Here is a 54,857-nt window from a genome sequence, read left to right on the forward strand (position 1 = left end):
CATGGCGGTGGCCACCGCCTGGGTCGCCGAATGCCCTGGGGCGATTAGCAGTTTGGGTTGGGCGTTGTGTTTGCTCTTGCCGTCCAGCAGCGCTTGCAGGCCGGTACGCTGACCATCGGCCAGAACGCCACCAATGATGGCGGACGTTTGCAGCGCAGCGTCGTCGAGCTTGGGCACACCGACAGCGACGATCACCGCTTTGGCCCGGACGTAGATAGCAGCGGCCGCCTTGGCCATGGCGGAACCGGCGCCAAACGCGGCAATGGCTTCGCGCTCGGTCGTGAGCAAGACCAGCTCGCCGGCCTTGGCCGTGCCGCCGCCCAGCAAGCCCGGGGTAAAGGTGTCACACAGGCCAATGATCGACGACGACGGCAGTGAGATGGTGCGTGCGCCGGTGTCGATCAGCGTGGTGGTGACGCCGTGAAAAAATCCACTCATACGGATTGATCTCCAGAAACGAAAAAGCCCCGCATATGCGAGGCTGTCAGGGGGATGTTCGTGTTACGCGTAACGGAAAAGAAAACGCCCCGTCAGTGCGGGGCGTTTATTGCGCCTGTTCGGCGATCCAGTCCGGCGCCGTTGGCCGGAGCTGGCTGTCGGGAAAATCGGGCGACTGAGGCCAATCGCGCAACGCCTGCATATAAACCAGCAGCTCGTTGAATTGCTCGGTCGTGAGCGTGAGGGGCCCGGCAACTTCCAATTGATCGCGGTGACGCTCGCGCAGCCACAGCACCCTCGAAAGCTCGCCGTCGCGCCACTGTCGCTCCATGTCGGCCAGCGTTTCTCTGTCAGGCGGCAAGGCATCGACTAGCACAGGCTGCCCCTCGGCGTTATGACTTCGCACTTTCCCGCTAACTGGGTTGGCAATTACCGACAGGTAAATCTCCTCGGAAATTGGCACCGCGTCGGTCGGCATATTGTCGCCATGAACACTTGGCAAATAGGTACAGCCCGTTTTTTTGCTGTAAAAGCGCATTTGATCCCCTCAGTTTCCAACGGCCAGCCAAGCACCACTGGCCAAAATCCCGGTTGAACTACTGGCGATAAATCCAGTTTTGGTTTGTGAATACCCGCCAATGGCGGTCACTTTTTGATAGGCCGCTTTAGGGCTGTCGTAGTTTCCTGCGCCCGTTACAACAGCCAGGCACGCGGTAGGAAAGGCAAGCGTAAACGGCACTGGCGTATCGCTTGAATACAGCCCAGAGCCCCATTGAACAATCCACCCGCCCAGCCAACTCGGAAACGTGATGTAGCCGTTTGCGGTCAGGCTGACGGCAAAGCCCTTACGCAGTTTTTTCGGGGTGGCAATAACGACGTCATTCGCGCTTTCCAGCATCTGCGCATCCGTCGCGACCTTGGCCGTGCCCTGATTGATTTCCGTGGCTTGCGCCGCCAAAGCAGCCAGCGCAGCAATGTCGATATTCCCCTGATTGATCGGCGCATTCCATGCCTTGACGCACCACATAACCGCCAAGTTGCGGCCACGGGTTTCAGTGCCACCAGACGCACCCGTATTGAGCCCCGCATAACCCGTATCTTGCAGCACTCCGGGCGCAGCATAAAAGCCGCCTGTGTTACCGCCGCCCGTAATACCCGAGGCTACGGTGTAGAGAACGCCTGTTGCATCGACATTAAGCCTAGAGTGGCGGTGAGACTTGTAGTCATCAGCCTGATACGAGCCAATCGCCCGCCCTGCATCGACGCCACGACCATGATCCCAACCACGCAAGAACTCAGCGCGCGATTCCGGCAAGCGGAAATTACCGGCGCCCTCATCACCCATATTGAAAGCAGTGCCAAGAAACGTGGCCAGATCGGGATAAGCCGCAATACTTTTGACACTGCCGTCAATTTCCAGAAACCCGGGCGGGAGCTTGTTCACCGGAAACGCCACCATCGTGCCGACAGGCAGCGCCGATGCCTGGGCAATCATCGACTCGATTTGCGGCTTGGTGTAGGTGTCCGTAATGCCCATCCCCGCCAACGTAGACGGGTTATCCCCTGACACCACCACGCCACGATTATTGACCTTGACCCGCGTGAACTCACCAGCCGTTTTATTCGCTGGCAACACTTCCAGAATGGCCGCGTCGACGTAGGACCGCGAAGCCAACACCACCGCCGGATCAATCTTGAGCGTGATGTTGCCGGAGTTGTTGACGATGAAATTCATCCGCACCACTTGCGTACGGCCGGACCCCTGCGACAACAGCGGTTTGTAACTCGGCGCGCAGTTGGCCACCGCCACCAGATCGCCGTCGGCATCGTACAGACCGATTTCGCGAATCCAGCGCCCGCCCTCATCGGCGGGAATAATCTGCTCGGCGATGATGATCGCCGGATCTGCCGCGTCGACCTTGAGCTGATTCAACGGCCGGCGACGCCATTCGTTGATCAGCTTGGTTTGCGCGGCGCTCGGGATCGGGTCGGTCATATTGGCGTCACCCACGCCCATCTCGGTGATTTTCCAGGGAATGCCGAGCGCGTCGGCGTTCGCCTGTTTGGCCAGTCCTACGTTGGTAAGGATGGCGAAAAACTGGGAATTCGCATCAATCATGGTAAACGTCCAGGGTGTCTATGGAGTGTTCGCGGCCGATCACGGCAAAGCGGCCCGTGACCTCGATGTCACGCATCACCGGCGGATACACGTCGATTTCGTCGCCTTCGTAGAGGCAGGCGGCAATGTTCAAATGGCCTTGCGTTTCGAGGCTGATCGCCAGCCCCGTGAGATGCCGCGTGACAGGCTTGGCGTCGTCGATCAGGCGTTCCAGCTCCTGATACATTTCCTCGGTGATACCGGTGTCCAGCACGCCGACCTTCAGCGCGAAGGTGCCCGGGGGCCCCTCCGGCACCGTGTTGAACCACTCGACGATTTCGATCAGGTAACCCAAGGGCTCGACCACGCGGCGCAATGCGCCGATGGTTCCCTTGTGGGCATGGATGTAAAAAGACGCCTTGATGGCCGCGCGCTTGGTCGCCTCCGACCACCGATAATCCCAACGGTCGACCGACCACGCCCACGCCAAGTGGGGCAGCAGATGAACCGGGCAAGTATCAGGGTTGTACAGCGTGCGCAACGGGACAATGGTTCGCTCATAAAACGCCGCCTCCAGGGCGCGCTCCAGTGGCGTGCTATTGCTCGGCAGCAGACTTTTCATGTCGCCCCCGCCAGCTTGACCTCATAACCGGTGCACCACGCCGCCTGCGCCATCGTCGGCGCCAGATCAACCCAGCCGACCAACTCAACCCGAGACACGGCGGCCACATGCAACTGGGCGTCCACCCCCGACCGTGCGACCTCGACGCCCAGGCGCTTGCGCGGATTGATCCACGCCGCCAAGCGCTTTTGGGCCTCGGCCAGACTGGCGTCACCCTCAGGCCCGGCGCCGGGCATGTGCAAAATGGCGTCAATGCGGTAGTCGATAATTTCCGCGCTTTGCACCGTCACCCGGTCGCCCACCGGCCGCACTTCGTCGTCATTCAGCGCGGTCGCGACGGCGGCCAACACCGTGGGACCGACTTCGCCGCGCCCCTCGGTGCCCAGCACCGTTACCGTAACGTAACAAGGCTGCGGGCTTTCGGCCGTGGCGTCAGCCACCAGACCCGAGGCGTTGCGCGCGTGCAGGATATAGCTGTTGCGCGGGCCGGCCGTGGTCAGGCCTTCAAAGGCCAACTGGATGCGCTCGCGAAACGGGTCGTCCAGCTCCTTGACTTCAGGCACAGGCGGCACCGCTGCCAGATCCGCCGCTTGAATCACCAGGCGCTTCAGGTTGTAGTTCGCCCCCAACTGATCGAGGTCACTGCCGATTGCGTGCGCCAGCAGCAGCGCCTTGCCGGCATCGTTGACCCGGGCGCGGTTCCCTACTTTCATATAGGCCGCCACCTCCAGCAACTTGACGACCGGATCACTCTCCACCGGAGCGGTCCAGTTGTCGCCCATGTGGCCGCGAAAGGTGGTCAGCGCTTCGTCGTAAGTGTCTTCAAAGTCCAGACCTTCCAGCACGTCCGGCGCCGGCAACGCCGACAGATCAACGATGCTCATACACTCACCTCAAACAGAAAGCCGTCGCCCAGGTATTCGCCGGCAAGACTTAGCTCGATCCGACCGCCCAGCACGGACAGAACGCGAATGCGCTCCAGCTTTACACGCGGTTCCCAACGCCCGATTGCGCGAATCGCTTCGGCTTGAACCGAGCTTTTCCAGCCTTCGTTAACCGGCATGTCGACGTACAAGGGAATCTTGCTGCCATAGTCCGGCCGATGCCGCCGACTGCCCAGCCGCGTGCCCAACATGTCCGCGAGGGACTGGCGCAGATGCTCGATGCCGGAGATGGGTTGGCCGGTGTGGCGATCCATTCCGATCATCTAAATCACCCCAGCGGCTCGAATTCTTCGTGGGCCTTCAGGTAGCTGACAGCCTGTTCGTCGGACACGGATACTTCGACGCAGCCCTTGGCCACCGGCAACGTGCGCCCTGAGCCGGGGATGATCAACGTGCGCGAAGTAAAAACCTTGTCGCGAAACTTCAGAATTAAATCCGTTGCTCGTTGCGGCTGCGGCTGCGGCTGCGGCTGCTCAATGTTGAGAACTTCGTTTGTCTTGGCCATGTTTTCTCCAGGCATAAATAAGCCCGCATTCGGCGGGCTGGATGTATTGCTGATCAGTGCGTGTGATGGTTGTCGCTGGATCCGGCAGCGAGGATCGAGGCAGCGCCGGTGATGTCTTGCGTGACGTGTAACGCTCCGTCGATGACCACCGCCCCGACCAGCTTGATGGCCGCTGCTTTGACCGTCGCCGCCTCCGGCGTCAGTGCCACCTCTGAGCCGCCAACCTTAGCCGTCACGGCGTCATCCGTTACGACGAGCTCTGTACTGCCAACCTTGATGGTGACCGTGCCGGTGGGCAGCGTGATGCTGTAGGTCATGGCCTGCCAGTCGTAAACTAGGGAGCCACCGTCATCAAAACGCCAGACTTCAACATGGTCGCGGTTATCCGGTTGCGCGCCTGCATTGCCGTAAAGTCCCGGGATGAAGGTGCCCATGCCGGCCTGTCCGCTGGGGTTGAACAACACCCCTTGCTCGCCTAAAGAAGGTGCTCGCCAGTGTCGCGCCTTACCGGCGGCGAGGCTGTGCCAGCGCACCCAAGCGCTGGTCCATTCGCCATTGGTCACGCGTACCATGCCCGCCGGCAGATCGACACCAACCACCGCACACGGCATCAGCATGGCCGCGATCATCCGATCGTGTTCCGCTTGGGCGTAACTCACAGGTCCTCCGGCCTCACCGGGCCATCGCCCGGTTCAAAGTTAAAAACCAACGTGCCCGGAGGTTCGTCCGGCCATGGCCATTCGGTCTCGCCCAGATAGATTTGCTGGGTCCACTCCACAACCCAGACCGTGTACCCGTCCAGTTCCGGTTTGGTCCAGTCCTGCATGGCTTGCACAAATTCCGAAGGCTCCACCGCGATGCCCCAACTCTGCAGGCGTAGCAAAATAGCAAGCTGTCCTGCCAGGAATACGGCCTGTTGATGATGGTCTGGCTGGATGGGATCGGTGACCACTCGTGCCTCGAACTTGCAAGCCAAGCATGTTTCACCCGTACCCAAGTCCTGCCCCGGCTCCATTTCCGCCATTTCGATGAACACCGCCGGCAACCGAACACGATCGCTAATCACCGGCCAGACTGCCACGGTGTGGACACCCGGCAGATGTGCCTGTACGTGCTGTTCAATGGACCGGTATAACTGCTTGAGACTGAATGGTTCGTCCGTTTTGGCTACCACGTTATTTCCCCTTCAGATACTTGTGCAGTTCAAAATTGAGTTCCTGTTTCAGGACATGCAGCAGGTGTTCATCAGCCTGGCGTACCCAGCTTTCAAAATGCGGCCGGACCTGCTCCAGCGATACCTTGACCTTTGCCAACGGAAAGCGGCTGTCGTGTTCGGCGATCCAGCCCGAGCTCGCGCCAACACGCGTATTGATATCACTGTCGGGGTAGTCTTCGGCCTTGAAGTGCTTGCTCGCCGTGCGAATCCAGATATCGGAGCTGTTGCCGTAGACCTTTTTATAAAAGGCTCCCTGATACCGGCGACCGGCCACCGACACACCGGCGTTGCCTTGGCGGGGGTTGCCAATGCGGCTGGCCTCAATCGCGTTGAGGCCGAACCACAATTTCCCGCTGTTGGATCCGCCGCTGACCGGGTAGGCCCGCAAGCGCTGCCGCACGGCGGTGACCGCGATTCGTTCCTGCCGGCCGACGGCGCGGGCAATGTGTGTGGCGAGCCAGCGCAGGGTTTTATTGATTGCCCGCCGCTGGGCGGCAACCGCCGCTTTCGGCACCAGCTTGGCGAAGTTCTGGAACTCTTTCAGATCCGCTGCCGAAGCCTGCAGTGAGATCATTCCGCCGTCGGCAGATGATTTGAAGTAACTGCCGACGCTCATACGCTTCTCCTCAGGATCAATGCCACCCAACCTTCGCCGTCTGGCTCCAGCTTCACTAGGTCATAGTCACCACCACCGTCCTGAATCGGCAGGTCGATGACCACCACCTGACCTGGCTCAATGTCTGCCGCATCGCTGACGCGAATCTCGAACTGCGGTTCCCGTAGCGCTGTATTGATCCGCCCCATGCGCGGCTGTAACCACGGTGCTGAAAAAAAGCCGGCGATCTCCCGACCGCCGACCAGCCCTACGTCGCCCAGGCCATCCAGTACCAGGGCGTCCATGTCGTCGCTGAGTTCGCGAAAGCGCACGGTCATTCACCGTCGTCGATATCATCGCCATCGCCGGAACGCCCCTGAGATTCACGCAGCAACTGCTGCGCCAGTGGATCCTTGATGGGGGCAATGCGGCCCTCGGCGACCAATGCGTCTGCGATTTCCTTGCTGGGCGGGGTGTACGGTTCCCCCTTCAGCACCACGGTACGTCCGTCCTGGACGCAACCGTCGATCACCAGGTACTCGGCTTTCTTGGCCATGTCACACCACCTTGGCGTAAATGAAAGCATCCGGCTCCAGCAGGCCCGCCAAGGCAGCGCTCTGCAGCTTCAGCCAACGGGCGCTAGGCTCTTGGGTCACCCAACTTTTCGGGAACCGAGCGGCTTCAACAAGACCGCTTTCTACGGCTTCCAGATCCTGAATCGCGCCGTACAACATGGCATTGCGCGTGGAGGTGGAACCGAGAATCAAGCCGCCTGCCGGAATCATCGGCTGCTCGTCGTCGTCATCGTCCAGGTACCACTCGTCATAGCCGTACAGGTCGACGCCCGGATCGTTCAGGTAACCGAGATAGGTCACGCCATCCGGCAGTTCCTCTGGCTTGATCAGGCCCAGATCGACGCGACGGGTGTTGAGTTGCTTCATCACCATGGCGTTGGATTGGAACGCATCCAGCGCTTCACCGCTCATGGCCACGGTGTTGGCCGTGCGCCCGGAGTCTTTGGCGATCTGGCGTTTCCAGCCACGCAGGTTGGCAATCGGATCGCCGTCGGCAGAGCCCCATTGACCGCTGCCCAGGCTGATTTTGTGATCGGATGCCATCAAGAAGTCGATGGTGTCGTCGACGCCTTCGCCAATCACCCGGACTTTGCCGGTGGTCAGTGCCTGGGCGCACATCCACTCTTCACGGCGCAGAATCTCGTCGTCCAGGTCGCGCAGATCACGTCCGAGCAATTGTCCGGCGCGCTCCAACGGGGTGCGCGAGGAGAACGGGTTATCGCCCGCCGAGCGCTTGAGCACCAACTCGGCGGTGGTCTCGCGCTTGGGCTGAATATAAGGCGGCGTGTAGTTGCTGGTGGTGTAGCCCTCACGCAACGACACACTGCCCGGCAAACGCGGATGCACGAACGGCGCCATTTTGCGTTTGCCTTTGATGATGTCGATGTCTACCGTCTTGGTGGGGAACGTCACCGGGCTGCCGCCGTTGAAAAAGGTGTTCAGCAGAAAGCGGCGCGCGGTCGGCATCTGCTCGACCGCTTCGAGCATGGTGCGGGTATCAAAAATATCCATCGAAAACTCCGAATTAACGAACGAACAGACACAGGGCACGCAGCGCAGCTTTCGCCTGCGCCAGGGTGAGGCCCTCGCCGAGAGTGAGTTGGCTGGCCAGCACTTCGCCGGTCAGACGGATCGGCGCCGTCTGGGCGCCCTTGCTGGTGTCGGTGGCCTGGTCGAGAATCGCTTTCGGCGCCTCGGAGCCATCACTGGCCGAAGCCGTGCACAGCACATATTCACCATTGGTTTTCACTTGGCCGAGGACAGCGCCGCGATTGAGTTTCTGTCCCGTGGCGATCACAGCTGTGTCGATCATCACCGGGAAGGCGCCGGCCGACAGTTGATCGGGGACGTAGGTTTGGCGTTCTGGGTTGCTCATGAAATTCTCCAATCAGCGGCGCGTGGCGCCCACAACAATGGCGTTGACCACGGCCTTACGTTCACCCTGGTCGCCATCACCGGACGGCGTGGCGGTCGTGGCACCGGTGGCATCAGACTTGATGGCATTCAGGGAAATACCGCGATCCTGAGCCGCCTTGAACAATTGCAGTGCGGTGGCCTCGACCGAGGTACCGGCCTCAATGGCGGCAGCAATTTCGGTCTCGAAACCTTTGCTCGCCAAGGCATTGAGGCCGGTGATGCGTTGGCGTTCGGCGGTTGCGCCCTGCTCACGGCTTTCGGTGCGGATGTTTTCAAGATCCGGCTGACTGGCCTGGGCGATCTGAATGGTTTGCGGATCCGTGCCGGCGGCCAGCGCTTCACGCAACTCCGCCGTGCTGGTGACAGTGGTCATGTTGAATTTCCTCGGTTGGGTTGCGGCCGGTTTGGCCAGTTCAGTAATCAATGTTTCAAGCGAGCCCAGGCGGTGCGCCAGGCCGGACTCGACGGCAGCGGCACCGACGCGCAGACCGCCAAAGTCCCCCATTTCAGGAACACGTTCAGGATCCACGCCCAGGTTGCGGGCCACCTTGGCGACAAACACATCGCCCATGGCATCGACCGTTTCGCCGACCTTGGCCCGGCCTTCTTCGGTCGCCAGATCCACGCGCTTGTTGGGCGCATTGCGACTGACGATCTGATAACGCTTGCGCCCGCTGGCTGCGTCCCCCTCCACCACTGCCTCGACGACAACACCGATACTGCCGGCGAGCGCGGTTTCGTCGATGACGATTTCGCTGGCCGCAGAGGCGATCCAGTAGGCCGCGCTGGCTCCGGTGCCGCCGATGTAGGCGACGATACGTTTACGATCCCGGGCGGCATGAATCTGGTCGGCCAGTTCGTTGATGCCGGCAGCAACGCCGCCCGGACTGTCGATGTTCAGGATGATCGCGTTGACCTTGGGATCATCCAGCGCCGCTTGCAGGTCAGTGGCCAGCACCTGTGTGCTGGTTGCGCCGCTGATTTCGGTGAAGAGATTGGCATAGCGAAATACAGGGCCGACCACCGGGATGATCGCCACGCCGTTGCGCACACTGACGTTGCGGCTGTTTTCCAGGCGCATGCCAGTGCGGGTTTCCAGCGCCGCCGGATCACCCATTCGGTCTGCAATGGTCAGCAGGTTGTCCAGGGCGCCGGGAAGCATCAGCCAGGGCTGTGATGCAGCCAGCTCAAATGCGCGGGGCATGGTTAATCCTCGTTGGGGTTATTGGACGGTGGGGTTTCCTGCTCGCGTCCCTTGGGTAGAACGTGCAAGCCGTCTTTACGGCGTTGCTCGACCTCGCGCACGCGCTGTCGGTACACCTGCTGCCAGGGTTCACCGGTCATCGCAGCTGTCTCCAGCGTTTCATTACTGACGCCGATCTCGATTCGCTTGCCGGCAGCGTTGGCTTCCTTCAATTCATCAATGGCGCCACGGGCCGGACCGATCCAGATTGCCTGGCAGTACGCCTTGCGCTTGGCCGGTTCCGCGTAGCCGGGCAACTTGATCAACCCCCGTGCCACGGCTTCATCGATCAGCAATTCGCGGCTGGGCTGGCAGAAGTCGCAGATCAGCCACCAACGGCGCAGGCTGTAGAAACGCCACGCTTGGAGCATGGCGGCACGGGCTGCGCTGTAACTGCTGCTGTAATGCAGCAACAGCTCTTCCATTGGTTGCTCCAACGCGGCACCGATCTCTTTCACCACGGCGGTGAAGAACGGATCGAATTGCGCGTTGGGCCGCGCCGGGTTGGCAATCACCGGTTCTTCACCCTGCCCCAAATCGACAATGGCGCCCTCGCCCAAGGCCAGATCGCCGTCGGCAGTGTTATCACCGTCAGCACCGCCGCCTTCGTTGGCCAACGCTGTCAGCGGCAAGCTGGAGACCTGAAAGTCGTTGTTCTTCTTGATGAACACGGTGAACATCGCCGAGATCACCGCCGCCATCAGTTCGGCGCTGCTGTAGCGCTCCAACTTCTGCAGCGGCTCCAGCACCGGGGCCAGGTACGGCGCACCACGCTTCTGCCCCGGCCGTTCCTTGTCGGCCATGACGTGCATGACACGTCGCCGGCCAGTAGCGTCACCAAAAGCTGGCAAGCGCTGCCATTTGAGCACCTGGCCTGCTGTGAACTCGCTCGGGTAGCCGGTACAGACGTGATAGGCCAGCGGGGCGCCCAGATTGTCGAATTCGACGCCATCCACCAAATTGGCAGTGTCAAGTTGTCCGGCCGGATTACAAACCCGGTCCGACTCGATCAGTTGCAAGCGTGTGCTGAACACACAGCCCGGACGTTCATCGTCGGGACTGGCGATCAACACGTCACCACAGACCATCGACGACACCATGACCAGCGCTTGCAACTGGTAGTGGTTAAGCGTTGCCTCAGCATCGCACTCACGTGGGTCATCGGCGTACAACGACCACAACCGGTCAAGCTGGCTGTTGAGTTCCTCGGCATGCTGCTCGCTCAGGCCCAGCGCGACATGATCGATCTGCGACCGGCAAACCAGCCCGGTGCCGACCACATTAGTGCGCAAGCGGGTGATGGCCGCCCGCGCGATCAAGTGATTGCGCATGGCATCCCGCGAACGGGCTACCAGCATGCGCCGTTCATTCTGGTCGAGATCCCGGCGTGGACTACCCAGCCCGGGAATCCAGCTCGCCATGCTGCGCAGGACACGCGAAGCGCCGCGCCAGCGGGTTTCGACACCGCCACCACCGCCCTGGGCGACGATGGGCCGTGCATCGGATACCGATTTTGCAAGTTTGATGGCTTCGCGCATCAGCAGCTCGGACGGATCCTTTCGAAAAAAGCCCATAATCAAATCGCCAGGTAGGAGACGCGGTTGCGGCCGCGTCCCAATTGTTGGGCCTGCTCCAGCGCGACCTCCTTGGCGTACTGCTGCTCCAGCAAACGCAGGCTGTTCAGCTCGGCGCGGTACAGTTCACGATCGCCACGGCGCAGGCGCTGGCCTTTTTTCAGGACGTCAGAGATCGCCGCCCGGACTTCCGCTAGGCGCTGTTGTGCGTCTGTCATTGTGTGTTCCTTAATAGCCCGCGCGACTGCGGGTGCCCCGCCCACGAGCCATTGCTCGGCGCGGTACCGGTGCGACCGGTTGATCGTTGTTGAACAAAGTTGGCTGCAGCAGTTGCTGTTCCAGTTGGTCCCATTCGTGATCGCGCAGCAGGTGCGTTTTCAGACTGCGTGCGGCGTGCAAGGCATACACCTCGCAGTCGAGCGCTTCGTTGCGCCTACCGGCCTTTTTCTGCCAGACCATTTTGCTGGGGATACGCGGGTGCGGCGCCAACACTTCGTTGGTGAGTTGCTCGTAATAGTCGGAGCGGATCTCGCTGTACCAATGCATACGCCCTGGCCCCGAGCCCTTCAACCGAAGCCGGCCGTCGATCAGAGTTTTGGCCTTGTGCGTGCCGACGATGTGCACCCGCAAACCGTATTTCGCGGCCTTGGTGTTGTCCTGCGAGGTGTCCACCGACTGCGAAGGCTTGGTGAAAATATCCTTGTCGCGGCTGTCTTTGGAAGCGCCCTTGATCGCCATGACGTTGTAACGCTGACGATCCCGCACATACGTGTAAACCGCATCGCTGGTATTACCGTCAGAACTGTCAATGCTGACCGCCGACACCGCCAGATGCGCACCACCCTCAGTGGGAATGGGCTGCGAGATCACCCGATCCAGTTCCTGCCAGACGGCGTCATGTGGATCGATGGGATTGCCGTGAAGCTCGCCCCAATACAACCGCCATGATTCTTCGCCACGTCCCCAGCCGGTGAAGACAAGTGCCAGGCGATCGCCCTGCACGTCGACACCGACAGTGACCAGTAGCACGCCCTTGGGCGCCGTCAGTTCGGCGTAGGGCTCTGCGCGTTTTTCCAGTTCGTCAGTCTTCGGGGCATCGTTCTGGTACTCGTAGCTTTCGCCCTTAGAACTGTTGACGAAGGCGATCATCGGGCCGATGTTGCCCTGCGCCGCCGCGTGTTCAGCCTGGAGTTTTTTCTCCATCAGAACCTCAAAACGCGATCCCCAAAACGTTGCATACAGCTCGTTGAGGATGTAGCCGGCGATACCACGAAACTCGGCCGTGGCCTCCCAGCGGCCGTGCTTGAGGTTGGCGTTTTTCTGGTTGTCGTCCCAGATCCCGCCGCAGTGGGGGCAGGCGTAAAACGTCTTTTCCGGACGTTTCTTGCCGTACACTTCATGCAAGTAATCCGGATCCTCATCACAGTGCAGGTTGTCGAAACTCAGTGCATGTTCCTGGCCGCATTCGTGACACGGCACCAGGCCAACACGCTTGTCCGACAGTTCCAGCTCCGCATCAATGGCCGACAGGCCTTTGATGGTTGGCGTACCGCCGATGATGATCTTGGAGCGGCGAAAAGTTTTCAGACGCTCCTTCGCCAGTTTGATGCTGTCGCCCTGCCCGCGCAGGTTGAGGTTGCAGTCATCCGGTTCTTCAATCGCCACCCGTGGCACCGGCGTGGATTTCACGCTGGCCGGGCTGTTGGAGCCCACCATTTTCAGGAAGCCGCCGGGAAAGCGTTTAAAGTCCTGACGCTGTTGCAGCTTGCGGCTTCGCAGATCTACCTTCTTGCGCAGCCGTGGCGTGGCCTCGATCATCGGTTCGAGTTTTTCGCCGACGTATTGCTTGGCGGCGTCGGCCTTGGGGAACAGCACCAGAATGGGTGAGGGATCGATGTCGATCCACTTGCCGAGGGCATTACCCAAGACGCCCGATGTCCATGCCACCTGCGCCGATTTACGACCAACAATTTCGCTGACCGCCGGATCGTCCAACGCCTCCAACGGGCCGCCGGGCCAGATCAAGTGCGGTGTCACGTCAAACCGATATTTGCCAGGGCGTGCCGACTCTTCCGGTGCAAGCCAACGGTACTTGTGCGCCCATTCGATGATGCTCATTCGCGGCGGTGGCGCCCACTTACGGCAGGCACCGCGCAGCGCTTTAATCGCCGTCTTCTTCAAGGCCCTCCGGATCGTCCGGTTCGTCAGAATATCCATCTGACGAGGCATCATCCTTGTCATAGTCGGACAGCCTCCTCAGGATGGTTTCAATGGGTTCGCGGATCAGTTGCTCATCAACTTCAACGCCATAGCGCGCCGACAGGTCTACGGCCAGTGCGTCCGGAAACGAGTTGAGCAACTCCACTTTGGCGGCCGTGATCATGGCTTCGAAACGCTGGATCAGGTCATCAGCAATGACCACTTCGCCCAGATCTTTGGCCATCGCGATCTCTTCGCGGTCGGCCCTGATCCGGTCGAGGCGGTCGCGGGAAGATTCTTTCTTGCCGTTAAGCGAGGCCTGGTGCATCAGCCACTGGATCACCGCTTCGGTGTCATAGCTGTTTTCGTTACCCCGACCAAGGCCGAACTCGATCACCGGCAAGCCGTCGTTCTGCCATCGGGTCAGGGTGCGTTCGTCGCGGCCGATGATCTCGCTCAAGTCGGCCTTGCTGACTGTCCTGCCCATATCTAATCCTTTGAAAAGACGGACATCCCTGCAAAATTCTCAGCTGCAGAGATCCCGCGAGTTCGACGACCCGTGTAGGGGGCGGCCTTCGGGGAGGACCCAGAAAAACGCGCCCCAACTGGGGTGCCACTTAGCGGTTGTCGGTCGATGCCGACTCGGTCACGCCCAGTCGCTTGGCAACCCAGCGCTCGTACAACCCGATGGCGACATCGGCACCGGCCATTGCGGTCAGGCAGCCCATCGCCGACGCAGTCCAGATCGACACCCCGGCGGCGTGTAGCAACATCATGGTGGACAGTCCGCAACCAACGCAGGCACCGGACCGAAGTGCCAGACGCCGTAACAATGCCCAACCCCGCGCCCCGTCTTTGTCCGCTCGCCACATCTCGCCCGACACGCCGCCGACCAGCGCCAGGACAATCACTAACCAGATCGGCATCTCTGCCAGTGCTTGTTGCTCGTTTGTCATCACATCTCCAATTCGATCGGTGTATGAGCATTAAACTTGTAGCCGGTCGTTTGGAGTCTTAGGCTCATGCCTTCCGACTATCTTCTGACGAGGCTCTCATGGATAAAGCAACCTTCGCTTTAGCTTTCATCACCGCCGTGTTCGCATATTTCTCCATCAGTGGACAGCGACTGATTGAACTCAAAATCTCCGCCACTTGGGTTTGCTGGCTAGTTCTCACATGCAGCCACGCTTACAGCGTCTACCTCTTGTTAACCAGCAGCGAGCCCTTCACCCTCGTTCGAATCCTGACTCTGAATCTTGCAGCCCTCGGCGTACTGGTATTGCTCGCTACGGCTTGGTTCCTGAAGAACTACCTGCGTTATTCGCTTGAGTACAAGAAATCTTCCCAATAAAAAACCCGGCGCAATGGCCGGGTTTGGTGGTGTGGTGCCTGCCGCTCTCTGCGGTCGCACCTATCGAAGATGACTACTTTTTACAGGTCGATTCCGGTGGCAGCAACCCTGTTTTAATGCCACCCGGTGAATAAGTGGGTAACGCAGGGTGAACGCCTAGCGAATGTCGGCGAATACACCACCACGGCATTCTGTTGTTGCGGCGGTGTCCCATACGTCCCACTTTTCAGAATCGAAGTGGGACGCCTGAGAGCGCCTAAATTCGGGGTTTCGCCCCACTGTCCTACTTATCTTTCTTCTTTCTCGTGTAAAGGAAGAATTTTAAAGAACACGCGTTCGCGCGTAAGCGCGTAGTGCTAGCCCGCTACGCTTACACGGGCGGGAGGCACTACTAGGCGGGACGGTGGGACAACCCAACAACGACAAGGCCCGCACCTGTCCCACTGCATCAAAAAGCAGCGAGACAAGACGGGCCAGTAGGACAACCACAACCGGAGCGCTGCATGGGGTCACGCAGCCGCCCCCATCAGCACCCAATAAATCTGCAGATGCGCATCATGCAAACGCTGATAGTAAGTGTCGCGACCGCAACCGCAGTGGGCATACCGCAAGCGCATATCCACATCGAGCGTGCAGTAATGCTCACGCACCACTGCCACCAGCTGCGGTGCGAGGTGCTTGGTCACGATCAGCTCAATGTCCAACGAACTCTCCAGCGGCGCACGGAAGGCACGTCGCCCCCTGATCAGTTGCCCGTTGCTCTCCATCATCATGGCAACCATATTTCCCCCAGCCAGCCCTCCTTTTGAATGTTCCGAGTGCAGCTCCTGCGCCCATAACCGAAGCAGCGAATCGATCTCCTTAATCAAAACAAGGCTCCTCGAACGCTTCCCGCTGCAACGCCGATGCACCGCCCCACCCTGTTGGCTTCTTGTAAGCCCAAGGCCGCTGGCCGCTCTTCGCCAACGCCGGCAATCGAACACGCCGCCAGCCCAGCCGATGCATGATCGCGCCGACGCGCATCTGCTCCGGCTTGCCCCAATGCCCGAAGTCCAACTTCAACGCGCTGGTGAGCACGTCACTGCCGGTGGTGGTCTCGCCGATCTGCGACTCCTCGAGCCAGGTTAGAATCGGCCCTTCCCATTCATCCACAACGAAGCGCTCGTCTTGCTCCTCGCCGAACATCGCAGCCTCATCCAACGTCACCCACCAGAGATCGCCAGCGTCGTAGCAAAACACCGCCTCGGCCCACAGCTGATCACGCATCGAGCGCAACAGCTCCAGATCCACCTTGGTACACGCGACCGGCCAGTAACGCCGGTTACCGGTGGCGTCCTTCAGGTACTCGTCTTGGTTGGTGGTGCCCACGAAAACACACTGGCGTGGTACGTCCATTGTTCTGCGGCCGTAGCTCTCGCGGTAAGTGTCGGTGGACGCCGAAAAGAACTGCTTGGCCTTCGTGCTCTCAGCTTTGTTGAAGCTGTCCAGCTCGCCCAGCTCAACGATCCACTTACCCCGGATCGCCTGAAAGCCGTCCTTGTCACCCAGCGCAAACGGCGTGTCCATAAACCACTCGCCGCCGAGGATGCTCATCGCCGTCGACTTACCGGCGCCCTGCGCGCCTTCCAAAATCATCACCGAGTCAGCCTTGCAGCCGGGCTTCATCACCCGAGCAACGGCCGACAACATCCAGCGCTTGCCGACCTTCGACGAGTAATCGGTGGCCTTAACGCCCATGATATCGGTAAGCCAACTTTCAAGCCGAGGCACCTGATCCCACTGCAGCTTGCGCAGGTACTGCCGCACCGGATGAAACGCATGGTCATGCGCAACCACACTCACCGCCTCGATCACATGCGAAGCCTTGACCCGCAAGTTGTACTGCTGCGCGAGCCACTTCATCACCCGCACATCATCAATGTCCGCCCAATCGCCCGTGCCGCCGCCATAAGGTGCCGCACGCAGCTTGACGATCTTCGAACTGAAGGCGCTGTAACTAATGACCCCGGCCCAACGCTCATCATTGGCCAGGATCAACTCGACATTTTGCATGTGTGCGATCAACGCGCCGCTTTCACTACGGGCCAGCATGTCCTTCCAGCCACCAGCAGCCGGCGGCTTGACCACCGCCAACACCTGACGGCGCACCGCCTCCAACCCTTCCGCAACATGCAGGTCGTTGAAGTCGGTCCACTTGGCTTCCCGCTCACCGGAAAAGATCGGCGCGGCCACCTGACCACCGACAATCAGCGCCGCGTTGTTCGCTTTCTCTTCACCGGGGTTCCACGCATCGCCATTCGGCTTGGTGGTCTTCCAGTCATCGTCCCGGCAGATGATCAGCGGACAACCGGCGAAACGCTCGCGCATGGCCTTGCAAACCACCAGTAAATTGCCCGCGTCAAACGCAACGGCTACGGTCAATGACGTGGCCATATGCAGGCTTGCGCCGGTCGCGTAACCCTCACACACCAGCACCGGCTCGCCCGGATCCGGGTGCGGCCCGATCAGATGGAAAGCTCCCTCTTTCGACATGCCATAAGGCCAATAGGACTTGTCGCGACCGGTGTCCTCTTGCTTGGTCGGGAACACCACCTGCAGGCCGACAATCTCGTTGCGCACGTTGCTCATTGGTACCAAAAACGCCCCGGTGCGCGGTGCATACCGAACGCCGAAACCGACGATCTGCTTGCGATCCAGATAGTCGCTACGGCCCTTCTCGGGCATGCGCTTGAACATACCGGCCGCTCGCTTGGCCGCACGACGTGCCGCGTTGGCCGAGATCTCAGCCGCGCGGCGTTTGGCCTCTTCCTGCCGAGCACGCATGACCTCGCGCTCTTCCGGCGACATCCGCCCGGCCTTGACCTTGATCTTCTGAGACTCGCCCGAACGCCAGTCACCGAACGCACCGAAGATCAGCGTCTCGCCTTTCTCGGTGCGCTGCTCATGAACGACATACCAGCCGTTCTTTTCCTTGCCCTTGTCTTGCGTCGTCTTGCACCGGGTCAGCTTGCCGAACACCAGCGGCTGCGCAGGCTCAAGGCCGTAGTCCGCGAATTGCCCCAACACTTCATCGAGCATGGATGGCCTCCATGATCTCCTCGACCTCCTGGCAGCTCACACATTGCGTGCAGCCAGGAACAGCTAAACGCCGTCCCTTGGGGATTGGGCTGTCGCAGTTTTCACAGAATAGAAACGAATGCGCCGCCAATGCAGGTTTAGCGGCGTTGCGTGCAGCGAGCGCCTGATCGATACGCTCTTGCACCAGGTCATTTGCGAAGTCAGCAATGTCAGCCACGATCAACACCCCGCGTCATCTGGTTGACATACGTGGCGCGGTTGAACAACCCCAACAGCCCCTGAATCCCACGGAACACCTGTAGCCGAATCGCGGCCAGTTCCTCATCGGAAACAACTCCGTCGCCAATGCTCTTGGCCCAGGTATCCGCCAGATCCGCGACCTGCCGGAAGTACTCGGCAATCCCGGTGGTCAACGTCTCGGGCATGTCATTGGTGTACGCCTCGGCCAGCTCCTGCCAAGTCGTATCACCGACCAAGGCATGCACCGCATCCAGAATGCGGCGATCCTTGGTCAGCTCCAGAATCTCGCCGAACTCTTGAATGTTCACCGTGTGACTGGGATGGGTTGGGGACAGCTTGTGTTGCAGCGTGGTCGCATTGCGGCCGGTGGTGGCGGCGATGGCTGCGGCGCCGCCGGGGTAGTCCCGAGCGGCATGGTAAAGCGCGAGATCGAGCGGCAAAACTTCCCGCTGCGCCCGCTCAACAGAACTCAGAGCAATACGGCTCATGGCATTAATCCTTGTAAGTTGCCAGTGCCGCGCGACATGCAGTGGTGATACATTTGCCGCGTGGCTTGAAAGGGCCCAAACGCCGGCTAGATCTTCGGGATCGATACCGGCACCGTGCCGGGGCGAGCAATCCGTTGCTCACCCCTGGCGCAACAGCTGCCCAATCTGTGGTGGAAAAGGCAGCAACCCAAGGCCTCCAAGCCTTGGAAAAGCGCGATAAAGAGTGGTGGTTGCATGTGGTGTGCCCGCCTTTCTTTATCGCGACCCGACAGCGCTGTGGTGGTGCGTGCCGGGAGGAACTGGGCGACCTTTGGGTCGCCTTTTTTCTTACTACGCTGCAGCTTTTTGAGGAGCGGAAGAATTCAGCAGCCAAGCTGCTTGAAAGGCGTTGCCTTTCTGCTGTGCAGCTGTCGCCAGCAACTCGGCGTATTTGGTTTCACCTGTGTAATCCGTTCGCGGCAGGCATGCTGTCTGACGCCATTTGTTCAACGCCTGATAACTTCTATTGCATACCTTCGCGGCGGCCCCAATGCCGCCTACGGCTTCAAACGCGAATGCAATCGCGTTAGGAAAATCTGCGGGATCCAGCATGACAACCTCCATTTATCAACTCGTGGTTGATGTTATAGATCAACTGACTATTGCGCAACCTTTGTGAGACGCTCAACTCATGGTTGATAAAAATACTCTCCGCGCAGCTTTCAGCGAGCGCCTACACGATGCCCTCGACGATGCCGGCGTACGCAAACGGGGTCGTGGCGTGGACATCCACCGTCAGTTGAAAAGCATGGGAGTCGATAAAACCACGCAAGCCATCAGTAAGTGGCTCAACGGTGAGGCAATTGCAGAAGCAGATAGCGTGGCGGCGCTCTGCTCGTGGCTGAAGGTACGCCGGGAATGGCTTGAGTATGGCGTCTTACCGAAAGAGCTATCAGCAGAAAACAACGTTCGTCAGCTGGTCGTAGGCGACGAAAATAACGTCCGCGAAATAAATCATCGCTTTGGTAAGGTTCCGCTGATTTCTTGGGTACAGGCCGGGGCTTGGTGCGAAGCAATTTCGAATTTTGAATCTTGTGATCCCGATTCGTGGCTATCATGCCCTGTTCCGATCAGTATCCACGGTTACGCGCTGAAGGTCCTTGGAGATTCAATGACTAATCAAGGCCCAGGTCGCAGTTATCCAACTGGGTGCATTATATTTGTAGATCCTGAGGCTGAAACAAAAACTGGGGACAGGGTCATAGCGAGACTGCCAAGAACGAATGAGGCAACATTTAAGGTTTTAGTGGAAGACGCTGGCCGGCAGTATTTGCGACCAATAAACCCTCAATACCCCATAATAGAAATTACCGAAGAAACGCACATTTGCGGTAAAGTTGTCGGCTCATTCATACCTGAATAACTAAATCCGTAACAAATCGACGTAACTCTCTAAACTCCCTAACTCAACATTGATCGCTTCAAGTTCCGCTGTAGGAGTTTTTGGAACCCATACTGCTCGATACTCGTTTTGATAGGTATACTTAAAGTGCTTGCACATATAGAGATCTATATCCGACTCCTCGCAATTCAGGGGATCAACGTACTTTACTGAAGAAGCAGATGGCAAAAAACCGGGTAGTCTTTCGTTGACCGCACTCAATAGATCGCGGATAAACCTTGTAGGCTCCTTGATAACCAAGCAGGCATCCGCCTCAAAATCATCATACTCCCGCAATGTATAATCCGTAGCAAAACAGACTACATAGTAATTTGTATTAGACACCAACTTCTTGTCCAGCCGGCCAAATGCTTTAAGCGAATTTTGCGCCCCCCTAAATTTCACTCCCATTGTTCTTTTCGAAATTGTAAATGAAAGCTCATCATCTCTAACTGCGTTATTTAGAGAAGGATCATTATAAATAGATGCTGGTGCAATTCGAAACCGCCCCCTAATCAATGACTCAAATAGGTATTTGTATTTACCAAATTTATAGAGAGCAAGGGTTGGCACTCCCCCTATCGCATCGATTGCAACTTTTGACATCGGTGGCGCAGGAAAGGTCGGTGACACCATATCTGCACCTTTGACGAAACCACTTTTGAATCCGTTTGGATATGGACCATATCGTAAAGCAAACTCCTCCAGAACATGAGTCCATGCAACCATCCAATATTTACCTTCGGCGTTAATCTCTCGAAAGCTGATCTGTCCTTCGGGAGACAGAATCGTGAGATTACATAAAATGTCATTACACCGACTCTCTAATTCTTCAGAACTTAAAATACTCATGTAGCGATTATTTCTGTATTGTAGCCGCCACATATCAGAATTCCTTATTCCGCTCATATCTTCCTCTCTTAGCCATCACACTAGCAAATTCAAACAAGCCACGGACAATCAATTCTTCACGACAACACTGACACTTACCTCTCCCATCGCAGTTAGCCTGTCATTTACCGACTTTATATACTGAATTATCTGACGATCATAAATATCGATATTCCTCATATTATGCGCAGATATCTCATTATTAAACTTAAGCAACTCCAGCTCATTAAACGCACCTCCATCCAAAGCCGGCCGAGCAGAAGCAGCAACTCTTATTTCGCACTCAATTATTTCATTTGTGATCATTAAGCTTTTCTTAGCCTCCTCACTCATAGAGCATGGTGAAGGCTTACTTAAGTCGTCTGGTTGCACTCCTGCAATAAGCATATTTGTATTTATAAGCTGCGCTGCCAGATCAGCGCCAAAATATCGTTCGATTTTATAGTGCATTACGATCATATCCCTACGCCACTTGTCTTTTCTCACTAAATACGGACGGTAGTATTTATCAAAAAAATCCGGCCAATCCTTACTCGTATCTACTGCTTCATTCAAATCTTTTATGTCCTGCAACCCGGAATACATAAGAATCGTTAACTCATCAGAAACTTTGTGCGCCTCTGAAATCAATCGATCATGACGAGTTGTCTCCCACTGATGATTGTATGTGATCAACCCCCCGACAATTGTTATCAATACGGATATTAGGGCTACTAAGGGGCCAAGTAATTGTATGTAAAACTGTATTTTTTGGGATTTTCTGGCGACGTCGCAATTGCACTTCACGGCATCCATTCGATCGTTACTCCTAGAAAATTAAAACTCGTAGTGATGGCAAAGCGCATCCTAACGTGTCATCAAGTCAAACCAAAATATCAACCAATAGTTGACATAAGGCTATCATCAGTTGATATTTGCCCAACTCTTCCACCACAGAGCGAGGCAAAACCATGTACACCACAGCAACCTTGCACGTCCACCCAGCCGCTGCCAACCCCCTCCAAATCTTTGAGATTCGCCGCTTAGCCCGCGAGTTTGGCTGCGTATTTGTCACTACAAAACCGAAGCTGAAAGCACGTGTCACCCCAGCCCCATTCGATCCGAACGGCGGAGGGCATGCAGCATGATCAAATTCAAAATCGACAACCGCACCCTGCAGTTGCTCAATGCCCAGGTCAACCTGACCGAGACCTTCAACCACGTACTCCGGACAGCGCCCAAGCGCGAGTGCCTGGCGTTCCGTCTCAAGGTTGAACGTGGCACAACGGAAAGCACTTTCGTCATCGAGCTGGGCTGCGAACGCCACACGCTAACCCTGCGGAACGACAAGAAGATGCATCTCAAGCTGGCCGATTTCATTGAAGAGATTGCCAACGGCCCATTCGACGCGAGCAACACCAGCGACTTGGCGCACCGACCGCATGCAAGCCGTGTATACGGGCGCTTTGAAGTTTCGGACAAGCAACGCGTGTTCGAGTTGGTACGCACCGGAGGTGTGCTAAGCCTCGACATAGGCTTCGACTATCCCCTAGTTGTCGCGCTTCACCGCACTCAATTGCGCTCAGGTGTCACCACCATCCTGAGCATCGGCAACAAGAGCCCGCACACTCGGTGTTTCACCGTGTACGGCAGCGATGTCGAGATCTACGGCAAGGTCAGCGAGTCCATCAACCACCTTGCTGCATCGGCAACACCTGCCGCACATGCGGCGTGAGGAGGACGCCATGGAACGCACCCTCGCCCAAGCCGCAACCCAGCTCGGCCTAACCCGGCCCAAGCTCATCGCTCACATGCGGGAAAAAGGCCTGCTCACCGATCGGAACCTGCCGGCCTACCCTAACCGTGATCGGGACTACCTGCGGGTCAAGGACGGCCAGTGGTACCACGACCAGCTCGGCATGCAGTACAGCCAGTCGACCAAGGTGAAACAACTTGGCATCCACTGGCTGGCGGAAAAGTTAGGCATCGACCTACCTGCCATACCGACAGATAACCGTGACGTGGCCTAGGGAATACGCCCGCCAGATCATCGCCATGCGGACACGAGAGGAGCGCAACGCCGCGCTCCTCGAAGTGCCCGAACATCTGCGCGAGCTGACCAAACGGCACTGCCTGAACGCCTGGAACCACCCGGCCAAAACACAACGCAAGGAGGCCCAACAGAGCCATGAGTAACACAGCACAAAACCCGCTCCGCCTGCTCCCGGCCCCGGAGTCAGCCACCGTCGAATTGCTCTACCGCATTTTCGGCGACGTCCTGATCCCGCTCGACAAAGTGCGCGAGCAGTACTTCCGCAACCTCAACGAGCAATCGTTCGTCGCCGAGATCAGCAGCGGCCGCATCCAGCTCCCCATCACCACGCTGGACACCAGCCGCAAGGCACCGAAGTACGCACACATCCGCCACGTCGCTTCACTGATCGACATTCGCGCCTACAAGGCCGACGAAGACATGCAGCGACAGCAGGACAACACCACCGAATAACAACCAAAACCGAATGGCTGCCACCACCAGCCAAAGACATCACCAGGAGCACACCACATGACTGCAATTCAGATCTGCGCACTCATCGTTCTAATCGTTTTCGCCGGACTACTCGTCTGGGCAGGCTACTTCATGGGCCATAGCGACGGCATGTCCGCTGGCATGAAGGAAAGCGACGAGATCCAGCGTGCCGAAAGCGCCAAGACGGTTCGTGAATTAAGGGCATCTCTAGACTTCATCAAGGCTGACCACACCCGCTTGTCGCAACACTGCAAACGTCTGCAGATAGCGATGGCATTCGGAGGCCCCGAGCGCTTGGCACTGCTGGAAATCGCCGAGAAACTTCGCATTGCCGCCGAGACATTCAGTGCATTCCGCACAGGCAAAAAACTGGAGCGCGACACTCGCGTACTGCGCGACCGAGCTCTCGACATGGCTGAGCAACTGGCTTCCTTTGATGTGGGAGACGCCGCTTGAACGAGATCCTTACCCACTCCAACACCCACCGCGACACGGCATACGCCTCACCAGCGGCAGACGAACCAGCGCGCAATCGAACGACGGAGGAAAGCGGCATACAAATGGACCAGCACAACACCCAATCCATGACCGCTTTGCTCTGCGAAGCAGTGAGCGTCGACACGCTAGAAACAAACAGCCTCTGCTGCGCAGCAGCAGGCATTATTGCTCCTTCCAGCAGCACCACCGAGGCGCTTATACCCCACGAAAAGCTGCGCGAGGCAGCCACACCCAATGCAACGCTGATCGCTAAAAACCGCCCGCCCGCGCAGCCTGCTGTGGGGTGTACGCACACTGACAGCAACTCAGAAAGCCCTTCACAAGTAGCCGTCGACGAGATGCAGATCGACGAGCGCGCTGAGTTCGAGAAAGAGTTCCCAGTGCCCGAAGGTCTGAAGTACTGCACCCAGCGAGGTACGTACATCACCGCACCAGGCGCGAAGACATCCGACTCGTTCGCCCGTGAGCATTACGCGTACCGGGCCGGCTTCGCCGCATGGAAGCGCAGAGCGTGGAAGCACGCCGTACTCGTCGCCCAACAAGCTGCAGGAGAGGTGTTGCAATGAATACGCTTTTTCTACTGATGGCTCAGTACGATGGGCAAGCTGTCATTCCGCTTGACCAGGTATGCGCGGATTACATGCATTTGACCGTGGAGAAGTTCAAGCGAAAACAACTGGACGGAGAAATTGATATTCCAGTGGTGCGCATGGGGGCAAACTCCCAAAAAGCAGCGCTTGGCATTCACTTGAAGGATCTGGCGGACTACATTGATCGGCAGCGGGAAAAAGCTATGAAGGAACAGAACCAGTTAATGGGCAGGGCAGCGTAGCTGCATTGAAAACGTCCTAGTGCGCAGGCGAACACTAGGACGTTTGGTTTACACTTTCTCTGTAGGCAAGCTTTCCAAATTATCTTTCTCTGTACCATTGGCTACAGTTCGCAGGAAATCATTCTCGAAATCCACCACCTTCGCGCCGGTCACCCACTTCTCTCCACGCTTGAAATACGTGTTGAATGGAACGCCCTGCCTAATCAACTGGGTCACAAAACGAATTGGAACCCAATCCCACTTACCGCCTTCACCTTTCCCAAAAGCCGCTACTGCAACGATATTTCCACTGCTTTTATCGACTCTGATCTTATGAATATAGAATTGCATAGTAGCTTCCTTGAATATTAGTTTTCCCTGCAACATCCATCTTGCGGCGACTATTCATATTTTCAATAGCACTAGACCAAATTCGCAGGCCTTTTGCCATGCTCACCGCTCAGCACCTGCCTCAACCATAGGTTGTCCTTATACCGATCACCTCTGCCGCGCAGGTGCGTATAGCGCCTCAATGAATTCCAATCCCTGTGTCCTGAGACGCTCGACACCCTGGGGATATCCCAGTCCATCTCAAACAGCCGGCTTACCCCTTCGTGCCGTAGGTCATGGAAATGCAGGTCTTCAATCCCCAACATTGGGCAAGCTCGCGTGAAAGACGCCGACACTGACCTGGAGTTGTAGGGAAAAATCTCCCTCTCGACCCTGGGCATGGTGTGCAGGATCGCCCAGGCTTCATCAGGCAGATGACACCACACGTCATTACCGATTTTCTGTCCTGGGTTTTTCATATCCCGCACAAGGACAGCCTGCTGGGCGCAGTCGAGATCGTCCCAGCGTATCCGCGTGATTTCTTCTTGCCGGCGGGTTGAGAAGAGCGCGAAGGCGATCAGCTTCGGCATATCGATCTGCGCTTTGCGGCGCGCCTGCATTTCGAAGAAATGCCCCATTAACTTATCCAAATCTTCCAAGGTCGGCCGACGGTTGCGCTCTTTGCTCTTGCTGACCATGCCCAACTTGCGCAACACCTTGCGCGCATCCGACATGGCCAGCGGGTCGACCTCATAACCCCACGCTGGTCGCGCCACCGACAGCACCGCCCCCAAGTGCGACAGATCATTGCCGACTGTCTGCGCCTGAACGCCACCACCCTCTTTGCCCATCCGCCACTGTGCGAACTCGACCAGCTTCTGACTGGTCAGTGCCGAGTCATCGAGTTCACCCAGCCAAGTGTCCTTGATCGCGTTCAGCGTGGCATTTTTGGTCTTGCCCAGCGGCCGGATCTTTTCGTACTCGTCCAAGTATTGCTCGATCATCTTCTTGATCGTCACGCCCTGGCGGTTTGCGCGCTCGATAGCACCAGGTTCGGCCAGCTCCGTCTCCCTGCGCTTGATCCAGGCCTGGGCGACCTGCTTACGGTCGAAGGTTTGGCTTTCCTGATAAACTGTCCTACCGTCCCGATTAATCCGTATCTGCGCCGTGTAGGCCGTCGAGTTGTCCTTGCGCTTACGTGAAGTGATCGTGCCCATTTCCAGTTGCTACATTGCTGAAGTCGATTGCTACATTGTAGCAACCGACTTCGAAAAACAAGAAAAAATGGGTAAAAACCGCTGTATAAAAGATCAGTACCAATGAAATTCAAAAAAGCTGAAGCCCCTTTAAATACTAGCTACTCCCCTCCTACGCTGTCCCGGCGCTTCAGTGTGGCACCGATGATGGATTGGACTGACAGACATTGTCGGTTCTTCCTACGCCTGCTCTCCAGACACGCCCTCCTCTACACCGAGATGGTCACCACCGGTGCGCTGCTGAATGGCGATCACGAGCGTTTTCTGCGCCATAACGAAGCCGAGCATCCGTTGGCCCTGCAACTCGGCGGCAGTGTCCCGCTGGACCTGGCCGCCTGCGCACGCATGGCTCAGGAACACGGATACGACGAGGTGAATCTGAATGTCGGCTGCCCGAGTGATCGGGTGCAGAACAACATGATCGGCGCGGTGTTGATGGGGCATCCGCAGTTGGTGGCGGATTGCGTGAAGGCGATGCGCGATGCGGTGTCGATTCCGGTCACGGTGAAACATCGCATCGGGATTAATGGGCGCGACAGTTACGCGCAGTTGTGTGATTTTGTCGGGACGGTGCGCGATGCCGGGTGCACCAGTTTCACCGTGCATGCGCGGATTGCGATTCTGGAAGGGTTGTCGCCGAAGGAGAATCGGGATATTCCGCCGCTGCGGTATGACGTCGCGGCGCAGTTGAAACAGGATTTCCCGGAGCTGGAGATTATTCTCAACGGCGGGATCAAGACGCTGGAAGCCTGTCACGAACATTTGCAGACATTTGACGGCGTGATGCTGGGTCGTGAGGCGTACCACAATCCTTACGTGATGGCCGAAGTCGATCAGCAACTGTTCGGCAGTACGGCGCCGGTGATCAGCCGGGCTGAGGCATTGGCGCAGTTACGTCCTTATATAGCGGCGCACATTGACGCCGGTGGTTCGATGCACCACATCACTCGACATGTGCTGGGGTTGGGCACCGGGTTCCCAGGGGCACGCAGGTTCCGGCAGTTGTTGTCGGTGGATATTCATAAGGCTAAAGAGCCTCTGATGTTGCTGGATCAGGCGGCGGAATTGCTCGAAGGGCGTTAATTCCGTTAGTACCAGGCAAATGCCGCGTAACTGTGACTTGCGATTGACGTCCATTCATTACTTTTAATAGACAAGAAAGCAGAACGATAGGTGTCAACAAAGGCAAAACCTTTCAAGCATTGTTTATTCATCGGGCAATTACAGGCCTATATTAAGTCCACGCAAACCACATACTCAATATATGTTATTAATCGTCCAGTTCACCAACCAACAGCAGCTCAAGTGCTCGATGATAAACCCCCGCAAGACAAAAATGTGACGGAGTGCACATATCGTTATTTTTCGAGCGCCATTAGCACAATATCGGCAGGGAAGAAAGTGATGGCCTTTTGAGTACAAATATCGATCGCAATAGATTCAAAATGATGGCACAGTTTCATAGTGCCACCATCTAGCGACGCCATTTCTTTAGTTGAGAGGCGCGTGTTAAGCAACTAAGCCTCCGAAACCCTTTGTTTATGTTAGAAAACTCCAGGGCAGCGGGCAAAATCCGTTTAAATGTTACCAATTGTCAGTCACAGATGAGAACCGGTGCTTTAACATCCCGATGTCAGCACCTATTTGAGTCAAGGCATGATGCTTACCGGGAAATCAGCGACTAAAAGCCAGCGCCCGACAACTGACGAGCCTGGTGTTCTCACATTGGGCCGTACCCGCGGCGTGGCCGAGAACTTTAGAGCATTAGTCGCAAGGCATGTGCACTCTGATATAGCTCTTGATGCTAGCACCTACACTAATTCATCTAAAAAAAATGAATACCCGGACTTGTATCGCGCCATATTTATTATTATCGACGCCCCACAGGCACTGGATGAAAGCCTCGCGCTGGTGGAAAGCCTCCGTTCTGCCAACTTGAATCCGATTATATGCGCCGTCATCACGGGCCGAGGCGCCTACAACAAGATGAAGTATTTTCTTGCCGGAGCCGACTGCTGCATTAAGCTCAATACGCTTTCCGAAGAAAATGCCGAGTTGCTGTCCGATTTTTTCAGCAGCGAAGAATGGCAACGTGAAGTCAACCTGGTGCTGGACCCGACCCGTATTTGCTTGCTGGGCACTCGCAAGAAACTGGACATCTCGTTTGCAGAAATGAAAATTCTGGAGGCATTTGCGCAAACCAGTAATCACATACTAAGCCACGATGAAATTGCCAGAATAATGGGTCTGAACGTTAACTTTTACGACCCGCGCGCTCTGGAGAAATCAATCAGTCGTCTTCGCGGAAAAATTAAAGACATGTATGGCGCCAATGCCATTCAGAGCATCCGCGGGTATGGATACCGCTTGATGAGGGGTCTGATTTCGACCACCTGAATCACCTATGGAAAGGAGTTGTTGCATGAATGCGACTGGTGGCATCTCAACCGCAAAGGCCTGCCGACGATGGTTGAAGGCAAGCGATACCTGTCTGCAACGGAGTGATATTGCGCAGTCTCATACCCTTCTCGCTCCGCTGTCATGGAGCACGCCCAAGCGCTTAACGGGCGATCCTTGCAATGCATTGAAACAAATCAATTTGAAATGCTCCCCCTCGGACGGTCGCCGTTCGAACATCCCCAAAAAAAAATTGAACCGAACGATCCTGCGCCTGTCCGAACCAAGCCAAACCAAATTCACACTGACTGCACCGCCAACACGGTCTGGCAACAACGTGCGCGATTGCGGCCATCCATTGGCCATGTCACGCGATGAACTACTATTCTGGGAAGTAGATTCCAAATATAAAAAAAACCTTGTTAATGACATGTATCGCTTTAAAGATCATGGTATAGAAATCGTTGTGGATGAAGACAACCCCCAACGGGAAGCGCTAACAAGCTTCCGTACTCCAACTCTGTTAAATCGCACTAAGGCATCGATTTTATCCCTGGACCAGTGCTTAAAACTCAGTGGCAATCCTGAGCTTTCAATCAACTCCATGAACGTATGGTGACACTGGACCACAACAACAATATTTATTTTATTGCCGATCGAGTAGAGCATCTAGAGAGCCATTCATTGGCCCGGGCACTGCCCTTTGCTTACTGCCAAGGGAGCTATTACTCCCCTGCCGATCATCTTTCAACCGAACATTGGTGAGCACTTTAGGAGAGAGACGTGGAAATCAGTACAACCCTCCCCAGAAAATATTTTGTCGTCGTGACTCATAGCACAACATCCCAGCGTGAGCTCGAGACCATCCTGTCCAGCGAGCGTTTCAATTCGTTTGGCACCTCCCAGGCACAAATGTTTATCGAAGATGCCACCCCGCCTTCTTCCGGCCCCCTGCTGATGGAGTTCACCTACCCAAGCGTGACGAGGAAAAATGTTGCGCACACCCTCGAACATGAAACACAGAAAATACTTGCAACGCTCGAAGCGGAATGGTTGGCGGCGCAATCCGTTACTTGCAGCAGTGTCACGCCAACGCCAGCCGATTTCGCGGACATGCCCCGACAAAGCGAGTGTGACGCTCCCTACAGCGAAGTTTGGCAACTCGACAACGATCAAAGCGTATTGATCAAAGAGAACGTCGAGATAACCCTTACCGGATTGGAAGCCACCCTCCTGAAGAAGATGCTCGATCACGAGGATCGTGTCGTCAGCAGGGACGATCTGATTCTAAGCATCGGCAGGGAGCCGGAGCAGTACCGTGGCCTGGAAATGTGCCTCAGTCGGTTACAAGACAAGTTTAAAAGTGCCAGTAAAGGTGAGCGGTTATTTCGCGCGGTGAGAAATCGCGGTTATTGCCTTATCCAGGAAGTCGTCTCAGACACACACCCCGCCTGACCCTCGCTTGAAACAAACGGATGACAGTGCGATTACAATAATAAAAAGTGCACTTCGTTTGCCTCCCCTGCCCTTTTACTTCCTCAAGCCAACATCGACCTTTTCTAACAGTCGACACTTGTTGTGTTTGAAAGTTGGCACTGTGCCATCTTGTTAGAACTCGTCAGACAGCGCCCTCATCGATAAATTAGTCTATTGACTGACGACAGTTCGACTATTGAAGTTGTTAGTTACAGGGCATTCGTTAAAACAATAATACATCCTGCTAAAACAACTCGAGTCTCGACTGTCGATACCTGAATGGACGTCTTTTGGGGACATCGCATGGATCTTACGCTTCGTATCAATCGGAACACCGGCCTCAAGGGACTTACCTTTTGGGGGCAATGGGCGCTGGCGCAAGGCTTTGTCGTTTCACTGTTGTTCATACTCGCGGAGCAACATTCCGGAACAGTCGAGTTCTATTATCGAGTGTGCGCGACACTGACAGTGCTCGCCTCTGTTCCGGCGTATACGTTCAGTGGCGTATACAGAAAACGAGACGACTACCTGACGGGGCTGGGCCGCCTGTTTATGGGCTGGTCCATGACCATGGCTGCGTTGGCCTGCATGGCATTTATCTGCAAGGCTAATGAGCTGTTTTCGCGGCAGGTCATTCTCAGTTGGGCGGTATACGGTTTCCTCGGGCAGGCGCTGCTCTACGCGCCCTTGCATGGGTTCTCAAAGTACTACCAGCGGTCAAGAAAAAGCGCGCATCGGACCCTGATCGTCGGGACGGGTGAGTTGGCGCTGGGCCTGGCTAAAAAATTGAGCAGCCTCGAGAACCTGCCGTTGGTGGGGTTGGTCAGCACGGGCAGCGTCGCCGCGCTGGCGCCGGACGCCCCGCGCATTGTGGGCGCACAGGAAGAGTTGCTGGAGCTGATCCGCGTCCATGACATTCGGCGCTTGTATATCACCCTGCCGTTGAGCGAAGCGGCAAAAATCGAAGCCATGTATGTCGATTTGCTGGGTGCCAATGTCGACGTAGTCTGGGTCCCGGACTTGAATTGCCTGACGTTGCTCAATCACTCGGTCAAGGTCGTGGATGGTCTGCCAGCGATCTATTTGAATGAAAGCCCACTGACCAGCCAGCCCACCGCCGCGTTGAGCAAAAGCCTGCTGGAAAAAGGCGTGGCACTGCTGGCAATCGTTCTGCTGAGCCCGGTGCTGGCGATCATTGCGCTGTGCGTGAAACTTGGTTCACCCGGCCCGGTCCTGTTCAAGCAAGACCGCCATGGCTGGAATGGCAAGGTGATTCAGGTCTGGAAGTTTCGCTCGATGCGCATGCACGACGACCTTGAGGTCAGGCAAGCCAGCCGCAATGACTCGCGCATCACGCCCGTAGGACGCTTCATTCGTCGCACCTCGCTGGATGAATTGCCGCAACTGTTCAACGTTCTGCAAGGGCATATGGCCCTGGTCGGCCCGCGACCGCATGCTGTCGCCCATAACAACTACTACTCGGGGAAAATTCTCGCCTACATGGCGCGTCATCGAATCAAGCCGGGGATTACCGGGCTGGCACAAATCAACGGTTGCCGCGGTGAGACGGACACCCTCGATAAAATGCAGAAGCGTGTCGAGATCGACCTCAAGTACATCAATAACTGGTCGTTATGGCTGGACCTGAAAATCCTGGTGAAGACGCCTTTCACCTTGCTCTCGAAGGACATCTATTGATGTTTTGAGCGCTAAAGAATCACCAGCACAAGGGGACGAGAGTCCCCTTTTTCGTGGCTGTGATTCAGGGTCAGGCACCGGGTCTGCGAGCAGGACACGAACAGGCGATCGACAAGACGTGCAGCCCTGTAGATCGCCGACCGTTACTCAGTGATCTTCTCGAAGTTGCGGTAGAACATGTCGTTGTCGCGGCTGTCGGTCATCGAGTGCAGCTGGAAGCTGCGATTGAGCCGTGCGCCACCGTCCCGAGTCAGCGGCGACCAGACGAGGTTGGCGCGGCGCATGGTCGACATGCTCATCATTTCATCGAACGGGATCGACAGGTACAGGCCCTTGTCGAAGCTACCTTCGCCATATTCGGGGCCAGTGGCGGTGGTGATCGTCGCCCAGGCGCCGAACCGCACACCATTGGAGAACTCTCGCGAGAGATCGACCGTGGTGCCCCAATCGCCTGCCAGATAGCGTCCGACGCTGACGGCCGCGAGCGTGTCGTAGGGCAAGTCCGTATAACCGGTGATGTGGCCTGTGACCACCGAGTAGTCCCGCAGGCCAAAACCTTGGTCGAATTCGCGTTGACGCACGTAGTTCAGGTCGGCCCCGACCGACCAGCGCTGGCCTTGTGGGCGAAACAGAACCTCGCCGCCAACACCGGCAAACATCGACTCCAGATAGCCGCCGTAGACCATGCCATACAGGTCTTTGTCCAGCTGTTCGGCGTGGCTGAACTGAAATAACGGCATGGTCACTTCGGAGGTTGTCAGGTACTGGCGCAAGTCCGTGCGAACCCTGGGCAAACCACTGGGCGCGTCGTAGTCAAAACCGTCGAAGTTGTTCAGCAGATTGGCGCTGAGCAGGCCGCTCCACCAGGTGTTGCGGTTGAAGCGATACTCGGCGTCCGCGTCTGCGCTGAACTGATAGAAGAAGCCGTCAGGGCCACCGACGTTCTGTTTGAAACCCAGCCCGGCGCCGTAACTGAAGGGGACGAGCGCTTCGGTGTAGAGCGTCTTCTCGTTATGCGGCATCGCCGGATTCGTCTCGGTGGTGCGATGCAACGCTTGCAGTGGCTGCTCATGGTTGAGCACTTCGCGAAAGGTTTGCCGAGGCAGGCTGGTTTCTTCCAGAGGCAGGCCATAGCGTTTGTTCACTACGGTGAACCACTCAATCTGCGCGTCGACGCTGTTGTCCAGAATCCGGCTCGCCCGCCCGACTGCTTTGGCCGAGTGAAAATATCGGCCCTGCTCGCCGTAAACGATCAGCTCCGGACCGCGCTGGCTGATGCGCTCGACCTTGTAACCGGCGTTTTGCTGCAAGCGGCGAGACACCTCCGGCCAATCGACCTGATCCATCGCAACGGCCGGCATCTTCGCCGGCAATGGTTCCGCTGGCGGATCGAAGCGCTTGGCCGGCGCCTTGCGGCTGACGAAGTTGGTGTGGAAAGTGAGGCCGAACATCGCGGTGTTGCCCCGCTCCCAAGCCGCGCTGAGGTCCAGCGAGTCGGTCACTTTGAACACGGCGCCAAGGTTGATCGGTGAGTCCTGCTTGATCACGTTGTCCTTGGGCTCGTGTTTGTAGTCGTTGCCCTCGTACTCGAGCTTCACGCTCAACCGGTCCCACGGCGTCTGGTAGGTCACGCCGCCGAACAACGACGGCCGGCCGCGAAAATAGGCGCCGGCGTTAACATCACCGGTGCCTTCCATGTTCGGCCGGCTCTTGAAACGATCGTCGACCCAACCCGCCGGGTTGTCGAAGTCGCCGCGATTACCCAGGTAACCCCAGGCAACGCCGGCACTGAAATCAAGATTGTCGTAGCGCTTGCTGGCCACAAGGAATTCACTGGAGAACAGGCCGGTACCGCCGATGTCTCGAAACCCCAGCGCCACGTCAGGCGCCCAATGTGTTTCTTGCCACAATCGGACTTTGAGATCGACCGCCTTGTCCTTGTAACTCTGGTTGCCACTCAACGACTCGGGGCCGTAGGGACGGTTGGTGATGGCGGTGTAGCGAAACGCCCCTTCCAGCCAGTCAAACGGTTGCAGCGCCACGCTGTAACGACTGTAGGGCTCGGTTCGGTTGGCGTTCACGCTCAACTCGCCGGCCGGGGACATTCTGGCGGTCGGCGTCTGCCACAAGCCGACACCACCGAAATCATTCTGGGTCAAACGTGGCTCCGCCTGGGCCAGGCCACAGGGCAATAACAGCACCGCTGCAAAACGTAAATTCAACGAACCACCTCAGCCAGTTGCGTGGCAAGAAATTCGGCCAACTGCTGATTCAGCTCAGGTATAGGCGGATCAAGATCATCATTTTTAACCGGCACCAGGATCTTGCTGCCGGCTGCCGGGAACTGTCCGCTCTCCCGATTCCAGGGCGCGATGCCGACCTGGCGAGTGACCCCATTGGGCTGGATCAGCCACAGGTAATCGGTGTCGGCATCGGCAAGCGCCGAGCACTTGCGCAGATAATCCCGTGCTTGCTGCAAAGCGACATAAGGCAGCCGGCACGGTTCGACGACAGCGCCCAGCACTTCAACTTCGTTGACGCGCAACGGATAGATGAGGCGATCGCCATCGCCCAGTTGAACGTTGAGGGCGAACCCGACCTCGATGGCCACCGGGTCCAGAACCGTGACCTGCCGCCCGGTGACCGGCATGCGGCTGACTTGCTCGTACAGACGCTGCGCGAGCGCCGCCCGGCCGGGTCTGTCAAAGATCAACGCTTCACGCTGCAAGACCTGCAAATCGAACAGCACACCGGTTTTGAGCCGGGTCTGCTCGTCCAGCAACGACTGGCGCAGCAACGCGGCGGCCAGCCAGTAACTTTCGGCATTGGGCACGGCTGCGCTGATCACGTCCGACAACCGCCCACCCGGTGGCAACTCGACCGGCCCCGGGTTGAGCACGTCGCCGGTGACGGTAACCGTCGCGTGGCTCACGCTTGAGATCAACAGCAGGCACGCCGTCAGAAACGGCACCCGCTTCAATGAGAGAACCTGCGTTCAGAAGTCAATTGCACGATCTTGACCCGCAGTCGCGTGGTCAGTTGCTGTTCACTCTGCAAGATGAAACCGTCAACGGGATCGACCCAATAACGATTGGTCGAACGCAGGCCAATGGCCGGGGCGTCAATCTGTTCATCGACACGTAGCACGGTGTATTCCTTGTCGAGGATTTCGAGGGTTTCCATCGATTTTCGGGAGAAGCGACTGTTGACGGTCACGCCCACTTCGCTGCCTTGATAAAGGTCGATCCAGCGTTGGCTGGTGTAGCCATCAGGCAGCGTTTGCAGGCCTTGCTTGAAGGGTGATGCTGGCGCCAGTCGCGTCCCGTCCAGATCGCCATCGAAGCCCAGGCCGATGCTGCGCACCGCGAGTCCGTCGCGCAGCAACAGCACCTGTTTGCCGGAAGCCACCCAGAACTGCAGGTCGCCCCGTTCACGCACCATCGCCAGCACCCCGGAGCCGGAAGGCGTGGTCAATGTGAGCTGGGGAAACTCGACCCGGGCCACTTGGGCCGGCGTTACTTGCAACTCATCGGGCCCGCCCACTGCCGCTTTCAAGTTAATGAAAGAGGCGTTCATCAACGGATTACATCCACACAACAACACGGCCGCGATCAAGCAGACGCCAGCATTCAACGTTTTCACAGACCTGACCTTATTTGCCGTTGTCCCGGACTTCGCTCAGGTTCTTCGCCGAGGAAGCACCGACACCGAGGATGGCGGCCGACGGCACCAACTGGCTGATGAAGCGGTTCCAGCGAGTCACGTTGGCCGGACCGACGTAGACGATGTCTTGCGGCCGTACATTGAAGTGCGTGGCGAGTGCCATGGCGGTCGGCGACTCGGCTTGCAACTGGTAGATTTTCGCCGGTTCGACATCAAGGTTTTCCACCCCGCGAATCACGTACACCGCATTACCGTTCGAGGTGGTCTGGCTCAAGCCGCCGACCGAGCCCAGTACATCGGACAGGTTCATGGTGCCGGTCTTGAACGTCAGCGCACGGGGCTGATTGACTTCCCCCATGACGTAGATGCGCTTGTTGTCGTTGTACGGCAGGTACAACTGATCGCCACCCTTGAGGTAGACGCTCTGTAACTCGGAATCCTGGTGATTGAGTGCGTCGAGGTCCAGCGGATACACCCGCCCGTTGCGCGTCAACAGCAGACCGGACAAATCCGCATTCGCCGGATCGATTCCGGCGGAACCCAAGGCTTCGACCACACTGAGCGGGTTGGTGGAAATCGGTTGCGGACCGGCCTTCGCTACGGCCCCGGACACCACCACCTTCTGACTGGCGAAGCGCAACACCGCGACGTCCACTTGCGGATCGGCGATAAAGTCCGACAGCCTTGCGGCGATGTCCGCACGCAGTTGCTGGATGGTTTTGCCGGCCGCCTGGACTTCTTTGATGTAGGGGTAATACAGCGTGCCGTCGGACCGGACCAGACGACCGTTGGCGTCAATCTGCTGTTGTGCGCCAGAAGGCGCCGTCAGCTCGGGGTGATCCCAGACCGTGATGTACAGGACATCGTTGTTGCCGATGCGGTACTCCGCAGGTGCCGCCAACAACTCCGCCGGCAGCGACGTACGTTTCTGTGTGGCCCGGTCCATCGCGATGAGCTTGGGGGTAATCGGAATCAGCTCGACGCGACTGCTTTCACTGGCGCCCTGGCGCGTGATATCGCTGGTGCTCAGGTATTGCCCCGGGGAAAACATGCAACCTTGCAAAGCGATACTTGCCAACATTAAAAAAGGAAAACTACGAGTCATAATGGCACTACGCTATTCAAGGGCAAATCTAAACAAGGTCACCCGACTTGCATCGGGCGACCTTGTATTACACCTACAGAGTTTTTCAGTTACTGGGTGCCGGTAGTTCCGGTAGTGCCGGTGGTCCCGGTTGTACCGCCGTTGGCGTTTCCACCGCTATTGGAAGCGGCCACTGCACCCGCCACCATTGCCGAACTGGCCGACACCGCTTGAGCAGCGGCGACGGTCCCCACGACATTAGTGGCAAGTGTCAGCGGTGCTTCCGCTGCAAACGCCCAGTTGCCGAACATCGATAACAAGGCAACGGCCATCACTTTTTTCATATCAACTCCTTTCTAACATTCGACCCTGTTAAAAAACCGGGTAGTCCGTCAGAGGTGGACATATCAAGCCGCAAAAAGTGCGAGCAAGATCCGCCGTTCAGACACAGTCGAACTTGACCGATTACTGTCGAACGGCGGGGTTTATATCTACGGATTTGACCGGCTTATTTCCAGACTAATTTCCCGACGATACTTAACATTCCAGCCGTTTTATAACATCCGGCAGAATAAGTGCTTGCGGCAACAGCGGCGAACTTATCCGAGGTATCCCTTGGGATGATTCGATTGCCAGCGCCAGGTGTCTGTCATCATTTGCTGCAAACTGCGCGTAGCCTTCCAGCCCAGTTCACGGGCAGCCTTGGACGGGTCGGCCAGACTCTCGGCGACGTCACCCGAGCGCCTCGGCAATATTCGATAAGGCACTGGCCGTCCCGACGCCTGCTCAAACGCTTGCAGTACTTGCATCACGCTGTAACCGTCGCCTGTGCCCAGATTCCAGATGTTGATGCCGGTGCGTTGGGCAATCGACTGCAAGGCCTTCAGATGCCCGTCCGCCAGGTCCACGACATGGATGTAGTCGCGCACACCGGTGCCATCGGCGGTGGGGTAATCGTCGCCGAAAATCGACAACTCCTTCAGGCTGCCAACCGCTACCTGACTGATGTAGGGCACCAGATTATTGGGAATTCCGTTGGGGTCTTCACCCAAGTGACCACTGTCATGAGCGCCGATCGGATTGAAGTAGCGCAGGAGCGCAATGCTCCAGCACGGCTCTGCGGCGCACAAGTCTCGCAACAGATTTTCGACGATCAACTTCGATTGGCCGTAGGGATTGGTGGGGCTGCCGGTAGGGACATCCTCACTGATCGGCATCTGCTCCGGTGCGCCATAGACCGTGGCCGACGAACTGAACACCAGGCGAAACACTCCGGCGGCGGACATCGCCTGGCACAGCGTGATGCTGCCGCCGACATTCGCTTCGTAATACTCCAACGGCTTGCGCACACTTTCGCCGACCGCTTTGAGCCCGGCGAAATGCAGGACCGCATCAATGGAGTGCTGCTTGAAAATCCGGTCCAGTAACGCTCTGTCACACACATCGCCATGAATCATCAGCGCACTTTTGCCGCAGATGGCTTCCACGGCGTGCAGCGCAGCGTCGGAGCTGTTGCAAAGATTGTCCAGAACCACCACTTCAAATCCCGCTTCAAGTAGCGCAAGCGTAGTGTGAGAACCGATATACCCGGTGCCCCCCGTTACCAGAATTTTCATAGTGCGGTCCATAGTCGGGTCGTGAAAGGCTCAATAACTTGCGCAGTGCCTTGTTTAAACAGGCGGAGAAAACCGCACTGCATCTACAACAGGGGCGACAACAACAAGGCGTATAACGAGTTCAACCACCACCGACTTTTATTTATGTCGAGCAGGCAGTTATAACGGCTACTTATTTAGCACTCTGTAACGACCACGACCATAACCGGACACCGACGAAAAATAACTAACAAACCACACCCTGACAACTCATAACATTCACTTGTTATAACCGCACTGATAATTGCTATCAACGCGCCATCTCAGGTATTAACGTAGTTGCTTGACCGAGAAACTTCCACCCCCGGCTTACTGCAATTATCTGTTGGCTGTAATTCATGACTAATTTTTGTTACGAACACTTGTACCTCAACGGTCTTGAACCGGACTGCCCCACTCATCGCTCACACGCCACAACCATCGCTCACTCTTCCATCAGGCAGACCCTATGAACATCGCAAAACACTCGGCAGACATTGAACGCGAGGTGGGCAACGTCGGGATGATGGCCTGGTTGTCACTGAATCCGTCGTTGCCCTGCCCCGCCGAAACCTGGCTGGGCTCCATCCTGATGGTGGAACGCATCGGCGTGTTCCCCTCGTCCGGGGAAATCCGACGACCGATTCTCAACCCCGACGCGCTCATTGCTCATTTGAAATCAACGTTCGGCCAGCAGGCGCTGGACATCGATGAACGCGACGGGCTGAAAGTCATCTTCAGCGATTGGCGATTCCGGGCGCGCATTCCCGGCAGTGACCCAGCGATCGTCATCACGGTGGAAACCCGTTGTGATCCGCAGCTGATGCCGCTTAAGACTGCGGAATTGTTGGCTCATCTGCAGCAGTTCGAGAGTGACCCGCGCTGAAGCCGAATGCGGAGGCTCACCTGTGGCGAGGGGGCTTGCCCCCGTTGGGTCGCGAAGCGACCCCAAAACCGCCAACCGCCAACCGAATTGGACAAAACAAACCCCATCCAACAGTTTTACAACTGCTCAGCCGAACGAGGGCTAGCCCCCTCACCACAAACTGCACTGCCCCCGCCGACGATCAAACGATACAGATAATCCGCGATCACCCGCCCGCCCGTTCCCGGGATCGGGTGAATGCCGTCCGGGCCGATCATTGGCGTGGGCCCGCCTACGGCATAGCGCTTGAAGTCAGTGCCAAACGCACACTGCATATCGGCGTAACCCAAGTGTTCCGCCCGCGCCCAGGGTTCCAGGAGTTTGGCGTAAGCCGACATCGGATAAGCACTTGAGCGTGTGGTGTCCTGGCGCAGGATCAGGTTGATGCTCGCCGCCGGGTGAACCTCGCGCACCATCCGCACCAGACCTTGAATGTTCGCCAGATACGTTTGCGGTTTCACGCCAAACCCCTGGTCGTTGCCGCCGAGCATGATCAGGTAAATGTCTGCCGGAATCTTCGACACCACCGCTTTCCACTGCGCCTGCCACGGGCCATCGCTGTGGTAGAAATCAGCGGACGCCGCGCCGGAAGCCGCGAGCTTGGAGACCCTGACGCCCGCCTGATGATTGCTCAGCCACAGGCCGAACAGGGTTGGCGCGCCTTTGACCACCTCAAGCCGGAACGCCCACTGCGCCGTGTCTGGTGCGCCAGACAATGGCACCGCCTGGACACCTGAATCGTCGATTTTCAGTGAGTGCCAAGGGTCGGACGCCGTCCAGCGGTAGCGCACTTCATTGGATTTTCCGTCGCCCAGGTAGAGTAATTTCGCCTGGGCAATGGACGTATCAACGCTGGGCGTAGGGCTCGCATCGATCTCCAGATAAGCGCCGGGCCGGCCGGTAACGGTGCGACTGTCCGGGCTGGCCTGACCGAGACTGGACACGGCCCAATCACCGCCGAAGTACTTTTCACTGCTGCGGGTGTACTTGTAATGTGTGCCGCCGAGCGCCGCGCCGTGGTTGAAGCCGACATAACCGGGCCCGGCGAAACCCGCCTCACGGGTGAGTCGCTGCACGAGTGTGTTCAGGTAAAAATCCTGTCCGGCACTGTAGCTGTCGCCGATGACCGAGATGGCCAATACCGTCCCCACTTTTCCCTCGCGCCATTGCGCAAACCGTTCGCGAGCGTCACCGATTTCGATCACCGAAGCCGGGACAGGATGCACGTCATCGACTGCCAGCACGCGTCACTTCCTTCATCACTACTCTCATCAGGCTTGCGCCAGCGGAACCGCGACAGCCGGCGGTTTTCTTCGGGTTGCCCGCTCACCCAGAAACAGCAACGACGTGACGGTGAATCGGCTGAAGAGACTCGCCAGCAGCACCGGCCCGAGTAAACCGCAGACCACGCCGCTGAGTACCAGAACACTTTCATCGTCGACGCCCAGGCGCGCCAGCGCGAATCGCGAAGCGGCGGCAAACAGCACGTGAAACAGGAAAATCGCGTAGGAATAGCCGCCGAGCCAGATCAGCCATCGCGCCTGCCAGTTGCTCGACAGCAACGCCACGCACGAGACACAGCCAACCAGCAATCCGACCAGGCTGCGGCGATCGACAATCAACTCACGATCCAGCGTCGCCACATACAGCAGCACCAGCGCGATCAACACGAACACCAGCGGCCCGATCACCTTGAGCGTCTGTCGTATCTCGTTGACCTTTTCATGGCCAATCATTCCCATGACAAAAAATGGCAGCAGGTAGATCGCACCGTTGATGCCGAATGCATCAACCGCAAACGGCGGCAGCAGAAACACCCCCGCCGCGAACGCCAACAGCACGTACAAGCGCGTCGCCGTCTGCAACAGACCGCGCCACTCCAGCACGCCGACAAACATGAAAATGATGAACACCGCCTGCAAAAACCAGAAGTGATTGACCGGTATGTAGAACGACAACAGCGCATCGACCACGCCGACGTCTTTGTTCACGCCGGGCCCGACGGCCTGCAGCACCGAGAACGGAACGCCGACGCAAAACAGCGGCACGATAATCCGCCTGACCTTGCCGACAACATAGGCTGGAAAGTCATTGCCCCGGATTTTGTAGATGGAATAGATGTAGCCCGAGATGAAGGTGAACAGCGGCATGCGCACGTACACCATCGAGTCGGCGATCACCCGGAACGGCGAACCCAGGTCGATTTTCAAACCGCCGCCCAAGGGCCCGATCACGTGATACAGCACCAGCAGCAGGCAGGCCAGGCCGCGCAGGGTTTCGATCTCCAGCGACTTTTTCTTGCTCGACATAAAACACCTACCTCAGCTCAGGACGCTCGATTCAACCCACTCAGGTTTCCTGGTACGCAACTGCAAACCCAGGCCCATGAACAGCACCGGCACCACCATGGAAAAGTGCCGGGCGAAGGAACCGAAATCCGGTTCGAACAAGCCCTGCACCAACAGAAAGGACAGCGGTATCGCGATCAGCTCTTTGACTTTGGTGTCGATGCGCACGCCTTTGTAGTCGCTCGACGTGATCATTCTGAACATCAGCAACGAGGTCATGATCATCAACACCACGAAGATGATCTGACCCAGGCCCGAAAGCAGGATCAGCTCCACAGGAAACGACAGGCGGAAAAAGATGATCATCGAGTCCAGTGCTTGCGAGACGAAGTCACCGCCGCTGACCCAGGACGCGATCAGCGACTTCGAGCCCTCCTCGCCCGCCGTGCGCAGCTCATTGTTGCTGGCGCGAATCGACGACACCGAATAGCCGACCACCAGTTGAATCGCCGTGGCGATGGCCAGGTAGAACAGGAACAACATCAGGAAGAAGGTCATCCGCGACACGTACTTTTTCATCACGCAGACACCGAACCAGGCCAGCGAAAACAAGATCCAGTAGGGCCGGATCAACACCCCGTAAATCACCGCCGAGAAAAAAAAGCCGCCGCGATAACGTCTGGAAAACGAGAACAGCAAAATGGAAATCATCGCCACCGAGACAATGATTTCCTTGGTCAGGTTTTCCAGGAAAAACGAACGGACCACGCCCCACAAACACAGGGTGAAGAAGATCGTCAGCGGCATGCGCCTGAACATCAGCACCGGCACCGCCGTCAGGAACAGGTTGCACGCCATGCCGTAGGCCCAGGCGTTGGTCAGATTGATCCCGGTGGGTCGCAGCAAGTAGGCCGAGCATTCGTAGGAAGACCGGTCTGGCGAAAAGGGATTCCAGAAGTTGCAGTTGTCGGCGCGCGCGTAGGACGACCACAACGTCATCGCATCGGGGCCCGGATCGCGATGCATCAGCAGCGGCATGGCCACGGACAGAAACAGGCCACTGAACAGAATCAGGAATGAGAGCGACGAGTCGAGCCTTCTGCCGCGAAACTCGATGCAGGGCAGTTTCAACGCCATTACGCGGTCACCTTCGCGCGGGTAAATCGGGTCAGCAAAGCAATCACGCCGAGTTGCACGGTGATCGAAAAGACGTTCCCCCAAGCCGCACCGTAAATCGAATGGTGCTTGATCAGCAGGTAACTGACCGGCAGCGAAACCAGCAGGCAGATGGCCGCGCTGGCGAGCGACACCCGGCTGTTTTTCGAGGCGATCAGACCGCCCCAGACGATGTCGCCGACGGCACGCAGGGCGAAGGAAAAAATCAGCACGCCGAGGAGTGTGTTGTCCGGGCGCGGCACGGACGTGGCGACGTAATCGAGCACGACATTGAAGAACAGGAGAATCATCAACGCCACTGCGCCGGACACCACAAGGGCGCGCAGCACCCACTGATTCACGAACAGTTGCCGGACGCTCAGCGGCTGCGGGTCATGCTGATAGCGCTTGGCGAGCACCGGGATGCCCACCACCGCCACCACCGCATAAGACAGCGCTTGCAAGGTGTTGGCGGCGGACCAGGCGTAAACGTACTTGCCGAGGCTCGCGTAGGGCTCGATGTCGAGAATCAGAAAACGCTCGGCGTACTGACTCAGCGCAATCAGGCCCGTGCCCAGATAAAACGGCAATCCGGCTTTCCAGACCGAGGCCGTGGTCAGCGCAGCGGTCACCCGCCCGTGGTGAACGCTCACCACAATCAGGTAACCGACCACCATCACCAGCCCATTGGCCGCCACCCACAACCACAACACGCTGGCGATGTCGGACACCCAGCCCAGCATCATCCCGGCCAACGCCACCAGCGCCCAGAGGCCGGTTTTGATAAAGAACAGCAGCGCCCCCCACGTCGCTTTCTGCGCGGAAAACACGAAGGAATTGATTTCGAAAGACAGGTGCTCGGTGAGCAACAGCAATGACACACAAACGATCAGCGTGGCGCTTGCTTCGACCTGCTGGAACAACGAGTAGACCGTGACGGTCGCCAGCGACAACACAATCCCCACGGCCAGGTACAACAGCAACACTTTATCGACGACCCATCGCGAGCTGCCGCCGGTACTGATCAGCCGATTGATCTCGGAACTGAAACCGACGCTGTAGAACTTCGACGCAATCAACGACGCGGCCACGACCACGCCGTAAAAACCCAGGGCGTCATAGCCCAGGTAACGGGTGATGGCCAACACCAGCAGAAACTTCGCGCCTAAAGCTCCGCCCCGGAGCAATAGCCGAAATATCATCGAACGATGCCCTTGATGATCCCGTCCATGACCCGCGTCTTGGCTTCGATCTCTTTGCAGGTGTTGGTCAGCTGCTGGCCAAACCGGGTCAATGCATTCGGCGCGAAAACCGTGTCGATGATGGTGTCGACATTGATATCGCCGCCATTGATCACCCAGTCTTCCACGCCCATGTCCTGATAGGCGCCAAAGCCCTTGCGCTCATAGCTGATATGGAACGCCGGGACGCCCGCCAGCAAAGATTCGATGGCACCATGCAACCGGACGGAGATCACCAGGTCGGGCTGATACTTGGCCAGGGTCGCCTTCAACGGCAATAGGTCTTCGGTAATGCCCAACTCGCGATAAAACGCACCGTCATCGTTGCCGCGCACCGCGCTTTGTACGGCGCAGACCACTTTGCTTTTGTCCTTCAAGCGCTGTAACAGCAATTTCAAGTTAGCCACGTAACTGGCTTTCTTTTGCTTGCTCCACGCCGGCGGTTTGCGCAGCACCACGCAGACCACAGCCGGCGAAGAGGCGCAACGGGTGAACTTGGGCTGCTGGAGTATTTTGCCGGCCAATGCCTGCACCGCCAGATCAGGTGCGCGGTAGACATTTTCATGGGTGCCGAACAGCTCCGAGGAGCGGTTGTCCCGGACAAACACCGCGTCGGCATGGGCGTAATGCCCGACAATCGCGCTGCTTTCACCGTGAAACGGACCGATGCTTTGCGGCAGGTACACCGACGGTACTTTGCTCAGGATCGCCGTTTCCAGTTGCTTGGCGTGCCCCAGTTTCAACTTGATGTGTTCGAAGGCACTTTTGGAGCGCATGTAGCCGCCGCCGACGCCGACGATCAAATCACTGCCACGTAACAAGTCCGCGAGGCCGGCATAGGCGTGATTGAGGAACAGCGCTTGCTTGACCCGCCCCAACCCCTTGGCGGCCATCACCGGTGCGTCATAGCGCTGGTAAGGCAAGTAACTGAATGACGTCGGGTCCGAGGCCACCACGTTGATGGAGGTGTCGGCACCAAAGTTTCGCAGCACCAGGTCGATGGCCAGATCCACGAGCAGGCCGTCGCCGGAGTTGGAGGCGCTGTAGCCATGCAAAATCGTTACGTTCATAGCGGATGTCTACTTAATAAGAGGGGGCGGAATACACGTCGTAGGTTTGCCGAATCATCAACGCGGCACTGAAGCGCTCGCGGACCTTTTTGCGACCCTGTATTCCGAGATCCAGCAAACCCGGTTTCTCGATGTTCACCAGCAGATGGGTCAGCGCCTGGTGATCACCGGAGGGGAAGATGTAGCCCGTCACCCCGTGGGTGACCAACTCCGGCAACGATGTGCAGTCACTGGCAATCACTGGCAGCCCCATCGCCATGCCTTCCAGCGGCACCATGGCAAAGCCTTCCCAGCGACTGGGAACAATCAGCGCATCCGCCGACTGATACAGCGCATTCACTTCCGCCGGTGTCACCCAAGGCACGTATTCGACCGAGTCCATCACCGGGCAGTCGACCACGTCCTCGTTGACCGCACTGCCCACCACCGTCAGTTTCAGATCAGTACGCCGTACGCCTGCGAACGCCTTGAGCAGGACATCGAAACCCTTCTGGTAATCGAGCCGCCCCACAAACAGCAGATGAATCGGCGCTTGATCAGGGGTCTTCGGCTCATCGTTTTTGTAGGGGATACCGTTGTAGATCAATGTCATGCGCCGCCGATCCAGGCCAAACGTCGCGGCCTTGTCCAGTTCGTACTGACTGACGCAAATGATCACATCCGTGACGTTCTGCAATAGCCGCTCAATCAGCGAATAGGCTTTCTGTTTGACCGGCGAACTCTCCATCAGAAACGAAAAGGCGTGGGGGCAGTAAACGATCTTCGGTGAACGCCACGGCCGGATAAGCAGACACACACAACGGCCAATGACCCCGGAAAACGTGCTGTGCAAATGCACCACATGCGGTTTTTCCTTGAAGATCACCCGAGCCAGTTTCCAGGCGAATCGCAGCAGCGAGCGCACATCCCGCCGGGTTCTGTCGAATGTTCTGATCTGCCGCTCATCAATGCCGTGCAGCTCTTTTTTCTGATCGAACGGGATCAGATAGACCTGCTCGTAATTCGAAGCCTCGCCCTCGGGCGGTGCCGATATCGTGCGGATAACGGTCGCCACACCCCCTTTGATCGTTTCCGCCACATGCAATATTTTTTTCACAGTTCACCCATTTCCATGCAGGTAATGACCATCGCCGAATCAAGACTTGTCGGACGCATACTCGTAGCCGTAATTGCCGTACCCGCCGTTGCCGTAATAGCTGGCTGCACGCTTCTGGACGCCATTGAAAACGGCGCCTTTCAACTGGATTCCGTTCTGGGCAAACCGACGAATCGTCAGTTCGATCTCTTTGGCGGGGTTCACCCCGAAGCGGGTGACGATCAAACTGATCGCGGCCTCACGCCCGACGATGGCGGCGTCGGTCACGGCCAGCAGCGGTGGCGTGTCGATGATGACCACGTCATACAGGCCGCTGAGTTGGGCCAGCAGCTCGCGAAAGTTCGCGTGCATCAACAGCTCTGACGGGTTGGGCGGGACTTGGCCGCGACTGATGAAGTGCAGGTTGTCGACTTCGGTTTGATGGATGCCCTGCTCGATGCTGCAACGCTTGACCAGCAGGTCTGACAAACCATTGCTGATCGGTAGGTTGAGCGTCTTGTGCAAATGCCCTTTGCGCATGTCGGCATCGATCAGCACCACCCGTTGCCCGCTTTGCGCCATGACGGCCGCGAGGTTGGAAGAGACAAAGGTCTTGCCGACCTGCGGGCTCGGGCCGGAAATCATGATCCGGTTGTTGGTCGAGTCCAGTCCCGCGAAGTGCAGGCACGTGCGCAAACTGCGAATCGACTCGATGGACAAGTCTGTGGGGTTGCGCAGGGCCAACAGAAAAGCCTGCTGGCGCGATGCGTCATTCAAGCGCGGCTTTTTGCTGTCCTCTTCCTGTTGCAGCGCGCTGTAGGGAATGGACGCGTACACTGGCAGGCCGAGTTGCTCGATCGCCTCCGGGCCTTCCAATCCCCGGCTCAGGGATTTACGCAGCAGCACCACGGCCACACCGACAAAACCACCGAGAAAAGTCGCAATCAGCACGATCAAGGCCTTACGCGGTTTGACCGGGGACGTCTTGTCGACGTCCGCTGTGTCTATCAACCGCGCATTGCCCACCGCCCCCGCCCTGACAATGTCCAGCTCCTGGGATTTGTTCAGCAGTTGGGTGTAGATCTGCGACGCCACTTCCACGTCGCGGGTCAGGTTCAGCAACTCCTGTTGCGTGGCCGGAAGGCCCTGAACCTTGCTCTCCAGACTTTGTTGTTGGCGGGTCAATTCGCCGATCTGCGTCATCAACGCGCGATAGACCGGATGCTGTTTGGTGAACTTGCGATCAAGTTCAGCCTGTTGCAGCTTCAGCTCGGAAATGCGCGTGTCCAGGCCGACAATCTGTTCCAGCACCGATTGGGTTTCGAGGGAAATGTTGACGGTCTTGCCACGGGTTTGATAGCCGTTGAGCGCATCGCTGGCCTTGATCAGGTCGCTTTTGACTTGCGGCAGTTGGGCTTGCAGGAAGTCCAGGCTTTGCGCTGCCTCAGCCGACGTGCGCTCGACGTTTTGCTGCACATACAACCGCGCGACTTTATCGAGAATCTTCACCGCCTGGGCGTGGTCACTGCTGGCCAGGGCCAGGCGGATAATGCCCGACTCCTTGCCTTGCTCGGACACATCCAGCGCATCCTGATAATCAAGGATGGTGACGATTCTTGGATCGCGCACCACTTCGAAACGAGTGCCGGGGTTGGCCGCCAGCGTGTCGATCAAGCCTTCGACGCCATTTTGTGCAAACCCTTCGCCGGCCACCCCGTCCACCAGCAGGTTGTCGTTGTCATCGAACAGTTGAAATCGATGCTGCTCGCCAGCCACCAGCGTGAGTTTCTTGCCCAGCAGTTCTTCCGGCAACTTGAGCTGCGCGATGTCCAGGCGTTCACCGCCCCAGGCGTAACTGTTCAAGCCCAAACGCGGCGCGGCGACCGCGTCGCCCTTATAGCGTCGGGCCAGAAAAGCGCCAATGACCGGAAAGGTGTTGGGCGTGACGTCGATATCCAGGTGCAGGTCATCAACGGCTTTGCCGATGACCGAGCGGGATTTGATGATGCCAATCTCGGTCACTGACGGCGATTGGCCACTGAGCATGCTGCCGAGATCGGAGAACCCGAGCATGTCGTTCTTTTTCGGTTCGACCTGTACCACTGCGTTCGCCAGATACACCGGCGTCGATAAAATCGCATAGGCCACGCCTGTCAGCATAAATGCCCCGGTGAGCGCGCCAATTAACCATTTCTGATCAATTAAACTGCCGAATATACCGAGAAGATCAATATCGTCTCGCTCATTGTCCCGGGTGCCGACTACTGACGGTAACTGCATAAGTTGATTCTTACCATTTACTGATCTGAACATTATTAATCAATGCCCGAGGCGCTGCGCCCACGAGCAAACAGCATCTTCAATCAATGCATGAGCATGAACAAAAGCTGCTTTTCCTTGACGATACGGGTCGTGTATTTCTCGCTCACGTTGCCACTTGCCGAGAAGAAACACTTTGCCCCTGGCGTGCGATGCAATCTTCAGCACGTGTTGTACATGCTCTTTTTCCATGACCAGAATCAGGTCTGATTCATTAACAATGTCCGGGGTAAGTTGGCGTGCCTTAAACGCCTGTGCGCAATGCCCGTGGGCTTCCAGCACCTCGCGCGCCGCAGGCTCCATGGCCTCGCCGACCCTTGCGCGAAGGCCCGCAGAGGTTACGGCGATGGAGGAAGAGGCCAGTGCATTACGCAGGAGCATTTCGGCGGTAGGACTTCGGCAAATATTGCCTACGCAGACGACAAGGATATTTCTGAACAAGGCAACTTCCCGTGTAATGTCGAATCCACCAATGCGCAGTGTGGAGTTAAGTGAACCCACGGCTTCATCCCGCGCTCAGAAACGGATCAGCCTTGTCAATACAAGCGTATTAAGTACCACGGCACCTGAACGTCGCCCAACCAGAATAACCGGACCAAAAATAACGCAGGTTTTATAACAATGGCTGTCCGACAAAAAATAACATTCGCGCACTTAACAAGTGCTGAGTCATCTAACTAATCAGCACGAAACAGGCTGGCGAATGTTATCTTCAGCCCAACTTCAGGACACACGACATGAACTCAGCACCTTTCAAAACGCTTGTCGCTTCGTCGCTGCTATTGCTCGGATCGGCCAGTCAGGTTCACGCCAGCGAGCTGTTTCCCACCCTGGCACCCCGCAAGACCATCGGTGTCCAGGTGAAGATCCAGTCGTTCACCGCGACCGACGCCGAGCAGATCAAAGCGGCGGATTTCGGCTTCGTGCGTTTTGGCGTATGGACCAACAGCCTGGAGCGCTCGGCGTATCAGAAACAGATCAGCGACGCCTTTGCCGCTGCCAGGTCCGCCGGATTGCCGGTGCTGATGACCTTGCGCTCGACCGCCGCACTGACAACTGCGCCCAGCGGCACCCGTGAACTGGCGGCCGCAGGCGAAACGTTCGCCCATTCGGTGTCCGTCCTTGAGCGGTCCTACAGGACACAGTTGGTCGCGATTGAAATATGGAATGAGCCGGACCTGGAAAAGTATTGGCCGACCGGCAACTTCGAGACGACCTTTGTTCCGTTCATGAGCGCCATGTGCCAGTCGCTCGGACAAGACGCGCAACAGACGCCATTGATCGGCTTTGGCTTCGCGAAAGCGCCAAGCGCGGGGACTGCATCTACCGTGGCGCTGAACAAGATTGTCAGCGAACACCCCAAATGCCTCAGCGCGATTTCCTACCATCCCTATGGCTTGTCCGGCGAGCAGATCAGCAATGCTCAAGCGTTCATTCAACAAACCTTCCATTTACCGGGGGTCATCACTGAGTGGGGGGTACCGTCGCTAGCGTCTAAAGGTGGGGTCCAGGGACAAGCCAGCCAAGTCAGCACGTTCATCGCCGATGTCCAGAAACTGAACGTCGCGCTTACTTCACTTTATGAGTGGAAGAACAGTGATTCGGGCGCCAATGAGCGGGAGAGAAATTTCGGGCTGCTGACGGCGGATGGTCAACCAAAACCGGCAGAACTGGCGGTCAAGACTCTGCTGAAAGCTCAGCAATGACAACAGGCGAACACCCTCGCCGGTCTGCCGCTCAGCAACGACAGGCTGAATGGGAGCGTCAACGGTCAGTTGCTTTGAACCTGTTCGCCGAATTGGCATCGTATTTACCGACACCGCGCCTCGCCTTTCAAACAGCCGTTTTCAGGTTGTTGCCACTGAGGCCTTCCATACGCACACGCGCCCTTGAGCGGCTGTCAGCGCTCGGGTAATGTCACCAGACCCACAGGACAGAGCACGCCCATGACTTCCAAGCTGGAACAACTCAAACAAATGACCACCGTAGTTGCCGACACCGGCGACTTCGAAGCGATCGCCCGCGTCAAACCCGTTGACGCTACCACCAACCCTTCCCTGCTGCTCAAAGCCGCGGCCATTTCCGGCTACGCCGAGTTGCTGAACGCATGCGTTCACGACTGCAAGGGCGATGTGGGCCTGGCCAGCGACCGTTTCGGTGTTGCGGTAGGGCAAGAGATTCTGAAGGTTGTACCAGGGCGTATTTCCACTGAAGTGGATGCGCGCCTGTCGTTCGACACCGACGCGGTGTTGAAGCGCGCGCACCGTCTGATCGAGCTGTACGACAAGGCCGGTATTGGCCGCGACCGCGTACTGATCAAGATCGCCTCCACCTGGGAAGGCATTCGCGCCGCTGAAAAGCTCGAAAAAGAAGGCATTCAGACCAACCTGACGCTGCTGTTCTCATTCGCCCAGGCCGCCGCGTGTGCGGACGCAGGGGTTTTCCTGATTTCGCCGTTCGTGGGCCGGATTTACGACTGGTACAAGAAGGCCAACGGCAACGACTACACCGGCGCGGATGATCCGGGCGTGCAGTCGGTGACGCGCATCTACAACTACTACAAAGCCAATGACTACAAGACCGTGGTCATGGGCGCGAGCTTCCGTAATCTGAATCAGATCGAGCAGTTGGCCGGGTGTGATCGCCTGACGATCAGCCCTGAGTTGCTGGAGAAACTGGCGGCGGACACTGGCAAGCTGGAGCGCAAGTTAGCTCCGGGTCATGCCGGAGAAGCGCGTTTGAGCCTGAATGAAGCGCAGTTCCGTTGGTTGTCCAACGAAGATGCGATGGCGACCGAGAAACTGGCCGAGGGTATTCGTCAGTTTGCTCGGGACCAGGAGAAGCTGGAGGCGCTGCTGCAAGCCAAGCTGTGATCTAGATTCAGAGGCAATGCAAAAAGGGCGAACCTTGATGGGTTCGCCCTTTTTTGTGCGAGGAGGATTTAGCGCATCACCCATGCGGGGGCGGGCTTGCTCCTACCGAAATTGCGCAAGATCAATGACGCTCGAGTGCATTCACCAGATCGTGAAACGCTTCACGATTCGAATCGTTCAGGCCCATGAGGATTTTGTGTGCTTCGAGGACTTTGATCCGCACCACTTCTTCGGACTGGTCCTGGTCTGGCAGGTCGGTCAGGCACTCAGGGCACGGGATCGGACGGTCAACGATGTTGAAGACTTGCTCGAACCCCATGGATTGCAGCAGACGGGTGATGTCTTCGTGGGTGGTAACGACGGTCGGTAACAGGCCGACCTTTTGCCGCGACAGAATCGACAGTTTGGCCAGCAGGCCAAGCGTTGTGCTGTCAATACTGCGGGTTTCGGTCAGGTCGATCACGATCGCGTTGAAATTCAACGCGGTGAAGATCCGCTCAATAGTCGCATCCAACGCCGAACACAGGGTCAGGCGGACTTCACCGACAAACTTGAGGACGAAGGTGCCGTCCTGCTCGGCGAACTGGATTCTACCGGTACTCATTAAATATTCCTGCTCAACACCAACAGGGCGATATCATCCGGCATCTCCCCTAGCGTGGCCAATCCAAAAACCTGCCGCAGACCATCCAGGCTGCCGCCCGCTGCCTTGACCCGCTGGGGCAAAGCCGCTTCTTTCTCTTTGAGTGTAGGTTCTGGCAAGAGGTCCAGAATGCCGTCAGACATCAGCGTCAGGCTGAACGTCAGCGGCAGCTCCAGCACGTGATCTTCGTAGGTCGCTTCATTGAAGAGGCCCACCGGCAGACCACGCCCTTCCAGATAACGCACACTGTCTGGCGTGTACAACACAGGCAACGGCAGATGACCGCCGATGCTATAGGTCAACAAACCTGTCTCCTCGTCGATGACTCCACCGACCATTGTGACGTGTTTACCCAGCTTACAACTGATCAGGCCCCGGTTGATATGACCAAGGACCTCGGAAGGCTTGAACTCCGGCAACGTGCCACTGCGCTTGGATTCGAACAACAGGCGCGTGGTCATGAATTTCAACAGCACGGTAACAAAGGCTGAAGAGGCGCCATGCCCGGAAACATCGGCCAGGTAGAACGCTACCCGACGCTCGTCGACCCGAAAGTAGTCAACGAAATCACCCGACAGGTACAGCGACGGGATGATCTGGTGTGCAAACTGGAACTCGTCGATGGTCCAGGGACTGACCGGCAGCATGTTCATCTGCACCTGGCGACCGGCGTTCTGGTCTTCCTGGAGCAGGTTCAGGCTGGCAGCGAGCTCTCGGTTGGCCTTTTCCAGCTTCTCGCGGTAGCGCTGGTTTTCCAGCAGCAGGCGCGCGCGATCCAGGGCTCGGCGAACAGAATGCTCGAGCACCGCCAGATCTTCGAGAGGCTTGATCAGGTAATCCGCCGCACCGAGGCGCAGGGCTTCGACGGCGTCGTTCATCACACCGGCACCCGACACCACGATCACCGGCGTTTGCGGGGATCGTTCGGTCACCTGGCGAATGAGTTCGAGTCCGCCCATCTGCGGCATGCGTAGATCGCAGATGACCAGGTCGGGCTTGTCTTGCTCGAATACCTGAAGACCCTGCTGGCCGTTGCTGGCCTGCAGGACACTGAAACCACTGTCTTCCAAGTAGGCCGCGAGGCTCGCACGCACTACTTCGTCATCATCGATTATCAGCAGCGTGGCACTGGTTTTTGGCATGTGGGCAAACGGCGCCAGAATTAGGTTGGCGTAGCAGGCCGGGTTTTCAACCCCGCTCACGCTACTGGATTCGCTTTCTAGCCTCTCTATTGCACCGTTTTCGAGCGTTAGCCCTATTCACACGTACATCAGAGGTGCCCTTCTAAGGCGCAGACGGTACTCCCATCCGCGGGGCGTTTCAAGCTCACGCCGATGGTCGCTTGACGTCTTTACTTGTGAAATCACCGGGAGTTATAAGAACAGGCAAAACCGTAACCCAATGGAAGGATGAAGCCCATGAGTCAAAACGATCGGGACTACAGCGAAAAGCGCGATTTCATCCGCATGCGGGTTGATGCCGATGTGTCGCTGATTCACGAAGGTGACGAGGTTCCAGCCGTCTGTATCGACCTTTCCAGCAGCGGGATGCAGGTAGAAGCGCCGCGCTCGTTCAAGATTGGCGACCGGCTCAGCGTGCGCATCGATTCCGATCATGCCGCGCTAAAAGGCCTTGAGGCCGATACCGAAGTCGTGTGGGTGAAGGCGCAGGACAACCACAGTCAGAAACTCGGGCTTACAATCTTGAAGATGAAATAAGCAGAATCCAATACCAAGAAAGGCGGCCAAATGGCCGCCTTCCTTGTTTTACCGGTCGAGATCAAAAATCGTCTTCGACCTGACCATCTTTCACTTTGAATTCGCGGTTCTGCAAGTACGCATTGCGGATGAAGATGTACTTGTCGCCATTGATCAGCTTCTCGGCCGACAACAGGCTGGCTCGGGTGTCGACGATATTCAGGCCGAAGACCGAGTTACGCACGGGCACGTCGTTGATGTAGGGGTACGGGCCGGTGTAGCCGTCGACGATCTTGGAGGGCGCATCCCGCAAGGTACTTGGGCCCAACAGCGGCAGCATCACGTAAGGACCGCTGCCGACGCCCCAATGGCCAAGGGTCTGGCCGAAGTCTTCATCGCTGCGTTGCAGGCCCATCTTGGTACCGACGTCGAAGAAGCCCAGCAGGCCAAACGTGGTGTTGAAGAGGATACGTGCGGTATCGGTGCCCGCGGCGGTCGGTTTGGCCTGCAAGATGTTGTTCACAAGGTTGGTGACATCGCCGACATTGCGAAACATGTTGTGGATGCCGTCTTCCAGGAACTGCGGCGTCACGAACTCATACCCCTGAGCCAAAGGCTTCAGCGCATAGGTGTCGACGACATCGTTGAACTGGTAGATCGGACGGTTAACGCTTTCCCAAGGGTCTTCTTCCGAGGCAGCCTGAGCTGCAAACGGAACCAGCAACACGCTGGCACACACACATAGCTGAGCGAGATGATTGCTCCAGCGCATAGAAAAACTCCTTGGACTGTACTGGCACGAGCGCTTGGCCCGGGCGTTAAGCTGGCTAGTATAAGACGGAAAAGCGGGTTTAGGCAGCATCGTCCGCAAAGGCCTGCTGCTGATTCATCATGAGCACTGGCGATTCACATCAGTGTCACTCAACTGTCACCCGCCGCGCTTAGCCTTGAGGTTATTTCAGGGACGTTGACATGCCGCGCGCCGAAAACATGCCCCTTGCTGCACCCAGCCTGACCGCGGTGCTGTTCGGCCTCACCGGTTGCCTGGTGGATTTCGGCGCCCGTACGCGCCAGCAAGGTGCTCATAGCGCCGAGCACGCCGAGGCCACGCCCGGCGCGCTGGACAGTCTGAGCAGCTTGCAACGCCAGCAGATTCCGTGCGCCTGGCTCGACGAACTGCCCGCCGCCCTCACCCAGCCGTTGGCCGCTTCATTGCCAGCGTGGATCACATCCTCGCAACAACTTGCAACAAACAATCCTTGGCCGTCGCCGAACGCTTGCTGGCGAGCGCTGATGGCGCTAAATGTCGACCAGTTGGACGGCTG

64 protein-coding genes and 1 pseudogene (1 of these 65 running past the window's edge) are annotated in these 54,857 nt (G+C 57.4%); 19 read left to right on the plus strand and 46 right to left on the minus strand.

Features of this window, described 5'->3' with window-relative positions:
- From ACQKP4_RS11010 to ACQKP4_RS11105, 20 genes and pseudogenes are all read right to left on the minus strand, one after another.
- Nucleotides 1–438, minus strand: a pseudogene (locus tag ACQKP4_RS11010) (phage tail sheath family protein); the annotation flags it as partial.
- 106 nt (nucleotides 439–544) lie between these two features.
- On the minus strand, nucleotides 545–976 hold the full coding sequence (locus ACQKP4_RS11015) for a phage tail assembly chaperone (RefSeq protein WP_427633004.1): 432 nt from the start codon (nucleotides 974–976) through the stop codon (nucleotides 545–547).
- 9 nt (nucleotides 977–985) lie between these two features.
- Nucleotides 986–2,557, minus strand: a complete 1,572-nt coding sequence (locus tag ACQKP4_RS11020; protein WP_427633006.1) for a phage tail protein — start codon at nucleotides 2,555–2,557, stop codon at nucleotides 986–988.
- On the minus strand, nucleotides 2,550–3,158 hold the full coding sequence (locus tag ACQKP4_RS11025; protein WP_427633008.1) for a phage tail protein I: 609 nt from the start codon (nucleotides 3,156–3,158) through the stop codon (nucleotides 2,550–2,552). The genes ACQKP4_RS11020 and ACQKP4_RS11025 overlap by 8 nt, the downstream gene beginning before the upstream one ends.
- Nucleotides 3,155–4,042, minus strand: a complete 888-nt coding sequence (locus tag ACQKP4_RS11030) for a baseplate assembly protein (RefSeq protein ID WP_427633010.1) — start codon at nucleotides 4,040–4,042, stop codon at nucleotides 3,155–3,157. The genes ACQKP4_RS11025 and ACQKP4_RS11030 overlap by 4 nt, the downstream gene beginning before the upstream one ends.
- Nucleotides 4,039–4,365 (minus strand): GPW/gp25 family protein, encoded by a 327-nt coding sequence (locus ACQKP4_RS11035; protein WP_427633012.1) that lies wholly within the window; start codon nucleotides 4,363–4,365, stop codon nucleotides 4,039–4,041. The genes ACQKP4_RS11030 and ACQKP4_RS11035 overlap by 4 nt, the downstream gene beginning before the upstream one ends.
- A 5-nt stretch (nucleotides 4,366–4,370) precedes the next feature.
- Nucleotides 4,371–4,607: a hypothetical protein gene (locus tag ACQKP4_RS11040; protein ID WP_427633014.1), complete on the minus strand. Its 237-nt coding sequence runs from the start codon at nucleotides 4,605–4,607 to the stop codon at nucleotides 4,371–4,373.
- A gap of 53 nt (nucleotides 4,608–4,660) precedes the next feature.
- Nucleotides 4,661–5,266, minus strand: coding sequence for a phage baseplate assembly protein V (locus ACQKP4_RS11045; protein WP_427633016.1), 606 nt, complete (start codon nucleotides 5,264–5,266; stop codon nucleotides 4,661–4,663).
- On the minus strand, nucleotides 5,263–5,781 hold the full coding sequence (locus ACQKP4_RS11050) for a hypothetical protein (RefSeq protein ID WP_427633017.1): 519 nt from the start codon (nucleotides 5,779–5,781) through the stop codon (nucleotides 5,263–5,265). The genes ACQKP4_RS11045 and ACQKP4_RS11050 overlap by 4 nt, the downstream gene beginning before the upstream one ends.
- 1 nt (nucleotide 5,782) lies before the next feature.
- Complete coding sequence (locus ACQKP4_RS11055) at nucleotides 5,783–6,439, minus strand: phage tail protein (protein WP_427633019.1); 657 nt, start codon at nucleotides 6,437–6,439, stop codon at nucleotides 5,783–5,785.
- A complete protein-coding gene (locus ACQKP4_RS11060) occupies nucleotides 6,436–6,750 on the minus strand; it encodes a head-tail joining protein (protein ID WP_427633124.1) in 315 nt (104 codons plus the stop codon). Before ACQKP4_RS11060 ends, ACQKP4_RS11055 begins: the two co-directional genes overlap by 4 nt.
- A gap of 2 nt (nucleotides 6,751–6,752) precedes the next feature.
- On the minus strand, nucleotides 6,753–6,974 hold the full coding sequence (locus ACQKP4_RS11065; protein WP_427633020.1) for a hypothetical protein: 222 nt from the start codon (nucleotides 6,972–6,974) through the stop codon (nucleotides 6,753–6,755).
- 1 nt (nucleotide 6,975) lies between these two features.
- Nucleotides 6,976–8,004, minus strand: coding sequence for a major capsid protein (locus ACQKP4_RS11070; protein WP_427633022.1), 1,029 nt, complete (start codon nucleotides 8,002–8,004; stop codon nucleotides 6,976–6,978).
- A 13-nt stretch (nucleotides 8,005–8,017) separates the two neighbouring features.
- Nucleotides 8,018–8,368 (minus strand): head decoration protein, encoded by a 351-nt coding sequence (locus tag ACQKP4_RS11075; protein WP_427633024.1) that lies wholly within the window; start codon nucleotides 8,366–8,368, stop codon nucleotides 8,018–8,020.
- Between the two features lie 12 nt (nucleotides 8,369–8,380).
- Nucleotides 8,381–9,613 (minus strand): S49 family peptidase, encoded by a 1,233-nt coding sequence (locus tag ACQKP4_RS11080; RefSeq protein ID WP_427633026.1) that lies wholly within the window; start codon nucleotides 9,611–9,613, stop codon nucleotides 8,381–8,383.
- Between the two features lie 2 nt (nucleotides 9,614–9,615).
- Entirely contained in the window at nucleotides 9,616–11,226 is a 1,611-nt protein-coding gene (locus ACQKP4_RS11085; protein WP_427633028.1) for a phage portal protein, read from the minus strand.
- A gap of 2 nt (nucleotides 11,227–11,228) precedes the next feature.
- Complete coding sequence (locus ACQKP4_RS11090) at nucleotides 11,229–11,444, minus strand: hypothetical protein (RefSeq protein WP_427633030.1); 216 nt, start codon at nucleotides 11,442–11,444, stop codon at nucleotides 11,229–11,231.
- A 10-nt stretch (nucleotides 11,445–11,454) separates the two neighbouring features.
- Entirely contained in the window at nucleotides 11,455–13,344 is a 1,890-nt protein-coding gene (locus ACQKP4_RS11095; protein ID WP_427633032.1) for a phage terminase large subunit family protein, read from the minus strand.
- Between the two features lie 43 nt (nucleotides 13,345–13,387).
- The gene (locus ACQKP4_RS11100) at nucleotides 13,388–13,912 is read right to left on the minus strand and encodes a terminase small subunit (protein WP_427633034.1); all 525 of its coding nucleotides are present in this window, start codon (nucleotides 13,910–13,912) and stop codon (nucleotides 13,388–13,390) included.
- 130 nt (nucleotides 13,913–14,042) lie between these two features.
- Nucleotides 14,043–14,381, minus strand: a complete 339-nt coding sequence (locus ACQKP4_RS11105) for a phage holin family protein (RefSeq protein ID WP_427633036.1) — start codon at nucleotides 14,379–14,381, stop codon at nucleotides 14,043–14,045.
- 98 nt (nucleotides 14,382–14,479) lie between these two features.
- Here ACQKP4_RS11105 and ACQKP4_RS11110 point away from each other — a divergent pair, with 98 nt between their 5' ends.
- Nucleotides 14,480–14,776 (plus strand): hypothetical protein, encoded by a 297-nt coding sequence (locus tag ACQKP4_RS11110; RefSeq protein WP_427633038.1) that lies wholly within the window; start codon nucleotides 14,480–14,482, stop codon nucleotides 14,774–14,776.
- A 509-nt stretch (nucleotides 14,777–15,285) separates the two neighbouring features.
- Here the strand turns inward: ACQKP4_RS11110 and ACQKP4_RS11115 are convergent.
- The 5 genes from ACQKP4_RS11115 to ACQKP4_RS11135 all read right to left on the minus strand — a co-directional run bounded on the left by ACQKP4_RS11115 (nucleotide 15,286) and on the right by ACQKP4_RS11135 (nucleotide 19,173).
- Nucleotides 15,286–15,645, minus strand: coding sequence for a hypothetical protein (locus ACQKP4_RS11115; protein WP_427633040.1), 360 nt, complete (start codon nucleotides 15,643–15,645; stop codon nucleotides 15,286–15,288).
- On the minus strand, nucleotides 15,638–17,854 hold the full coding sequence (locus ACQKP4_RS11120) for a VapE domain-containing protein (RefSeq protein ID WP_427633041.1): 2,217 nt from the start codon (nucleotides 17,852–17,854) through the stop codon (nucleotides 15,638–15,640). Before ACQKP4_RS11120 ends, ACQKP4_RS11115 begins: the two co-directional genes overlap by 8 nt.
- Entirely contained in the window at nucleotides 17,844–18,071 is a 228-nt protein-coding gene (locus ACQKP4_RS11125) for a TraR/DksA family transcriptional regulator (protein ID WP_427633043.1), read from the minus strand. The genes ACQKP4_RS11120 and ACQKP4_RS11125 overlap by 11 nt, the downstream gene beginning before the upstream one ends.
- On the minus strand, nucleotides 18,064–18,582 hold the full coding sequence (locus tag ACQKP4_RS11130) for a phage regulatory CII family protein (protein WP_427633045.1): 519 nt from the start codon (nucleotides 18,580–18,582) through the stop codon (nucleotides 18,064–18,066). Before ACQKP4_RS11130 ends, ACQKP4_RS11125 begins: the two co-directional genes overlap by 8 nt.
- Before the next feature lie 330 nt (nucleotides 18,583–18,912).
- On the minus strand, nucleotides 18,913–19,173 hold the full coding sequence (locus ACQKP4_RS11135; protein ID WP_427633047.1) for a hypothetical protein: 261 nt from the start codon (nucleotides 19,171–19,173) through the stop codon (nucleotides 18,913–18,915).
- 79 nt (nucleotides 19,174–19,252) lie between these two features.
- Between ACQKP4_RS11135 and ACQKP4_RS11140 the strand changes: the two genes are divergently transcribed.
- Nucleotides 19,253–19,984: a LexA family protein gene (locus tag ACQKP4_RS11140; RefSeq protein ID WP_427633049.1), complete on the plus strand. Its 732-nt coding sequence runs from the start codon at nucleotides 19,253–19,255 to the stop codon at nucleotides 19,982–19,984.
- On the opposite strand, the gene ACQKP4_RS11145 is transcribed toward ACQKP4_RS11140, so the two are convergent.
- Nucleotides 19,985–20,854, minus strand: coding sequence for a hypothetical protein (locus ACQKP4_RS11145; RefSeq protein ID WP_427633050.1), 870 nt, complete (start codon nucleotides 20,852–20,854; stop codon nucleotides 19,985–19,987).
- 108 nt (nucleotides 20,855–20,962) lie between these two features.
- Complete coding sequence (locus ACQKP4_RS11150; RefSeq protein WP_427633052.1) at nucleotides 20,963–21,688, minus strand: hypothetical protein; 726 nt, start codon at nucleotides 21,686–21,688, stop codon at nucleotides 20,963–20,965.
- 328 nt (nucleotides 21,689–22,016) lie between these two features.
- Here ACQKP4_RS11150 and ACQKP4_RS11155 point away from each other — a divergent pair, with 328 nt between their 5' ends.
- From ACQKP4_RS11155 to ACQKP4_RS11185, 7 genes are read left to right on the plus strand one after another with little or no spacing between them, the layout of a single operon-like run.
- Nucleotides 22,017–22,607, plus strand: a complete 591-nt coding sequence (locus ACQKP4_RS11155; protein WP_427633054.1) for a hypothetical protein — start codon at nucleotides 22,017–22,019, stop codon at nucleotides 22,605–22,607.
- A gap of 10 nt (nucleotides 22,608–22,617) precedes the next feature.
- Nucleotides 22,618–22,902, plus strand: a complete 285-nt coding sequence (locus ACQKP4_RS11160) for a phage antirepressor KilAC domain-containing protein (protein WP_427633056.1) — start codon at nucleotides 22,618–22,620, stop codon at nucleotides 22,900–22,902.
- A 25-nt stretch (nucleotides 22,903–22,927) separates the two neighbouring features.
- Complete coding sequence (locus tag ACQKP4_RS11165; RefSeq protein ID WP_427633058.1) at nucleotides 22,928–23,068, plus strand: hypothetical protein; 141 nt, start codon at nucleotides 22,928–22,930, stop codon at nucleotides 23,066–23,068.
- Entirely contained in the window at nucleotides 23,061–23,378 is a 318-nt protein-coding gene (locus ACQKP4_RS11170; RefSeq protein WP_427633059.1) for a pyocin activator PrtN family protein, read from the plus strand. The genes ACQKP4_RS11165 and ACQKP4_RS11170 overlap by 8 nt, the downstream gene beginning before the upstream one ends.
- A 57-nt stretch (nucleotides 23,379–23,435) precedes the next feature.
- Nucleotides 23,436–23,855 carry a hypothetical protein gene (locus ACQKP4_RS11175; RefSeq protein WP_427633060.1) on the plus strand — a complete coding sequence of 140 codons (420 nt, stop codon included), beginning with the start codon at nucleotides 23,436–23,438 and terminating at the stop codon, nucleotides 23,853–23,855.
- Nucleotides 23,852–24,463 (plus strand): hypothetical protein, encoded by a 612-nt coding sequence (locus ACQKP4_RS11180; RefSeq protein WP_427633062.1) that lies wholly within the window; start codon nucleotides 23,852–23,854, stop codon nucleotides 24,461–24,463. The genes ACQKP4_RS11175 and ACQKP4_RS11180 overlap by 4 nt, the downstream gene beginning before the upstream one ends.
- On the plus strand, nucleotides 24,460–24,729 hold the full coding sequence (locus ACQKP4_RS11185) for a pyocin activator PrtN family protein (protein WP_427633064.1): 270 nt from the start codon (nucleotides 24,460–24,462) through the stop codon (nucleotides 24,727–24,729). The genes ACQKP4_RS11180 and ACQKP4_RS11185 overlap by 4 nt, the downstream gene beginning before the upstream one ends.
- Before the next feature lie 48 nt (nucleotides 24,730–24,777).
- On the opposite strand, the gene ACQKP4_RS11190 is transcribed toward ACQKP4_RS11185, so the two are convergent.
- The gene (locus ACQKP4_RS11190; RefSeq protein ID WP_427633065.1) at nucleotides 24,778–25,059 is read right to left on the minus strand and encodes a DUF3892 domain-containing protein; all 282 of its coding nucleotides are present in this window, start codon (nucleotides 25,057–25,059) and stop codon (nucleotides 24,778–24,780) included.
- A gap of 71 nt (nucleotides 25,060–25,130) precedes the next feature.
- Entirely contained in the window at nucleotides 25,131–26,255 is a 1,125-nt protein-coding gene (locus ACQKP4_RS11195; protein WP_427633067.1) for a site-specific integrase, read from the minus strand.
- Between the two features lie 102 nt (nucleotides 26,256–26,357).
- Here ACQKP4_RS11195 and dusA point away from each other — a divergent pair, with 102 nt between their 5' ends.
- The 5 genes from dusA to ACQKP4_RS11220 all read left to right on the plus strand — a co-directional run bounded on the left by dusA (nucleotide 26,358) and on the right by ACQKP4_RS11220 (nucleotide 31,865).
- The gene (gene dusA, locus ACQKP4_RS11200) at nucleotides 26,358–27,377 is read left to right on the plus strand and encodes a tRNA dihydrouridine(20/20a) synthase DusA (RefSeq protein ID WP_427633069.1); all 1,020 of its coding nucleotides are present in this window, start codon (nucleotides 26,358–26,360) and stop codon (nucleotides 27,375–27,377) included.
- A gap of 573 nt (nucleotides 27,378–27,950) precedes the next feature.
- On the plus strand, nucleotides 27,951–28,691 hold the full coding sequence (locus tag ACQKP4_RS11205) for a winged helix-turn-helix domain-containing protein (RefSeq protein ID WP_427633070.1): 741 nt from the start codon (nucleotides 27,951–27,953) through the stop codon (nucleotides 28,689–28,691).
- 25 nt (nucleotides 28,692–28,716) lie between these two features.
- The gene (locus ACQKP4_RS11210; protein ID WP_427633072.1) at nucleotides 28,717–29,310 is read left to right on the plus strand and encodes a hypothetical protein; all 594 of its coding nucleotides are present in this window, start codon (nucleotides 28,717–28,719) and stop codon (nucleotides 29,308–29,310) included.
- 164 nt (nucleotides 29,311–29,474) lie between these two features.
- Nucleotides 29,475–30,146 (plus strand): winged helix-turn-helix domain-containing protein, encoded by a 672-nt coding sequence (locus ACQKP4_RS11215; RefSeq protein ID WP_427633074.1) that lies wholly within the window; start codon nucleotides 29,475–29,477, stop codon nucleotides 30,144–30,146.
- Between the two features lie 324 nt (nucleotides 30,147–30,470).
- The gene (locus tag ACQKP4_RS11220; RefSeq protein ID WP_427633076.1) at nucleotides 30,471–31,865 is read left to right on the plus strand and encodes an undecaprenyl-phosphate glucose phosphotransferase; all 1,395 of its coding nucleotides are present in this window, start codon (nucleotides 30,471–30,473) and stop codon (nucleotides 31,863–31,865) included.
- 143 nt (nucleotides 31,866–32,008) lie between these two features.
- On the opposite strand, the gene ACQKP4_RS11225 is transcribed toward ACQKP4_RS11220, so the two are convergent.
- The 6 genes from ACQKP4_RS11225 to galE form a co-directional block, all read right to left on the minus strand.
- The gene (locus tag ACQKP4_RS11225; protein WP_427633077.1) at nucleotides 32,009–34,087 is read right to left on the minus strand and encodes a YjbH domain-containing protein; all 2,079 of its coding nucleotides are present in this window, start codon (nucleotides 34,085–34,087) and stop codon (nucleotides 32,009–32,011) included.
- Nucleotides 34,084–34,845 carry a capsule biosynthesis GfcC family protein gene (locus tag ACQKP4_RS11230; protein WP_427633078.1) on the minus strand — a complete coding sequence of 254 codons (762 nt, stop codon included), beginning with the start codon at nucleotides 34,843–34,845 and terminating at the stop codon, nucleotides 34,084–34,086. Before ACQKP4_RS11230 ends, ACQKP4_RS11225 begins: the two co-directional genes overlap by 4 nt.
- On the minus strand, nucleotides 34,842–35,507 hold the full coding sequence (locus ACQKP4_RS11235; RefSeq protein ID WP_427633080.1) for a YjbF family lipoprotein: 666 nt from the start codon (nucleotides 35,505–35,507) through the stop codon (nucleotides 34,842–34,844). Before ACQKP4_RS11235 ends, ACQKP4_RS11230 begins: the two co-directional genes overlap by 4 nt.
- Nucleotides 35,508–35,517: 10 nt before the next feature.
- Nucleotides 35,518–36,633 (minus strand): polysaccharide biosynthesis/export family protein, encoded by a 1,116-nt coding sequence (locus ACQKP4_RS11240; RefSeq protein WP_427633082.1) that lies wholly within the window; start codon nucleotides 36,631–36,633, stop codon nucleotides 35,518–35,520.
- 89 nt (nucleotides 36,634–36,722) lie between these two features.
- Entirely contained in the window at nucleotides 36,723–36,956 is a 234-nt protein-coding gene (locus tag ACQKP4_RS11245; RefSeq protein WP_427633083.1) for a hypothetical protein, read from the minus strand.
- Between the two features lie 255 nt (nucleotides 36,957–37,211).
- Entirely contained in the window at nucleotides 37,212–38,228 is a 1,017-nt protein-coding gene (galE, locus tag ACQKP4_RS11250; protein ID WP_427633085.1) for a UDP-glucose 4-epimerase GalE, read from the minus strand.
- A gap of 487 nt (nucleotides 38,229–38,715) precedes the next feature.
- On the opposite strand from galE, the gene ACQKP4_RS11255 reads away from it, so the two are divergent.
- Nucleotides 38,716–39,132: a mannose-1-phosphate guanylyltransferase gene (locus tag ACQKP4_RS11255; RefSeq protein WP_427633087.1), complete on the plus strand. Its 417-nt coding sequence runs from the start codon at nucleotides 38,716–38,718 to the stop codon at nucleotides 39,130–39,132.
- A 116-nt stretch (nucleotides 39,133–39,248) separates the two neighbouring features.
- Here ACQKP4_RS11255 and ACQKP4_RS11260 read toward each other — a convergent pair whose 3' ends face one another.
- Genes ACQKP4_RS11260 through ACQKP4_RS11295 form a run of 8 tightly spaced genes read right to left on the minus strand, consistent with a single transcriptional unit; the run spans nucleotide 39,249 to nucleotide 48,760 of the window.
- Nucleotides 39,249–40,415 (minus strand): SGNH/GDSL hydrolase family protein, encoded by a 1,167-nt coding sequence (locus tag ACQKP4_RS11260; protein ID WP_427633089.1) that lies wholly within the window; start codon nucleotides 40,413–40,415, stop codon nucleotides 39,249–39,251.
- A 27-nt stretch (nucleotides 40,416–40,442) separates the two neighbouring features.
- The gene (locus tag ACQKP4_RS11265; protein WP_427633090.1) at nucleotides 40,443–41,480 is read right to left on the minus strand and encodes an acyltransferase family protein; all 1,038 of its coding nucleotides are present in this window, start codon (nucleotides 41,478–41,480) and stop codon (nucleotides 40,443–40,445) included.
- A 12-nt stretch (nucleotides 41,481–41,492) separates the two neighbouring features.
- A complete protein-coding gene (locus ACQKP4_RS11270) occupies nucleotides 41,493–42,596 on the minus strand; it encodes a hypothetical protein (RefSeq protein ID WP_427633092.1) in 1,104 nt (367 codons plus the stop codon).
- Complete coding sequence (locus tag ACQKP4_RS11275; protein WP_427633094.1) at nucleotides 42,596–43,816, minus strand: phosphoribosylaminoimidazole carboxylase; 1,221 nt, start codon at nucleotides 43,814–43,816, stop codon at nucleotides 42,596–42,598. The genes ACQKP4_RS11270 and ACQKP4_RS11275 overlap by 1 nt, the downstream gene beginning before the upstream one ends.
- Nucleotides 43,813–44,925, minus strand: a complete 1,113-nt coding sequence (locus ACQKP4_RS11280) for a polysaccharide pyruvyl transferase family protein (protein WP_427633095.1) — start codon at nucleotides 44,923–44,925, stop codon at nucleotides 43,813–43,815. Before ACQKP4_RS11280 ends, ACQKP4_RS11275 begins: the two co-directional genes overlap by 4 nt.
- Before the next feature lie 13 nt (nucleotides 44,926–44,938).
- Nucleotides 44,939–46,021, minus strand: a complete 1,083-nt coding sequence (locus ACQKP4_RS11285; protein WP_427633097.1) for a glycosyltransferase — start codon at nucleotides 46,019–46,021, stop codon at nucleotides 44,939–44,941.
- A gap of 39 nt (nucleotides 46,022–46,060) precedes the next feature.
- Nucleotides 46,061–48,280, minus strand: a complete 2,220-nt coding sequence (locus ACQKP4_RS11290) for a polysaccharide biosynthesis tyrosine autokinase (protein ID WP_427633099.1) — start codon at nucleotides 48,278–48,280, stop codon at nucleotides 46,061–46,063.
- Between the two features lie 39 nt (nucleotides 48,281–48,319).
- Nucleotides 48,320–48,760, minus strand: a complete 441-nt coding sequence (locus tag ACQKP4_RS11295; RefSeq protein WP_427633126.1) for a low molecular weight protein-tyrosine-phosphatase — start codon at nucleotides 48,758–48,760, stop codon at nucleotides 48,320–48,322.
- A gap of 296 nt (nucleotides 48,761–49,056) precedes the next feature.
- On the opposite strand from ACQKP4_RS11295, the gene ACQKP4_RS11300 reads away from it, so the two are divergent.
- Nucleotides 49,057–50,025: a glycosyl hydrolase family 5 gene (locus ACQKP4_RS11300; protein ID WP_427633101.1), complete on the plus strand. Its 969-nt coding sequence runs from the start codon at nucleotides 49,057–49,059 to the stop codon at nucleotides 50,023–50,025.
- Between the two features lie 240 nt (nucleotides 50,026–50,265).
- On the plus strand, nucleotides 50,266–51,192 hold the full coding sequence (tal, locus tag ACQKP4_RS11305) for a transaldolase (protein ID WP_427633103.1): 927 nt from the start codon (nucleotides 50,266–50,268) through the stop codon (nucleotides 51,190–51,192).
- Between the two features lie 121 nt (nucleotides 51,193–51,313).
- Here the strand turns inward: tal and rssC are convergent, their stop codons facing one another.
- Both rssC and rssB read right to left on the minus strand, forming a co-directional pair.
- On the minus strand, nucleotides 51,314–51,796 hold the full coding sequence (rssC, locus tag ACQKP4_RS11310) for an anti-sigma factor antagonist RssC (protein ID WP_007935262.1): 483 nt from the start codon (nucleotides 51,794–51,796) through the stop codon (nucleotides 51,314–51,316).
- On the minus strand, nucleotides 51,796–52,977 hold the full coding sequence (gene rssB, locus ACQKP4_RS11315) for a two-component system response regulator RssB (RefSeq protein ID WP_427633128.1): 1,182 nt from the start codon (nucleotides 52,975–52,977) through the stop codon (nucleotides 51,796–51,798). The genes rssC and rssB overlap by 1 nt, the downstream gene beginning before the upstream one ends.
- 276 nt (nucleotides 52,978–53,253) lie before the next feature.
- Between rssB and ACQKP4_RS11320 the strand changes: the two genes are divergently transcribed.
- Nucleotides 53,254–53,553: a PilZ domain-containing protein gene (locus ACQKP4_RS11320; RefSeq protein WP_427633105.1), complete on the plus strand. Its 300-nt coding sequence runs from the start codon at nucleotides 53,254–53,256 to the stop codon at nucleotides 53,551–53,553.
- 61 nt (nucleotides 53,554–53,614) lie between these two features.
- On the opposite strand, the gene ACQKP4_RS11325 is transcribed toward ACQKP4_RS11320, so the two are convergent.
- Nucleotides 53,615–54,304, minus strand: coding sequence for an MlaA family lipoprotein (locus ACQKP4_RS11325; protein WP_427633107.1), 690 nt, complete (start codon nucleotides 54,302–54,304; stop codon nucleotides 53,615–53,617).
- Nucleotides 54,305–54,504: 200 nt separating this feature from the next.
- On the opposite strand from ACQKP4_RS11325, the gene ACQKP4_RS11330 reads away from it, so the two are divergent.
- A protein-coding gene (locus ACQKP4_RS11330; RefSeq protein WP_427633109.1) for an HAD family phosphatase crosses the window boundary here: on the plus strand, nucleotides 54,505–54,857 show its 5' portion. Its footprint extends 268 nt past the window's final position; the window shows 353 of its 621 coding nt (coding positions 1–353); the start codon lies at nucleotides 54,505–54,507; its stop codon lies off the right edge, out of view.

It is taken from the genome of Pseudomonas sp. NPDC086278 (assembly GCF_050280905.1).
GTDB lineage: Bacteria > Pseudomonadota > Gammaproteobacteria > Pseudomonadales > Pseudomonadaceae > Aquipseudomonas.

Coding starts and splice junctions, on each gene's coding strand:
- ACQKP4_RS11015 (WP_427633004.1), bottom strand. CDS start 976: ATGCGCTTTTACAGCAAAAAAACGGGCTGTACCTATTTGCCAAGTGTT.
- ACQKP4_RS11020 (WP_427633006.1), bottom strand. CDS start 2,557: ATGATTGATGCGAATTCCCAGTTTTTCGCCATCCTTACCAACGTAGGA.
- ACQKP4_RS11025 (WP_427633008.1), bottom strand. CDS start 3,158: ATGAAAAGTCTGCTGCCGAGCAATAGCACGCCACTGGAGCGCGCCCTG.
- ACQKP4_RS11030 (WP_427633010.1), bottom strand. CDS start 4,042: ATGAGCATCGTTGATCTGTCGGCGTTGCCGGCGCCGGACGTGCTGGAA.
- ACQKP4_RS11035 (WP_427633012.1), bottom strand. CDS start 4,365: ATGATCGGAATGGATCGCCACACCGGCCAACCCATCTCCGGCATCGAG.
- ACQKP4_RS11040 (WP_427633014.1), bottom strand. CDS start 4,607: ATGGCCAAGACAAACGAAGTTCTCAACATTGAGCAGCCGCAGCCGCAG.
- ACQKP4_RS11055 (WP_427633019.1), bottom strand. CDS start 6,439: ATGAGCGTCGGCAGTTACTTCAAATCATCTGCCGACGGCGGAATGATC.
- ACQKP4_RS11065 (WP_427633020.1), bottom strand. CDS start 6,974: ATGGCCAAGAAAGCCGAGTACCTGGTGATCGACGGTTGCGTCCAGGAC.
- ACQKP4_RS11070 (WP_427633022.1), bottom strand. CDS start 8,004: ATGGATATTTTTGATACCCGCACCATGCTCGAAGCGGTCGAGCAGATG.
- ACQKP4_RS11075 (WP_427633024.1), bottom strand. CDS start 8,368: ATGAGCAACCCAGAACGCCAAACCTACGTCCCCGATCAACTGTCGGCC.
- ACQKP4_RS11080 (WP_427633026.1), bottom strand. CDS start 9,613: ATGCCCCGCGCATTTGAGCTGGCTGCATCACAGCCCTGGCTGATGCTT.
- ACQKP4_RS11085 (WP_427633028.1), bottom strand. CDS start 11,226: ATGGGCTTTTTTCGAAAGGATCCGTCCGAGCTGCTGATGCGCGAAGCC.
- ACQKP4_RS11090 (WP_427633030.1), bottom strand. CDS start 11,444: ATGACAGACGCACAACAGCGCCTAGCGGAAGTCCGGGCGGCGATCTCT.
- ACQKP4_RS11095 (WP_427633032.1), bottom strand. CDS start 13,344: ATGAGCATCATCGAATGGGCGCACAAGTACCGTTGGCTTGCACCGGAA.
- ACQKP4_RS11100 (WP_427633034.1), bottom strand. CDS start 13,912: ATGGGCAGGACAGTCAGCAAGGCCGACTTGAGCGAGATCATCGGCCGC.
- ACQKP4_RS11105 (WP_427633036.1), bottom strand. CDS start 14,381: ATGACAAACGAGCAACAAGCACTGGCAGAGATGCCGATCTGGTTAGTG.
- ACQKP4_RS11110 (WP_427633038.1), top strand. CDS start 14,480: ATGGATAAAGCAACCTTCGCTTTAGCTTTCATCACCGCCGTGTTCGCA.
- ACQKP4_RS11120 (WP_427633041.1), bottom strand. CDS start 17,854: ATGCTCGATGAAGTGTTGGGGCAATTCGCGGACTACGGCCTTGAGCCT.
- ACQKP4_RS11130 (WP_427633045.1), bottom strand. CDS start 18,582: ATGAGCCGTATTGCTCTGAGTTCTGTTGAGCGGGCGCAGCGGGAAGTT.
- ACQKP4_RS11135 (WP_427633047.1), bottom strand. CDS start 19,173: ATGCTGGATCCCGCAGATTTTCCTAACGCGATTGCATTCGCGTTTGAA.
- ACQKP4_RS11140 (WP_427633049.1), top strand. CDS start 19,253: ATGGTTGATAAAAATACTCTCCGCGCAGCTTTCAGCGAGCGCCTACAC.
- ACQKP4_RS11145 (WP_427633050.1), bottom strand. CDS start 20,854: ATGAGTATTTTAAGTTCTGAAGAATTAGAGAGTCGGTGTAATGACATT.
- ACQKP4_RS11150 (WP_427633052.1), bottom strand. CDS start 21,688: ATGGATGCCGTGAAGTGCAATTGCGACGTCGCCAGAAAATCCCAAAAA.
- ACQKP4_RS11155 (WP_427633054.1), top strand. CDS start 22,017: ATGATCAAATTCAAAATCGACAACCGCACCCTGCAGTTGCTCAATGCC.
- ACQKP4_RS11160 (WP_427633056.1), top strand. CDS start 22,618: ATGGAACGCACCCTCGCCCAAGCCGCAACCCAGCTCGGCCTAACCCGG.
- ACQKP4_RS11165 (WP_427633058.1), top strand. CDS start 22,928: ATGCGGACACGAGAGGAGCGCAACGCCGCGCTCCTCGAAGTGCCCGAA.
- ACQKP4_RS11170 (WP_427633059.1), top strand. CDS start 23,061: ATGAGTAACACAGCACAAAACCCGCTCCGCCTGCTCCCGGCCCCGGAG.
- ACQKP4_RS11175 (WP_427633060.1), top strand. CDS start 23,436: ATGACTGCAATTCAGATCTGCGCACTCATCGTTCTAATCGTTTTCGCC.
- ACQKP4_RS11185 (WP_427633064.1), top strand. CDS start 24,460: ATGAATACGCTTTTTCTACTGATGGCTCAGTACGATGGGCAAGCTGTC.
- ACQKP4_RS11190 (WP_427633065.1), bottom strand. CDS start 25,059: ATGCAATTCTATATTCATAAGATCAGAGTCGATAAAAGCAGTGGAAAT.
- ACQKP4_RS11195 (WP_427633067.1), bottom strand. CDS start 26,255: ATGGGCACGATCACTTCACGTAAGCGCAAGGACAACTCGACGGCCTAC.
- dusA (WP_427633069.1), top strand. CDS start 26,358: ATGAAATTCAAAAAAGCTGAAGCCCCTTTAAATACTAGCTACTCCCCT.
- ACQKP4_RS11205 (WP_427633070.1), top strand. CDS start 27,951: ATGATGCTTACCGGGAAATCAGCGACTAAAAGCCAGCGCCCGACAACT.
- ACQKP4_RS11210 (WP_427633072.1), top strand. CDS start 28,717: ATGAATGCGACTGGTGGCATCTCAACCGCAAAGGCCTGCCGACGATGG.
- ACQKP4_RS11220 (WP_427633076.1), top strand. CDS start 30,471: ATGGATCTTACGCTTCGTATCAATCGGAACACCGGCCTCAAGGGACTT.
- ACQKP4_RS11240 (WP_427633082.1), bottom strand. CDS start 36,633: ATGACTCGTAGTTTTCCTTTTTTAATGTTGGCAAGTATCGCTTTGCAA.
- ACQKP4_RS11245 (WP_427633083.1), bottom strand. CDS start 36,956: ATGAAAAAAGTGATGGCCGTTGCCTTGTTATCGATGTTCGGCAACTGG.
- galE (WP_427633085.1), bottom strand. CDS start 38,228: ATGAAAATTCTGGTAACGGGGGGCACCGGGTATATCGGTTCTCACACT.
- ACQKP4_RS11255 (WP_427633087.1), top strand. CDS start 38,716: ATGAACATCGCAAAACACTCGGCAGACATTGAACGCGAGGTGGGCAAC.
- ACQKP4_RS11265 (WP_427633090.1), bottom strand. CDS start 41,480: ATGTCGAGCAAGAAAAAGTCGCTGGAGATCGAAACCCTGCGCGGCCTG.
- ACQKP4_RS11270 (WP_427633092.1), bottom strand. CDS start 42,596: ATGGCGTTGAAACTGCCCTGCATCGAGTTTCGCGGCAGAAGGCTCGAC.
- ACQKP4_RS11275 (WP_427633094.1), bottom strand. CDS start 43,816: ATGATATTTCGGCTATTGCTCCGGGGCGGAGCTTTAGGCGCGAAGTTT.
- ACQKP4_RS11280 (WP_427633095.1), bottom strand. CDS start 44,925: ATGAACGTAACGATTTTGCATGGCTACAGCGCCTCCAACTCCGGCGAC.
- ACQKP4_RS11290 (WP_427633099.1), bottom strand. CDS start 48,280: ATGCAGTTACCGTCAGTAGTCGGCACCCGGGACAATGAGCGAGACGAT.
- ACQKP4_RS11300 (WP_427633101.1), top strand. CDS start 49,057: ATGAACTCAGCACCTTTCAAAACGCTTGTCGCTTCGTCGCTGCTATTG.
- tal (WP_427633103.1), top strand. CDS start 50,266: ATGACTTCCAAGCTGGAACAACTCAAACAAATGACCACCGTAGTTGCC.
- rssC (WP_007935262.1), bottom strand. CDS start 51,796: ATGAGTACCGGTAGAATCCAGTTCGCCGAGCAGGACGGCACCTTCGTC.
- rssB (WP_427633128.1), bottom strand. CDS start 52,977: ATGCCAAAAACCAGTGCCACGCTGCTGATAATCGATGATGACGAAGTA.
- ACQKP4_RS11320 (WP_427633105.1), top strand. CDS start 53,254: ATGAGTCAAAACGATCGGGACTACAGCGAAAAGCGCGATTTCATCCGC.
- ACQKP4_RS11325 (WP_427633107.1), bottom strand. CDS start 54,304: ATGCGCTGGAGCAATCATCTCGCTCAGCTATGTGTGTGTGCCAGCGTG.